Consider the following 54,841-nt stretch of genomic DNA (forward strand, 5'->3'; position numbering starts at 1 on the left):
ATCGAGCCCGATCAACTGCGCCGCGTGGCCCGGATTTTCGCCAGTGCAAATGCGGGTCTGATCTTCTGGGGCATGGGCGTCAGCCAGCATATCCACGGCACCGACAATTCGCGCTGCCTGATCTCGCTGGCCCTGATGACGGGCAATGTGGGCAAGCCCGGCGCGGGTCTGCACCCGCTGCGGGGGCAGAACAACGTGCAGGGGGCCTCGGATGCCGGCCTGATCCCGATGTTCCTGCCCGACTACCAGTCGGTCACCGACGACGCCGTTCGGGCCAAGTTCAGCCAGGTCTGGAACTCGGGCGATTTCTCGAACGAGAAGGGCCTGACCGTGACCGAGATCATCGACCACGCCTATGCGGGCAAGATCAAGGGCATGTACATCCTGGGCGAAAACCCGGCCATGTCCGACCCCGACGTGAACCATGCCCGCGAGGCGCTGGCCAGGCTGGACCTGATGATCGTGCAGGACATCTTCCTGACCGAAACGGCGAACTATGCCGACATCATCCTGCCGGCCTCGGCGCTGTATGAAAAGAACGGCACGGTGTCGAACACCAACCGCCAGGTGCAGCGCGTGCGCCCCGCGGTGCCGCCGCCGGGCGAGGCGCGCGAGGATTGGGCGATCACCGTCGATCTGGCGCAGCGTATCGGACTGAACTGGGATTACAAGGATGTCTCGCAGGTGTTCAACGAGATGAAGCTGACCATGGCGTCGCTGGACAACATCACCTGGGAGCGGCTCGAGACCGAGAGCATCACCTATCCGTCGCTGTCCGAGACCGATCCGGGCCAGTCCATCGTGTTCGGAGACGGCTTCCCGCGCCCGGATGGCCGTGCGAAGTTCACTCCGGCCAGCATCATCCCCCCGGATGAGGCTCCGGACGAGGAATTCCCCATGATCGCCACCACAGGGCGGCAGCTGGAACACTGGCACACCGGGTCCATGACCCGTCGTGCCAGGGTGCTGGACGCGGTCGAACCCGAGGCGAACTGTTCGATGAACCCGCGCACGCTCAAGCTGATGGGGATCGAACCCGGCGAAATGGTGCGTCTGACCACCCGGCGCGGCTCGATCGAGATCATGGTGCGCGCCGACCGGGCGATCGCCGAGGACATGGTGTTCATTCCCTTCGCCTATGTCGAGGCGGCGGCGAACATCCTGACCAACCCGGCCATCGACCCTTATGGCAAGATCCCCGAGTTTAAGTTCTCGGCTATCCGTGTCGAAAAGATCGAGGACGCCATCGCGGCCGAGTAACGACTGCCACCACTCACCAAAACCCTGAAAAGGCGGGCCTGCGTGCCCGCCTTTTTCTTGGCTTGACAGATGCTTGCAGCCAGCCAACCCTTGGGCCGCGCAATCCCGGAGGAGTTCATGGCCCGCCGTTTCGTCGATCTGTCCGTCCCGCTGGAAACCGGCATCGTGTCGGACCCGCCGATCATGCTGCCTCAGATCGAATACATGAGCCACGACCAGACGGCCGAGCAGGTGATGGCCTTTTTCCCCGGCCTGAAGAAGGAGGACCTGCCCGGCGGCGAGGGCTGGGCCATCGAACGGCTGCAGATCGCCACCCATAACGGCACCCACTTGGACGCGCCGTACCATCACCACTCGACCATGAACCGGGGCGAGCGGGCGATCACCATCGACGAGGTGCCGCTGGAGTGGTGCATGAACCCGGGCGTGAAGCTGGATTTCCGGCATTTCGAGGATGGCTACGTCGTCACCGCCGCCGATGTCGCAGCCGAGCTGAAGCGGATCGGGCATGACCTGCGACCGCTGGATATCGTCGTGGTCAACACCTCGGCCGGCACCTGTTATGGCCAGCCGGATTACCTGATGAAAGGCTGCGGGATGGGGCGCGAGGCCACGCTGTACCTGACCGAGCGCGGCGTGCGCGTGACTGGCACCGACGCCTGGAGCTGGGACGCGCCCTTTCCGCTGACCGCGCAAGAATACGCGGAAACACATGACCCCTCGATCATCTGGGAGGGGCATCGCGCGTCGATCGAGATCGGCTATTGCCACATGGAGAAGCTGACCAATCTGGAAAGCCTGCCGCCCACGGGGTTCGAGATCTCGTGCTTTCCGTTCAAGATCAAGGGCGCCTCGGCCGGGTTCATCCGCGCGGTGGCGATCTTCGAGGAGGAAGACGACGAATGACCCGGGAAAACGAGCCTTTGGGAGGCCATGACGGCCCGTACCCCGCACCGGTCGAAATCACCGGTTTCACGGTCCGGCCCGACTGGATCGACTATAACGGTCACATGAATGTGGGGTATTATGGCGTGGTGTTCGATCTGGCCTTTGAACGGCTGCTGGTCGATCATCTGGGCTTGGGCGAACCGCAGGTCGCGGCGCTGGAGCAGGGGCCGTACATCCTGCAGTCGCACCTGCATTTCCTGCGCGAGGTTCGCGAGGGCGAGGCGCTGGTTTTCCGGTTTCGGATGCTGGATGCCGATCACAAGCGTGGTCACTATTTTGCGCAGATGGTGTCGGCCGAGGATGGCGTGGTCTGTGCAACCCAAGAGGCCCTGTTCATGAATGTCAGCCATACAACAGGCCGGTCGGAACCCTATCCGGACTGGGCCGCTGTGCGGCTGGCGCGAATGGTGTCCGACCATGCCACATTGCCCCCCGAGCCGCAGATCGGCAGACAAATCGGCATTCGACGCAAATAGCCCGGGGATGGCCTTAGTTGCCAGAATTCCAGGAGCGGGCTACGCTGACCACCCGGTTCGGGCTTGGTCACGGGAGGGCAACCAAATGTGGATCTTGAGGAAATGCGCACAGGCGCCAGCCTGTATATTGGCGGCATCGCTGATCGTCTTGCCTGCGTCAGCCGCTTTGGCGGACAAGAAAAAGGAAGAAGATGCGCTGAAGGGCGCCCTGATTGGCGCCGGCGTCGGAGCGTTGATCGGAGATGGCAAAGGCGCGGCCGCAGGTGCGGTTGTCGGTGCAATCATTGGGGCAAACCGCAAGTGACGGGGGCGTCCATGATTGACCGCCTTCAGAAAGGAGCCCTGATGCGACTGCTTGATTTCAAACCTGTTCTGGCTGGCTTGATCCTTCTCCCGTCCATCGGCACGGCGGACGAGGCCGCCGACCAGATGGCGCAAGACGCACTTCCGCTGATGTACCATACCTGCGCTTCGGTCATTGAAGAGGCTGATGGAAATGATGAATACGTTTTCGACGTCGTCAGAAAGATGACCGCTCTTTCACTCTACAACCGTCAGGTTGATATCGAAGAGTTTGCATCCTCGGACGAAGAAAAAGCCAATCTGCGTGAGGCTTTTCTTTCAGCGCTGACCGAAGGTTGCGCAGGCGATGAGGATGCCCTGTTGGGTGGTGTCGTCGACGATGCCGTTAGATCAACGCTTGGGCTGTAGGGGCTGGGCTCAATAGTGCGGTGGGCGCTCGTCGCCCAGAATGACTCCGCCGGATCCTTCCTGCGCACGTTCGGCTTCGCGCTGCATCAACATCGCCACTCGGCGGGTCAGGCGGTCGATCTCGTCCTGCTGCTTGGCGACGACCATGCTCAGGTCATCCACGGTGCGGGTCAGATGGGCAATTTTTTCTTCCAGATGCTGCATCGCTGGGGCTCCTGTGATCTGGTGCGGTCATACCGCTGCGGCGCGCGCAATGCCAGCGCTGGCTTGCCCCGACCCAGACCATGGGATAGACCGCGCGCGCAAGTGATGAAATCCCAAGGACGCCCCACATGGCCAAGCCCAAGAAACAGCCCCGCCCCAAGGCCGTCACGCCGAAAGGGTTCCGCGACTATTTCGGCCAGGAAGTCACGCAGCGCACCGAGATGCTGCGGACGATTGCGGACGTCTATCATCGCTATGGGTTTGATGCGCTGGAAAGCAGCGCCGTGGAAACGGTCGAGGCGCTGGGCAAGTTCCTGCCCGACGTCGATCGCCCGAACGAAGGCGTGTTCGCCTGGCAGGAGTTTGACGAGGGCGGCAACGGCGACTGGATGGCGTTGCGCTATGATCTGACAGCACCTTTGGCCCGGGTCTATGCCCAGCACCGCAACGACCTGCCCACGCCCTATCGCCGCTATGCGATGGGGCCGGTCTGGCGCAACGAAAAGCCGGGGCCGGGACGGTATCGCCAGTTCTATCAGTGCGATGCGGATACGGTGGGCACGGCCAGCATGGCCGCCGACGCCGAGATCTGCGCCATGCTGTCGGATACGCTGGAGACCGTGGGCATCCCGCGCGGCGACTATCTGGTGCGGGTCAACAACCGCAAGGTCCTGAACGGTGTGCTCGAGGCCATGGGTCTGGGCGCGGACGCGGCGGCGCGCGATGACGTACTGCGCACCATCGACAAGTTCGACAAGGTGGGCGAGCAGGGCGTGCGCGAATTGCTGACCAAGGGCCGGCTGGATGCCTCGGGCGCGTTCATCGATGGTGTGGGCCTGTCCGACGATCAGGCCGAGCCGGTGATCGCCTTCCTGACGTCCAAGGCTGATGACACCGCCGGAACGCTGGCCAACCTGCGCGCGGCCGTGGGCGACAGCAAGATAGGCGCCGAAGGCATCTCCGAGCTGGAACAGATAGGCGAGCTGCTGGCCGCGGGTGGCTATGGTGCCGATCGCATCCAGATCGACCCCTCGGTCGTGCGAGGGCTGGGATACTACACCGGTCCGGTCTACGAGGCCGAGCTAACCTTCGAGATCTTCGACGAAAAGGGCCGCAAGCGGCAGTTTGGGTCGGTCTCGGGCGGCGGGCGCTATGATGATCTGGTGAAGCGTTTCACCGGACAGGAAGTGCCCGCGACGGGCATCTCGATCGGGGTCGACCGGTTGTTGGCCGCGCTGCGCGAAAAAGGTCGGATCAAGTCACATGACACCGGGCCGGTCGTCGTGACCGTGATGGACCGGGACCGCATGGCCGACTATCAGGCGATGGTGGCCGAACTGCGCAATGCCGGCATCCGCGCCGAGGTTTACTTGGGCAACCCCAAGAATTTCGGCAATCAGTTGAAATACGCGGACAAGAGGAACTCGCCCGTCGCGGTGATCGAGGGCGGGGACGAGAAGGACCGTGGCGTGGTTCAGATCAAGGACCTGATCCTGGGCGCCAAGATCGCCGAGAGCGCCACGCTCGAGGAATGGAAGGAACGCCCCAGCCAGTTCGAGGTGCCGCGCGGTGATCTGGTCGCCAAGGTGCGCGAGATTCTGGACAGTCAGGACTGAGCCATGCCCAATCGATCCCAGATCCAGGCCCGGGCCGCGATGATGCGCGTGCGCTTCGAAGCCGCCGGGGCACAGGTCGTCGACACGCCGCTGCTGCAATCGGCCGAGACGCTGCTGGACCTTTACGGCGAGGATATCCGCGCGCGCGCTTATGTTACGTCGGATGCGCTGCGCGGCGAACAGATGCTGCGCCCGGATTTCACTCTGCCGGTGGTGCAGATGCACATGCGCGACGGCGCTGAACCGGCGCGGTACACCTATTCGGGCGAGGTGTTCCGCCGTCAGGAACATGACCCCGACCGCGCCAATGAATACATCCAGGTGGGCTACGAGGTCTTTGACCGCGACGATCCGGCAGGGGCCGATGCCGAGGTATTCTCGCTATTTGCCCTGCAATTGCGGGGTCTGCCGCTGCGCGCTGCGACCGGAGACATCGGCATTCTGACCGCAGCCGTTCAGGGCCTGCGCACCTCCGACCAACGTAAGGCCGCGCTGATGCGCCACCTGTGGCGGCCGCGCCGGTTCCGGGCTCTGCTGGACCGGTTCGCGGTCCGCAAGCCCGAGCCGGACCACCGCGCCGCGTTGCTCGCGGCGGCCGACCCGATGGCCTGCGACGCGCCGGTGATCGGCAAGCGCCGACCGGCCGAGATCGCCTCTCGTATCGACGCCCTGCGCGCCGACCGCGACACGCCGCCGATTTCCGACACGGAAATGGCCGGGCTGGACTCGCTGCTGGGTGTGCGCGAGACCATGCCCTATGCGCTGGAGCATCTGCGCGACATCGCCGTCGATCTGCCCCAGATCACCCCCGCGCTGGACCGGCTCGAGGCGCGGATTGCCGCCCTGCAGGCGCGTGGCGTTGATGTCAGCAAGCTGGATTTCGAGGCCTCGTATGGGCGCACCTCGATGGAGTATTACGACGGGTTCGTCTTCGGCTTCTACGCCGAGCGCCGCCCCGACCTGCCGCCCATCGCCACCGGCGGGCGCTATGACGCGCTGACGCGGCGGCTGGGCAACGGGGCCGAGATCCCGGCGGTGGGTGGCGTGCTGCGCCCCGACCTGATGCTGGAAATCGAGGAGGCGGGCCAATGACCCTGAAGCTGGGCGTGCCGTCCAAGGGGCGACTGATGGAGAAAACCTTTGCCTGGTTCGCCCGCCACGGGATCGAGCTGTCGCGCGCCGGGTCCGACCGGGAATATGCCGGCAAGGTTGATGGGATCGAGGATGTCTCGCTGATCCTGCTGTCGGCTGGAGAGATCCCGCGCGAGCTGGCTGCCGGGCGGATTCACCTGGGCGTGACCGGCACTGACTTGGTGCACGAGAAACTTCCGCGCTGGGAACAGCAGGTCGAAGAAATCGCGCCGCTGGGCTTTGGCCAGGCCGATCTGGTGATCGCGGTTCCGGCCTGCTGGGTCGATGTCGAGACGCTGGATGATCTGGACGCCGCCGCCGCCGCCTTCCGCGCCGCGCACGGACACCGCCTGCGGATCGCCACCAAGTACCACCGTCTGGTGCGCGAGTTCCTGACCGATTCCGGGGTTGCCGACTATACGCTGGTCGACAGCCAGGGGGCGACCGAGGGCACGGTGATGAACGAAACCGCCGAGGCGATTGCCGACATCACCTCGACCGGTGAGACCCTGCGTGCCAACCACCTCAAGATCCTCTCGGATGGATTGATTCTGCAATCGCAGGCCACTTTGTGGCGCAGCCGGGTTGCGGAGTACGGGGCCACTGAAAAGGCCACTCTGGCAGAAGTGATGCGCCGTCTGGGCTGAGGTCAGAGCACGCCGATCTCGGCCAGCGCGCGGTTCAGATCCTCGGGCAGGGCGTCGTCCTGCGCGCGGCTTTCGGGCAGGTCTGCGGGGCTGTCCTCGGGTTTCAGATAGCGCCAGCCCTGAAACGGCCGTTTCTGCGCGCCCTGGGTGCGGTGGACCTGCGGGTCCAATACGATGGCGCAGCGGCGGATGCCATCCTCACCCGTCACCTCGTCCAGCCGCAAGATGCGCTGTCGACACTGGATGACACCCTTGATGACCCAGAAGATCGACCCGCCGTTCAGAATCTCGGCCTCGCGCTTGGGCCACATGCGGGTGATGTGGCGGGGCAGGCCGTCCGGAAACCGCTGGCGATAGCTGTCCTGCCAGGCGATCAGGCTGTCCACGCTCTCGGACCCGACCGAGAGTTTCACGAGGTTGATGTAATTATCCACAGCTTTCCCACAGAGTCGTCCCACGGACTATCTTTATATTGTAGCTTACCGTTGCGCGCTATCAAGCTGTTGTGGTTCGGCGCGGATTTGGTCTAATCTGGATGCCTCTTTCAAGACAGGGAATCACCAATGAGCCGCTTTGCCGCCCCCATCGCCGAGCAGATCTGGGACATGAAATACCGCTTCAAACAGGCGGATGGCACGCCGATCGACAAGTCGGTCGAGGATTCGTGGCGGCGGATTGCGCGCGATCTGGCTCGGGTGGAAAAGGACCCCGAGCATTGGGAGCAGAAGTTCTACGAAGCGCTTGAGGATTTCAAATACCTGCCCGCCGGGCGCATCACGGCCGGAGCAGGCACTGCGCGGCAGGTGACGCTGTTCAACTGTTTCGTCATGGGCACGGTCCCCGACAGCATGGGTGGTATTTTCGACATGCTGAAAGAGGCCGCGCTGACCATGCAGCAGGGCGGGGGGATCGGCTATGATTTCTCGACCATCCGGCCGCGCGGCGCGGATGTGCACGGGGTGGCCGCCGATGCCTCGGGGCCGCTGTCGTTCATGGATGTGTGGGACGCCATGTGCCGCACCATCATGTCGGCGGGCTCGCGCCGGGGCGCGATGATGGCGACGATGCGTTGCGACCATCCGGATATCGAACAGTTCATCACCGCCAAGTCCGACCCGGCCCGGCTGCGCATGTTCAACATGTCGGTGCTGGTGACCGATGCCTTCATGGAGGCGGTCAAGGCGGATGGGCCGTGGGATCTGGTCTTTGACGGCAAGGTCTATCACACGGTGCAGGCCCGTGATCTGTGGAACAAGATCATGCAGGCCACCTATGACTATGCCGAGCCGGGCGTGATCTTCATCGACCGGATCAACCAGGCCAACAACCTGAGCTATGCCGAGACCATCGCCGCCACCAACCCGTGCGGCGAGCAGCCCCTGCCGCCGTATGGCGCCTGTCTGTTGGGTTCGATCAATCTGGCCCGGCTGGTGTCGGCGCCGTTCGAAGACGCGGCCCATCTGGACGAGGCGGCGTTGCAGGAGCTTGTCGCCACGGCCGTTCGCATGATGGACAACGTGGTGGATGCCTCGAAATTCCCGCTGCCGCAGCAGGCCGCCGAGGCGCAGGCCAAGCGCCGTATCGGTCTGGGCGTGACCGGGCTGGCGGATGCTCTGTTGATGCTGGGCCTGCGCTATGGCTCGGACGAGGCGGCGCGTCAGACCGAGCGCTGGTTGCACGCGATCGCCCGCGCCGCGTATCTGGCGTCGGTGGACTTGGCCAAGGAAAAAGGGGCCTTTCCCCTGTTCGATGCCGAGAAATACCTGGCCAGCGGCACCATGCAGCAGATGGATGACGATGTCCGCGAGGCAATCCGCGAGCATGGGATCCGCAATGCTCTGCTGACCTCGATCGCACCCACCGGGACGATCTCGCTGTATGCGGGTAACGTGTCGTCGGGGATCGAGCCGGTCTTTGCCTATGCCTACACCCGCAAGGTGCTGCAGAAAGACGGATCGCGCACCGAGGAAGAGGTGGTGGACTATGCCGTTCAGATGTGGCGCGACAAGTTCGGCGACGTCGAACTGCCCGACTTTTTCGTGAACGCTCAGACCCTGACCCCGGCCGAGCATGTCAAGATGCAGGCGGCCGCCCAGAAATGGATCGACAGTTCGATCTCGAAGACGATCAACTGCCCCGAGGACATCTCGTTCGATGCCTTCAAGGACGTGTACATGCAGGCCTGGGATCAGGGCTGCAAGGGCTGCACCACCTATCGCCCGAACGACGTGACCGGCTCGGTTCTGACCGTCTCGGAAAGCGACGACAAGGTGCCGGGCGAAAGCGCCGATGCCCCGCACGAGGTGGACGGCGGCGACGTGATCTACATGTCCGAACCGCTGGACCGGCCGCAATCGCTTGAGGGTTCGACCTACAAGCTGAAATGGCCCGACAGCGAACACGCGATCTATTTGACGATCAACGACATCGTCATCGGTGGCCGGCGGCGTCCGTTCGAGGTGTTCATCAACTCGAAGAACATGGAGCATTACGCTTGGACGCTGGCGTTGACGCGGATGATCTCGGCCGTGTTCCGGCGCGGGGGCGACGTGTCTTTCGTGGTCGAGGAACTGAAGGCCGTGTTCGACCCGCGCGGCGGGGCCTGGGTGCAGGGCAAGTACATCCCCTCGATCCTGGCGGCCATCGGCGGCGTGATCGAGCAGCACATGATCGCGATCGGGTTCCTTGAGGGGGAAGGGATGGGGCTGAAGTCCGACCCGCAGGCGCAGGTGGTCAACATGGATGCCCCACGCGGCAAGGCCTGCCCGTCCTGCGGCCAGTATGACATGGTGATGATCGAGGGCTGCATGACCTGCCGCAGCTGCGGACACTCGAAATGCGGTTGACGAGTGCCACATAACTGTCGTTAAAGTTGTATTGTGTTTTGCCGGAGTCTCAATTTGATTTGACTCTCCGGCAACATTCTCGTGAAAGCTGCAATTCCGTCTCTTTTCGGCCGGATTCATCATTGATACACCGCTAGTGTACGGGGTGATGAGTTTGAAAGGTCGGGCGGGCAGATGACAGCCGGGTATAACGGTCGCATAGCAGTATTTTGGTCCCAAACGGAAATTGACGGGCTTGAAGCAGCGCCTGTGGCAGATTTGGCCATTGGAGCATCTTGGTCGTGGCATGGGTGCATGACGCGCTTGCCGGACTGTAACGCGGAATATTCCGTTCAGACTGGACATGATCAGGCGTTGATGGCGCTGGCCGGGCATGGCCCCGAAGCCGCAACGCTGAAGCCGATCGCCACGCTTGCAGTTGTCTCATTGACGAATGGGGCGCAGACCTACGAGGCCGAGTTGACGTTGGTCGAGGGTCAGAAAGACGCGGTTTTTCTGTTCCAAAATGGCTGCCCCGCGCGGGGCCAGGACTTCTGGGTATGCGCCGTCGAAGAATATGCCGACGCAAGCCAGTCGGATGCGGGCAATGTTGTTTCCTTCCCCACGCGTCGCAGTTCAACGGAGCAAACGTTGGTTCTTGCGCCGCATATGGCTGCGACCGCCGCTGAATAGGCCGCCCATTCCTTGGGAACTATTTTTTCGTCCACGTATCGCAGCGTGTTGACTCTGGTCTGTTCGCAGATATAAGCGCGGCTTCATTGGTGTTGGTGGCCCCCGCAAGGGGATGCCTGTCATGGGGGAAACCTCAAGAGGACAACGCCCTTCATAGTGGCCTGTCAGGGCCTCGACCTTAAGAAGGAGATCAGCCGTGACCAAACGCACGTCTGCCAAGCACAAAATCGACCGCCGGATGGGCGAAAACATCTGGGGTCGCCCGAAATCCCCGGTCAACCGTCGTGAATACGGCCCCGGCCAGCATGGTCAGCGCCGCAAAGGCAAACTTTCGGACTTCGGTCTGCAGCTGCGCGCCAAGCAGAAGCTGAAAGGCTACTACGGCGACCTGACCGAGAAGCAGTTCCGCCGCATCTACGCCGAAGCCGTACGTGTGAACGGCGACACTGGTGAAAACCTGATCGGCCTGCTGGAGCGCCGTCTGGACGCTGTCGTCTACCGCGCCAAGTTCGTGCCGACCGTGTTCGCCGCACGTCAGTTCGTGAACCACGGCCATGTCAAAGTGAACGGCAAGCGGGTGAACATCCCCAGCTACCGCGTCAAGGAAGGCGACGTGATCGAGGTCCGCGACAAGTCCAAGCAACTGGCCGTCGTTCTGGAAGCCGTTGGCCTGGCCGAGCGTGATGTTCCGGATTACCTTGAAGTCGACCACTCGAAGATGACCGCGACCTTCGTGCGCACCCCGTCGCTGGGCGACGTGCCGTACCCGGTCATGATGGAACCGAACCTGGTCGTCGAATTCTACGCGAAGAACTGATCTTCGCGGGCAGTTTCAGAAAACGGGCCGTACCTGCGAAGGTGCGGCCCTTTTTCATGGCAAACACTCAGATCGGCAGAGGGCGGTCTTCGGCGATCGCCTCCATCGCGAAATACGAGGTCACGCTGTCCAGTTCGACCTTCTCGATCAGGCGCTGATAGACTTTGTCATAGGTCGCCATATCCTGCGTCACGACCCGTAGCTGATAGTCGTAGTCGCCGCCGATCCGGTGGAAATCCACGACTTCCGGAATGGTCAGGACATGGCTGCGAAAGGCCTGCAGCCATTCGGCCGAGTGGTGACGCGTGCGCAGCATAACGAATACGACCAGATTCAGCCCCAGTTTTTCGCGCGCGATCCGGGCCGTCGACCCTGTCAGGACGCCTGCATCGTTCAGCGCCTTCAATCGCCGCCAGCAGGCGTTTTGCGACAGGCCGACTCGCTCGGCCAGTTCGCGCTGGGAAAGGGTAGCGTCTTTTTGCAGTTCGCGCAAAAGGCGCTTGTCAATTTGATCTATATTTTCACTCATTACAGATCATATGACCCAAAACATTAATAATTCAAGCAAAGATAGGTGAAGTTTACTCAGCTGAAGTAGATCATATTGGAAGTGCAATATGGAGCCAATGACATGACCCTGTCCCATTTTCGTGCAGAAATCCAAGCCGCCACTCACAATTCGACCCTGCGCGACGGGCTGATCGGAGAGAACGTTCTGATCCCGGGTCTGCATGGGGACGTGCCGCTTGTGTACGCGGACTACGTTGCCTCGGGCCGCGCCTTGCGGCAGGTCGAGGATTTTGTGGCCCAGCATGTGTTGCCTTTCTATGCGAACAGCCACACCGAGGCCTCCTATTGCGGTTCCTACATGACGCGACTGCGCCGCGAGGCGCGCGCGGAAATAGCCCGCATCGTTGGCGCGAGGGGAGATGACGCGGTGATCTTCACCGGGTCCGGTGCCACTGCGGGGCTCAACCGGCTGGTCAGTTTGATGGGAGTGCAAGAGGCTGACCAGCCGGTTGTCTTGATTGGTCCGTACGAGCACCATTCGAACATCCTGCCCTGGCGCGAGAGCAAGGCGCAGGTCATCGAGATCCCCGAAAGCCCCGAGGGTGGGCCGGACATTGCGGTGCTGGAACAGACGCTGATCGAGCATTCGGATTCGGATCTTGTGATCGGGTCATTCTCGGCCGCGTCGAATGTCACGGGTGTCATCACCGACCCTGACCCGGTGACGCGGCTGCTGAAACGGTACGGTGCGCGCGCGGTCTGGGATTACGCCGGGGGCGGGCCCTACCTGCCGATGGACATGGGGCCGGACGATGCGCGCAAGGATGCCATCGTCGTGTCTCCGCACAAGTTTCCGGGCGGGCCGGGGGCTTCGGGTGTTCTGATCGTGAACCAGGGTGCCGTGCGCCGTACCTGTCCCAGCTGGCCGGGTGGGGGCACGGTCAGCTTCGTTTCGCCCTGGCGCCACGACTACAGCACCGATCTGGCCACCCGCGAAGAGGCCGGAACCCCGAACGTGATCGGCGACATCCGCGCGGCCCTGGCCTTCATCGTCAAGGATGCCGTAGGTACCGACGAGATCGCCCGGCGCGAGGCGCTGTACAACCGCATGGCGTTGGATGGGTGGCGTGACAACCCGAACCTGACCCTGCTGGGCGTGGACCACCCGCACCGCCTGCCGATCTTTTCCTTCCTAGTGCGCGACACCACCGGGCAACCGGTGCACCAACAGCTGTTCACCCGGATGCTCAGCGACATCTACGGCATTCAGGCGCGCGGCGGGTGTGCCTGCGCCGGCCCCTATGCGCATCGGCTGCTGGGCATCGACAAGGCGGGCTCTGAAGCGCTGCACGCGGCGTTGTCGGCCGGGGAAGAGATGAAGAAACCGGGTTGGGTGCGGCTGAACTTCTCGTACATGATGACCGAGGACACGGTTCAGTTCATCATCGACAGCGTCAACGACCTGTCGCGCCGTACGCAGGAATACGCCCCGTTCTACGCCGCCGATCCGGCAACCGCCCGCTTCAAGGCGGCGTGACGGAATTGCCGCTTTTCCCAAGGCTTTGAGACCTGTATGAGGGGCGCAACCAACGGAGCCCCTCATGAACAAAATCATCCCGCAACCCGGCATCATGGACATCGCGCTGTATCAGGGCGGCCAGTCGCATGTCGAGGGCGTGGAAAACGTCATCAAGCTGAGTTCCAACGAAAACCCTTTTGGCCCCAGCCCCAAGGCGATCGAAGCCGTGCGCGACAGCGCCACGATGCTGCATCGCTATCCGGTGACCGATCACTACAACCTGCGCGCGGCGATCGGCGAGCGGCACGGGCTGGACCCCGACCGGATCATTTGTGGCGTGGGGAGTGACGAGGTGCTGCAATTCGTGGCCCAGGCCTATGCCGGGCCGGGCGACGAGGTGATCCATACCGAGCATGGATTCTCGATGTATCCGATCATCGCCCGCATGGCCGGCGCGACTCCGGTCGAGGTGCCCGAGCGCGAGCGCAAGATCGATGTCGATGCGATCCTGGCCGCGGTGACCGACCGCACCCGGATCGTGTTCGTGACCAACCCGGGCAACCCGACCTCGACCATGATCTCGGACGCCGAGCTGACGCGCCTGGCCGAGGGCCTGCCGAAGACCTGCCTGATGGTTCTGGATGGCGCCTATGCGGAATTCGTGCCGGGATTTGACGGCGGCGCCGGTCTGGTGGACCGGTTCGACAACGTGATCATGACCCGGACCTTCTCTAAGATTTACGGGCTGGGCGGGATGCGGGTCGGCTGGGGCTATGCGCATCGCGAAATCATCGACGTGCTGAACCGCGTGCGCCAGCCCTTCAACCTGTCGCTGACGGCCATCGCCGCGGCCGAGGCTGCCGTGGCCGATGTGGAATATGTCGAGTTCTGCCGGGCTGAAAACGCGCGCCTGCGCGAATGGCTGTCGGCCGAGCTGGCCAAGATCGGCGTTCCGTCCGATCCGTCCTGCACCAATTTCATCCTCGCGCGGTTCGCTGATCAGGCCGAGGCCGAGGCCTGCGACGCCTATCTGCAATCGAAAGGTTTGATCGTGCGTCGTGTTGCGGGCTACAAGCTGCCCAACGCACTGCGGATCACCGTGGGCGACGAAAAGGCCTGCCGCCGCGTGGTTGCGGCCATCACCGCGTTCAAAGGGGGCGCCGCATGAGCCAGATCTATGACCGCGTGGCGCTGATCGGCTTGGGTCTGATCGCCTCGTCGATGTACTGGGCGATCAAGCGCGCCGGGCTGGCGGGCGAGGTGACCGGCTATGCCCGGTCCGAGGCCACCCGGGACACCGCGCGGCGCATCGGTCTGTGCGACCGGGTCTGCGACACCGCGCAAGAGGCGGTAGAGGGTGCCGATCTGGTCGTGCTCTGCGTGCCGGTGGGCGCGATGGGCGCCGTCGCCAAGGACATCGCGCCGGTGCTCAAGCCCGGCGCAACCGTGTCTGATGTCGGTTCGGTCAAGCGGCACGTCATTGAGGAGGTCGGCCCGCATATTCCTGAAGGCGTGCATTTCGTGCCCGCCCACCCGCTGGCCGGGACCGAGCATTCCGGCCCAGAATCCGGCTTTGCCGAGTTGTTCGACAACCGCTGGTGCCTGCTGGTTCCGGTCGAAGGGTCTGACCCCGAGGCCATCGCCCGCCTGCGCGCCTTGTGGGAAGGGATGGGATCCAATGTCGACGAGATGGATGCCGATCACCATGATCTGGTTCTGGCCGTCACCAGCCACGCGCCGCACCTGATCGCCTATACGATGGTGGGCGTCGCCGACGACCTGCGGCGCGTCACCGACTCCGAGGTCATCAAGTACTCGGCTGCCGGTTTCCGCGATTTCACCCGGATCGCGGCCTCGGACCCGACCATGTGGCGCGACGTGTTCCTGACCAACAAGGATGCGACGCTGGAAATCCTCGGCCGTTTCACCGAAGAGCTGTTTGCCCTGCAGCGCGCGATCCGCACGGGCGACGGTCAGCACCTGTTCGACTATTTTACCCACACCCGCGCAATCCGGCGCGGCATCATCGACGCGGGTCAGGACACCGACGCTCCTGATTTCGGGCGCGTAAAGGCCAAGTCATGAAACTGATCAAAGGCAAAGCTCTGACGGTTATAGCGATGGTATGGGCCGGCGCAGCCACTGCATCGGCCCCCGACACATCACCGGTTCCGGTTGCGCGGCCATCCCCGGTGTCAGAGCTGGTGCAGGCCGCTTATGTCCCGGCAAGTCCGGCGACGCCGATCGCTGTACCAGCGAAGATGCGACCCGTGGTGCGGCCCGTATCCCCTCAGGTGCTGGCCGTGGCAGCGCGCCCGGCCGACCTTCCGCTGCTTGGACCGGATACCTCGCTCAAACCCTATCTGCGGCCCGAGGCGTTGGAACAGCAAGTCCTGTTCAAAAAGCGAAAACTGCGCAAAGGATCGGTGTGCGGTGACATCGCCATTCAGGGCAAGGCCGTGGGCTCGGTTCCCGGCAAGATCAAAGCCTGCGGGATCAAGGATGCCGTCCAGATCACATCGGTGTCAGGAGTGGTTCTCAGCCGCCCATCGACGATGGATTGCGGCACGGCGATCGCATTGAACAAATGGGTCGACAAGACCGTCAAACCGACGTTCAAACGGCGCGGTCCAGTTGTCGAATTGCAGGTTGCTGCGCACTACGCTTGCCGTACCCGGAACAACCGGAAAGGTGCCAGGATCTCGGAACATGGCAAGGGTCGGGCCATTGATATCTCGGGGTTCAAAATGGCCGATGGCGAGGTGGTGACGGTTCTGGACGGTTGGCGCAAGAACCCCTCGAAGAAACAACTGACCAAGATCTGGCGCGGAGCGTGCGGGCCCTTCGGCACGGTTCTTGGCCCGAATTCAGACCGCTATCACCAGAACCATTTCCACCTTGATACCGCCCGTTACCGCAGCGGACCCTACTGCCGCTAACGCAGGATCAGACGCGGGGCCGGACCCAACGGCAACGGTCCCAAAGCCACGAACCCGTCGCGGAAATTCAGCTGCAGGTCCAGCGCGTTGGGGTTGCCCCCCAGACCGGCCAGCAGGTTCAACGCCCGCGTGACCGGATCAACGGCCTGATCGGGCAGGGCACCCGCAGCATTGGCCATGGCAATCATGTCGCGCCAGTTCTCGGCTTTTACCGCAATCTCGCCAACCGGAATGCCCTGTTCATCAACCTCCAGTTCGCCGGTTGCAAACAGACGCAATTCGCCCCATTGCACCTCGGCAAGATGCAGGTCGATCAAACGAGGTTGAGGGCGACGTTCTTCCAGCGCGGAACGGTCCCAGGTTTTGTCGAAGGTGACATTCATATCCAGTTCGAGTGTATCGAAGGCTTGGGGCAGCGAAGCAGCCGTTCGCATCAGCGCGCGCAGGTCCTCACCGGGCGTAAAGGCATCCGAACTGACCCCGATCGCATAGCTCTCGGGCTGGGTGCCTTGTTCCATGACCAGGGCAAGTGACTGGCCGGCAGCCATGTCGGTTCCGTCCTGGGTCACCGACCAGTTGCCCGATGTCAGGGCCATCTTCTCCAACTCCAGGGCGACGCCCGGACGCAGATTCAGTTCCGCCTGAAGGCTGTCGGCAAGGATGATTGCGGTCTGGTCGAAATAAGACAGCCGCTGCGGCGTATCCGCAAAGCGCAAGATCTGTCGTCCGGGCCAGATGGCGGGGCTTTCGAATTCGATCCAATCCGCGCTCCAGGCTGTGCCGTTCACCGGATCGGCCAGCGCGACACTGTTCAAGCGGGTCACGTGGTGCAGCGGAAATCCGGCGATTTCCACGTCGGAATAGTCAGCCTGCCATCCAAGATCCTGCTGGTGCGCGAACCAACCGGTGATGGCGCTGCGCAGCCCATACCCGGCTATGGCCCAATACCCGCCCCAGAGGATGGCCAGAAATATGAACACTCGTACCAGTCGGCGCATCGCAAATGGCCCTTTTTCCTGCCTTGGAATTGATGTTTATAGGCCTAAACGGGCAAGGACCAGAACTATGACGATGTGGGTATTCGGATACGGGTCGCTGTTGTGGAATCCGGGCTTTCCGGTGGCCCGGCGCGAGCAGGCGACACTTCACGGCTATGCGCGGTCATTTTGCATGCGGTCGATCCATCACCGCGGAACCGAGGAGAACCCCGGACTTGTCTTGGCCTTGGACGAACACCCGGATGCCCATTGCAAGGGCTTGGCGCTGGCGGTCGAACCAGGCCATGAGGACCGCACCCTCGAGGAACTGCGCGAGCGCGAATTGATCTCGTCAGCCTATGTGGAGAAGATGCTGGATGTGCATCTGGACAGCGGCCAGACGGTGACGGCAGTGACATATGTGATCGATCCCGACCACGTGCAGTATTGCGGGGGTCTGCCGCTGGAGGTGCAGGCGCAAATCATCGCGCGGGCCGTGGGCGGCCGCGGCCCTAACCCCGAGTATCTTTACAATACCGCTGAGCACCTGTCCGAGATCGGGTTGCACGACCCGGATCTTGAGTGGTTGGCGCAACGGGTGCGCAGCCTGACCGCATAAACCCTTGGCCTTGCCACCAGATTTTCGATAGATTCGCCTCAGAGCAGGCAAAACCGGGAAAGACGCGCATGGCGCATGTACAGCAGGGCGCGAGACCGCATTTCTCGCAACCGATCCGTCAAATCGTGATGATGCTGATCGCCATCGGGCTGTCGGGCCTGGGCGTGTTCATGGCTCTGCCCTACGTGCTGCCGGTTTTTTATGCCAACCCCTATCTGAACGGATTCATCCTGCTGGTCTTTGTCATCGGCGTCGTGGCCTGTTTCTATCAGGTGACCCAGTTGATCGGTTCGGTTCGCTGGATCGAAGCGTTCGTGGGCGGCTTCGTGCGCGAAGACGCTCGTACACCGCAGCTGTTGGCCCCTCTGGCGTCGCTGCTTCGCGCACGCGGGGCGAAATCGCAGATCAGCTCGACATCGACCCGGTCGATCCTGGATTCGGTCGCGGAACGGGTCGAGGAAGAGCGGGAATTCACCCGCTACATCACCAACGTACTGATCTATCTGGGTCTTCTGGGTACGTTCTTCGGCTTGGCAACAACGGTTCCTGCAATTGTCGACACCATTCGCAGCCTGAACCCGCAAGAGGGCGAAGAAGGCCTGGCCGTATTCAATCGTCTGATGAGTGGCCTCGAATCCCAGCTGCAAGGCATGGGCGTGGCGTTCGGGTCCTCCCTGTTGGGGCTTGCCGGATCGCTTATCGTGGGTTTGCTCGAACTATTCGCCGGCCACGGGCAGAACCGGTTCTACCGTGAGCTTGAGGAATGGCTGTCGTCGATCACGCGCGTCGGATTTGCCGCTGGAGATGAAGGCGGTGCGGAACTTGCGGTGCTGACCCCGGTCCTTGATTCCATGTCCGAGCAGATGGACGCGCTGCAGGACCTGTTCGCGGCCCAGGAGGCGGATCGCGCCGAGGTATCGGCCAAGCTGGGTGCATTGGTCGATGTCATCGCGGACATGAACCAACGGCAGGCGGAAAGCGAAGGGGTCACCGCCGCGCTTGAGCGGATCGCGTTGGGGCAGGACGCGCTGCTGGATCATATGCGTGAACATGGTGCGGGCGAGGGGATCGACGCCGAAAGCCGAATGCGGCTGCGGTCGATGGACGTGCAGCTTCTGCGCATTCTCGAAGAAATCTCGGCCGGTCGCCAGGACAGCATGAACGAACTGCGCAAGGATTTCGAGCTGCTGGTCAAGGCGCTGACGCTTCCGCGCGGGGCGGCGCGCCACACACCGGGCGGAGAATAACACATGGCCCTGTCTCGTCGAACCGGTCAGCGTTTCCAAGGCTCGGTCTGGCCCGGCTTCGTTGATGCAATCACGGGGCTGCTGATGGTCATGACCTTTGTGCTGACCATTTTCATGGTCGTGCAGTTCGTGCTGCGCGAAACCATCTCCGGACAGGAAGACGAGCTGACGGCCCTGTCGGACGAAGTGGCCGCCCTTGCGGATGCCTTGGGCCTGGAAGAGCGCGAGAACAGCCGTCTGCAGGCCCGGTTGGGGGCGCTGAACACGACGCTGTCGCAGGCCGAAGAGGATCTGAGCCAGGCGCAGGCCTTGATCTCGTCACTCACCTCGGAGCGTGACCAGCGCGCGGCCGAGTTGGAAGAGGCTCAAACTCGTATCACGGGGTTCGAAGCGCAAGTTGCCGCGCTTTTGGCTGATCAGGCGCGCGCGCAGGGCGATATTGCCGAATTGGAATCCCAGCGCGAGCAACTGCTTTCCGAGCAGGAGGCATTGAACCTTGCCTTGGCACAAAGCCGTGCGGAGGTGGATGCCCAGGCCGAGGCCGCACGGCTGGCGGCTGCACGCCGCGAAGCGCTGGAGGCCTTGGTAGCCGACCTTGAGCAAGCGGACAGTGCGCGCGCGGCCCAGATCGCGGAATTGCAAAGCCAACTGACTGAAGAGGAAGCCGCCCGCGTCGCCGAGGCTGCTGCCGCTGAGGCACTGCGCAACAGATTGCAGAATGCGGATGCCGAATTGACGGCCATGACCCTGGCACTGGAAGAGCAGCGCAAGAAGGCCGAGGAAACACTGACACTGTTGGCCGCCGCTCAGACGGCCAAAGCCGAGCTTGAGCGGCAATTCGGTGAGTTGAATGACGAGGAGCTCAAGGCTCAGCTTGAAGCAGCCCTTGCGGCGAGAACCGAAGCCGAGGCCGAGGCCGAAAGCCAGCGGACGCTGGCCGAGCAGCGTGACGCCTTGCTTGCCGTTGCCCGGGAAACGATCGCCACCGAAAAGGCTCTTTCCGCCAAGGCGCAACGCCAGACGGCCCTGTTGAACCAGCAGATCGCCGCATTGCGCGGCCAATTGGGGTCTTTGCAGGCGCTGCTGGATGACTACAAAGACAGGAATGCCGAGGCCGAGGTGCAAATTCAGACCCTTGGTCAGGACCTGAACGCGGCCCTTGCCCGGGCCGCTTCCGAAGAACGGCGCCGCCGCTTGTTGGAAGAGGCCGAACGCGTCCGCCTGGAGGCTGAGGCCGAGAAACTGGCCGGTCAGAATCAGGAACTTACGGCGCAGGCCGAAGACCTGCAGAGGTACCGCTCCGAGTTCTTTGGTCGCCTGCGCGACGTGTTGGGCAACCAGGAAGGCGTTCGGATCGAGGGCGACCGCTTCGTATTCTCGTCCGAGGTGCTGTTCCCCCCCGGTTCGGCGGTTCTGTCCGAGGATGGCCGGCGCGAGGTCGCGAAAGTGGCGGGCATTCTGCGCGGGATTGCTGCGGACATTCCGCCCGAATTGAATTGGGTTATCCGGGTCGACGGTCACACGGACAATATCCCGCTGAACGGAACAGGACGGTATCGCGACAACTGGGAGCTCAGCCAAGGGCGGGCGCTGTCGGTCGTGCGCTACATGGTCGAACAGTTGGGCATACCGCCGGAACGCCTGTCAGCAAACGGATTTGGAGAGTTTCAACCTGTCGATACGGCGGACACTCCGGAAGCGCGGGCAAAGAACCGTCGCATCGAATTGAAGCTGACCGAACGCTAAGCCAGTGTCAACGCGGCCCGAAGCGGAAGCTGGGATCGGGTGTGCCCGCAAAACAGCGTGGAACAACCGGGTAGTCATCGGTCAGAAAATACGCGTAAGTGCCCGAAGGAAACTCGGCCGAGACGGTCATGGCGCCATTGCATTCATCGAGCGTTCCAAGTCCTGCTACGAACTCGAAGTCTTCGTTGAAAGTTCCATCATGTCGTCCGTCAGGGGCGGTCCCGCCCGGGCGCTGACCGGCCTTCAGCCGGTAGGAAGAGGTCATTTGCGTGACCTTGCCGCCTACCACACCGGTTCGGGCGTAAATCGGAAACCCGTCCGCCGCATACCCGATCAACGGAGAGTGTTCTTTCGGTGACCAGCCCTGCATTTCGATCAGGCCGGTCGGAACCCCGTGGTAGTGATATTTTCCGTTTGGTTGGACATGCGCGAAATTGGCATCGAGTCCAAGGGCGATCGCGCCGCCCAAGGCATTGTAGGACCAGCCCGACCGGGGATTGCCGTGCCAGAATTCAGCGGCCAGTGGGTCAAAGACGACCCCAGTCAGGGACACGCCAAAATTCCACCCCATGCGCAGAGGCGTTGGGGTTGCATTCGCCCTCGGAACAGCCGGCACGTTCAATTTGACCGACTGCTCGGCGATTTGATGGGGGTTGCCTTTGTTCGGAAAGCGACCGACCAGATGATTGGGGATGCCATTGCCGGTAATCGACAAGGCGCGGCCTTGTTCGGCGATCTCTGATCTGTTGACGCCTGGGTTGGCGGTCGCCGGTTCCAGGTTCAACGGTTGCGCACGGGTTTCGTCATGAAAGCGAAACCGATGCTGGGCAGAGGCGATTACGCCGACGACCGAGGCCGCGAAGGCGATGCTCCAAATGACGGCAATTTTTCTGGACACTGCGCTGCTCCACTCCAAAGGGTTTGGTCTGAAACGTGGCGCGCAGCGGTTTCCGTCGCTGGGAACTGTCTTTTTGGAGGATACTGGCAGGAGAGGGGGGCGGCCACTCACGAAATCGCCCGGCAGAACTGGCTGCCGGGCGATGAGACTTGTTTGATTGGACCTAGGTCTAGTCCGCGGTGAGCAGCGGCGGCTTGTCGCCCGATATCCGCGGATTGTCGGGGCCGACAATCTCGAGATCCAGATCGCCTTTCTTGACCGAGACCCGCACAACACCGCCCTTGGCCAGCTTGCCGAACAGCAGTTCTTCGGCCAACGGTTTCTTGATGTGCTCCTGGATGACCCGGCCCAGCGGCCGTGCGCCCATCTTATCGTCATACCCCTTGTCGGCCAGCCACTCGGCGGCTTTCGGAGTCAGGTCGATGGTCACGCCACGATCCAGCAGTTGCGCCTCAAGCTGCAGGACGAATTTTTCTACCACTTGCAGGATGACCTCTTTGGGTAGCGGCGCGAACGAGATTACTGCGTCCAAACGGTTGCGGAATTCAGGCGTGAACATCCGTTCGATTGCGGCGGTATCTTCACCCTCACGCCGGTCGCGGGCAAAGCCGATTGCGGCCTTGGCCTGTTCTTGCGCGCCGGCGTTCGAGGTCATGATCAACACCACGTTGCGGAAATTCACCGTGCGGCCGTTGTGATCGGTCAGTTCGCCGTGGTCCATCACCTGAAGCAGGATGTTGAACACATCCGGGTGGGCCTTCTCGATCTCGTCCAGCAGCAGCACGCAATGCGGGTGCTGGTCGACGCCATCGGTCAGCAAACCGCCCTGATCAAACCCGACATAGCCCGGAGGCGCACCGATCAGACGGCTGACCGCGTGTTTCTCCATGTATTCCGACATGTCGAAGCGCAGCAGTTCCACGCCGAGCGTATCGGCCAGTTGCTTGGCGACCTCGGTTTTGCCGACACCGGTCGGGCCGGCGAACAGGTAGTTGCCGATCGGTTTTTCCGGCTCGCGCAGACCGGCCCGTGCCAGCTTGATTGCGCTGGACAGAGCCTCGATTGCCTGGTCCTGCCCGAACACCACCCGTTTCAACGAGTTCTCAAGGTCCTTCAGTACCTCGGCATCGTCCTTGGTGACGTTCTTCGGCGGAATGCGCGCGATCTTGGCCACCACGGCCTCGATCTCCTTGACGCCGATGGTCTTGCGCCGTTTGCTTTCCGCGACCAGATGCTGAGCCGCACCGGCCTCGTCGATCACGTCGATGGCCTTATCAGGCAGTTTGCGGTCGTTGATGTAACGCGCAGACAGCTCGACCGCGGTCTTGATCGCGTCGGCAGTGTATTTGATGTCGTGATGCTCTTCGAAATAGGGCTTGAGACCGCGCAGGATCTTCACGCTGTCCTCGACCGAAGGCTCGTTCACGTCGATCTTCTGGAACCGGCGCGACAGCGCGCGGTCCTTCTCGAAGTGCTGGCGGAACTCCTTGTAGGTGGTCGATCCCATGGTGCGCAGCTTGCCGCCCTGCAACGCGGGTTTCAGCAGGTTCGAGGCATCCATGGCGCCGCCCGACGTAGCGCCGGCACCGATCACGGTGTGAATCTCGTCGATGAACAGCACGGCGTCGGGGTGATCCTCAAGCTCGGTCACCACGGCCTTGAGCCGCTCTTCGAAGTCGCCCCGATAGCGCGTGCCGGCCAGCAATGCGCCCATGTCCAGCGAATAGATGGTGGTGTTGGCCAAAACCTCGGGCGCGTCGCCCTGGACGATCTTGTAGGCCAAGCCTTCGGCAATCGCCGTCTTGCCCACGCCCGGATCACCCACCAGCAGCGGGTTGTTCTTGCGGCGGCGGCACAGAACCTGGATGCACCGCTCGACCTCGTCGGCGCGACCGATCAACGGATCGACATCGCCGGCGCGGGACTTGGCGTTCAGGTCCACGCAATACTTGCCCAGCGCGCTTTCCTTCTGGTCGGCGTCACCGGAGGCGTTCTGCGCTTCCTCTTCACCCTGATCAGCGCCGGTTACCGGACGATTTTCACCAAATGCCGGGTCTTTGGCGACGCCGTGGGCGATGAAATTCACCGCGTCATACCGCGTCATGTCCTGCTCTTGCAGGAAATATGCCGCGTTGCTTTCCCGTTCGGCAAAGATGGCCACCAGAACATTTGCCCCGGTCACCTCGGTCCGGCCCGAGCTTTGCACATGGATCGCGGCGCGCTGGATAACACGCTGGAACGCAGCTGTCGGTACGGCTTCGGACCCGTCGATGTCTGTTACCAGATTGGACAGATCCTCGTCGATGAACTCGACCAGAGAGCTGCGCAATTCGTCCAGATCCACGCTGCACGCCTTCATGACGCGCACCGCATCGGGTTCTTCCAGCAGCGCCAGCAGCAGATGCTCCAGCGTTGCGAATTCATGACGCCGTTCGTTTGCAGCCGCCAGGGCCGCGTGAATGGCTTGTTCCAGTGTGCTCGAGAATGAAGGCACGCGGGTGCTCCTCTGTATTGGGCCGGAAGGGGTTCGAGTATTGGCCGGATCCCCATCCCAACCATGACCTCATACTATTAGAGTTTGGTTGATCATGGCGCGGCTTCAAGGGTTTTCTTTCACTTGACAGTCACATTTAATGTGACCGTGGCCGTGAAGAAGACCAATTAGGCATCAGAAGCGGTCTTTTCTACCCCGGATCTCGGCAAAAACCGCGACCGGGTCAGCCCCCACCATTCCAAGCTGTGCCTGAATCTTGGGATCAGTGGCGCGCAGGAACGGATTGGTCGCCTTTTCCTCGCCCAGATTTGACGGCACGGTCGCGCGACCCTCTGCCCGTGCCTGATCGATCTCATTCACTCGTTGCTGCAGCGCTGTGTTGTCAGGATCAATGGTCACCGCAAACCGGGCGTTTGACTGGGTGTATTCGTGACCCGAGCAGACCGACGTCTCGTCGGGCAAAGCAGCGAGTTTCAAAAGCGAGGTCCACATTTGCCCCGCGTCTCCTTCGAACAAGCGGCCGCATCCCAGCGCCATCAGGCTGTCGGCCGTGAACACCACCGCGCTTTGGGGCAAATAATAGGCCACATGTCCCACCGTGTGCCCCGAGACATCCAGAACCTCGACGGGTTCACCCCCAATCTCGAACCGGTCACCGTCAGCCACCTGTTGGTCGAGGGGAGGAAGTCGGTGAGCGTCGGCCGCCGCACCCATCACCTGTGCTGGGTGCTGCTCGAGGATGCCCGGCAAGCCGTCGACGTGATCCCAGTGGTGATGGGTCAGAAGGACATGGCTCAGGCGCCAGCCGCGTGCGGTCAATTCGGCCAGAATGGGCCCGGCCTCCGGGGCGTCGACCAACGCTGTCTGTCCGCTTGCATGGTCATGGGCCAGAAAAGCATAGTTGTCGCTGAGACAGGGGATGGTGACGATCTCAAGAGGCATGGCCTTTTGCCCTTTCGTTGCTAGACTGCGCTCAGCTAAGCCGATCGATCGGGTATCTGCAATGCATCTTGATGTGCAGGATCTTAGGAACTTCTACTACCGCAGCACGCTGGGGCGTGCGGCGCAGGCTGCCATTCGTGGCCGGCTGATCGAACTGTGGCCCGAGGCCAAGGGCCAGGCGGTGGCCGGATTCGGCTTTGCGGTGCCTCTGTTGCGCCCTTATCTTGCGGACGCGCGGCGTGTCATCGGCCTGATGCCCGGACCGCAAGGGGTGATGCCCTGGCCCGCTGGTATGCAGAACGTATCGGTGCTGACCGAGGAAACCCGGTGGCCGATCGAAACCGGTCATGTGGACAAGCTGGTGGTCATGCACGGGCTTGAGACCTCGGAGCGGCCCAGTCAACTGCTTGAAGAATGCTGGCGTGTTCTGGGGCCGGGCGGCCGGGCGGTGTTTGTCGTTCCCAATCGGGCCGGGCTTTGGTCCCGAACCGACCGAACGCCCTTCGGCTATGGACATCCGTATTCGGCAACCCAGCTTGAGAACCAGCTGCGAGCACATCATTTCGTGCCCGAGATGCACTGTTCCGCGCTTTACCTGCCGCCCTCGTTCCGGCGGTTCTGGCTGCGCTCGGGTGGGTTGATCGAAAAGACGGGGCAACGGATCCCGACCATCATGGCCGGTGGTGTTCTGATGGTCGAAGCCAGCAAGCTCTTGCGGCCACCAAGCGGCAGCGTGACCAAGGATGCCGAAAAACGCCCCATCAAAGCGCTGGACGGATTGCTGAAGCCGGCGTGAACCGGCGCGCATCCACCAGCGCGGGATTCCCGGAAACATGAGGGAAAAAGGCCACAGGAATCGCAAAAACAGGCAACTTGGTAACATTTTTCACGCCGGCGAATGGGTTCAAACCGTCGCAGTTTCCGTAACCGATTGAAAAGAAAGATTTTGTGGATAAAGCTAAGCCCGGCATAACATATTGCTAGGTGGCTTAGGCTCTGCTACATCCCCGGTGATTTTGATCCCCGCCCTTTCAGGACGGGGTTTCCTCACGCCCCCGGTTCAGCTGCCGCACGCGAAATCGGGGCCCAAAATATCGGAAGGGTGGACGTGTCCGAACCAGCTTCGATTTCGACGGGCATAGCGAAACGCTATGCAACGGCGATCTTCGAGATCGCAAAAGAGAACAAGGACCTTGCAGGTCTGGAAACCGGCATCAATGACCTTTCGGCTGCATTGAGTGAAAGCGCGGACCTGCGCGAGGTGATCTCTTCGCCGCTGATCTCCCGGGCCGACCAGCAGGCGGCCATCACCGCCGTGGCCGACAAGATGGGCCTGCACCCGATTATGCGCAACACGCTGGCTCTGATGGCGCAGAAGCGCCGTCTGTTCGTGCTGCCGCAGCTGATCAAGGTTCTGCGCGAAATGCTGGCTGACGAGCGCGGCGAAGTGACTGCCGAAGTTGCCTCGGCCAAGGCGCTGACCAAGACCCAGCTGGAGAAACTGTCCAAGACACTGTCCGAGCGCGTAGGCAAGGACGTGACCATCAATGCGACCGTCGATGAAAGCCTCATCGGTGGTCTTGTCGTCAAAGTGGGCTCGCAGATGATCGACAGTTCGATCCGCTCCAAGCTCAACTCCCTACAGAATGCAATGAAAGAGGTCGGATAAATGGGTATCCAAGCCGCAGAGATTTCTGCAATCCTGAAAGACCAGATCAAGAATTTTGGTCAAGAAGCAGAGGTGGCCGAAATCGGCCGCGTGCTGAGCGTCGGTGACGGTATTGCCCGTGTTTACGGCCTGGACAATGTGCAGGCGGGTGAGATGGTCGAGTTCCCCGGCGGCATCATGGGCATGGCGCTGAACCTCGAAGCCGACAACGTCGGTGTCGTGATCTTCGGCTCGGACCGTGACATCAAGGAAGGTGACACCGTCAAGCGCACCAACTCGATCGTGGACGTTCCGGTTGGTGACGAACTGTTGGGCCGCGTTGTTGACGGTCTGGGCAACCCGCTGGACGGCAAAGGCCCGATCAATGCCAAGCAGCGCGGCGTCGCAGACGTCAAGGCGCCGGGCATCATCCCGCGTAAGTCGGTGCATGAGCCGATGGCGACCGGCCTGAAGTCGGTTGACGCGATGATCCCGATCGGCCGTGGCCAGCGTGAGCTGATCATCGGCGACCGTCAGACCGGCAAGACCGCCGTGGCTCTGGACACCATCCTGAACCAGAAGGTCTACAACGAAGCCGCTGGCGACGATGAATCGAAGAAGCTGTACTGCGTCTACGTGGCCATCGGCCAGAAGCGTTCGACCGTTGCTCAGCTGGTGAAGAAACTGGAAGAATCCGGCGCCATCGAATACTCGATCGTCGTGGCCGCAACCGCGTCCGACCCGGCGCCGATGCAGTTCCTGGCGCCCTATGCCGCAACCGCGATGGCCGAGTACTTCCGCGACAACGGCCGCCACGCTTTGATCATCTATGATGACCTGTCCAAGCAGGCCGTCGCCTATCGTCAGATGTCGCTGCTGCTGCGCCGTCCGCCGGGCCGCGAAGCCTATCCGGGTGACGTTTTCTACCTGCACTCGCGCCTGCTGGAGCGTTCGGCCAAGCTGAACGAAGACTTCGGTGCCGGTTCGCTGACCGCTCTGCCGGTCATCGAAACCCAGGGTGGCGACGTGTCGGCCTTTATTCCGACCAACGTGATCTCGATCACCGACGGCCAGATCTTCCTGGAAACCGAGCTGTTCTACCAGGGCATCCGCCCCGCCGTGAACACCGGTCTGTCGGTTTCGCGCGTGGGTTCGTCGGCTCAGACCAACGCGATGAAGTCGGTCGCCGGTCCGGTGAAACTGGAACTGGCCCAGTACCGCGAAATGGCTGCATTTGCGCAATTCGGTTCCGACCTGGACGCCGCAACCCAGCAGCTGCTGAACCGCGGTGCGCGTCTGACCGAGCTGATGAAGCAGCCGCAGTACTCGCCGCTGACCAACGCGGAAATCGTCTGCGTGATCTTCGCCGGCACCAACGGCTATCTCGACAAGATCGACGTTTCGGACGTTGGCCGCTACGAAGCGGGTCTGCTGGCGCATCTGCGCGGCAAGCATGCCGATCTGCTGCAGTGGATCACCGACGAAGATCCCAAGATCAAGGGCGAGGCTGCCGACAAGATCAAGGCTGCGCTGGACGAATACGCCGCAACCTTCGCTTAAGGAGACGCGGCGATGCCAAGTCTAAAGGACCTTAAAAACAGGATCGAGTCGGTCAAATCGACCCGCAAGATCACCAAGGCCATGCAGATGGTCGCGGCTGCAAAACTGCGCCGCGCCCAAGAATCTGCCGAAGCCTCGCGCCCCTATGCCGAACGGTTCAATGCCGTGATGGCGGGGCTGGCGGCGTCGGTCGGGGGCAGCGACAGCGCCCCCAAGCTGCTCCGTGGTTCGGGCAGTGATGATGTCCATCTGCTGGTTGTGATGACAGCTGAACGCGGCCTGTGTGGCGGCTTCAACTCGAACATCGCCAAGCTGGCCCGCCAAAAGGCGGAAGAGCTGCGCCTCAAAGGCAAGACGGTCAAGGTTCTGACCGTCGGCAAGAAAGGCCGCGACGCGCTCAAGCGTGATCTGGGCGATCTGTTCGTCGGTCATGTCGACCTGAGCGAAGTAAAACGCATTGGTTACACCAACGCGCAGGACATCGCGAAGGACATCCTGTCCCGCTTTGACGGGGGTGAGTTCGATGTTGCCACGATCTTCTACTCGAAGTTCGTCAACGTTGTGACCCAGATTCCGACGGCACAGCAGGTCATCCCCGCCTCGTTTGAAGACGAAGCGACGGGTGACGACAGCGGTGCCATCTTCGACTACGAGCCCAGCGAAGAGGCCATCCTGGCCGACCTGCTGCCCAAGGGGGTCGCGACAGCGATCTTCTCGGCTCTGCTCGAAAACGGTGCGTCTGAACAGGGTGCGCGGATGTCCGCGATGGACAACGCGACACGCAATGCGGGCGAGATGATCGACAAGCTGACGATCCAGTTCAACCGCTCGCGTCAGGCCGTGATCACCAACGAGCTGATTGAAATTATTTCCGGCGCCGAAGCGCTGTAAGAAAACCGGAGACGAAACATGGCGAATGCAAAAGGCAAAGTCACACAGATCATCGGGGCCGTCGTCGACGTGCACTTCGAAGATCAGCTGCCTGAAATTCTGAACGCGCTGGAAACTACCAACAATGGCAAGCGCCTGGTGTTGGAAGTTGCTCAGCACCTGGGTGAAAACACCGTCCGTACCATCGCGATGGACGCGACCGAAGGTCTGGTCCGCGGCGAAGCCGTGACTGACACCGGCGCACCGATCTCGGTTCCGGTTGGCAACGCCACCCTGGGCCGCATCCTGAACGTGGTCGGTGAACCGATCGACGAAAAAGGTCCGGTTGAAGCGTCTGAGGCCCGCGCGATCCACCAGCCCGCGCCGACCTTCGACGAACAATCGACCGAGTCGGAAGTTTTGGTCACCGGCATCAAGGTGGTTGACCTGCTGGCGCCCTACGCCAAAGGCGGCAAGATCGGCCTGTTCGGCGGTGCCGGCGTGGGCAAGACCGTTCTGATCATGGAACTGATCAACAACATCGCAAAAGTGCACTCGGGCTTCTCGGTGTTCGCAGGTGTTGGTGAACGGACCCGTGAAGGCAACGACCTGTACCACGAGATGATCGAATCGAACGTCATCAAGCCCGACAACCTGTCGGAAAGCCAGGTGGCCCTGGTCTACGGCCAGATGAACGAGCCTCCGGGGGCGCGTGCCCGTGTTGCTCTGACCGGTCTGACCCTGGCCGAGCAGTTCCGCGACCAGTCCGGTACCGACGTTCTGTTCTTCGTCGACAACATCTTCCGCTTCACGCAGGCGGGTTCCGAGGTGTCGGCTCTGCTGGGTCGTATTCCTTCGGCGGTGGGCTACCAGCCGACGCTGGCCACCGACATGGGCGCCCTGCAGGAACGCATCACCTCGACCAAGAAGGGCTCGATCACCTCGGTGCAGGCGATCTACGTGCCTGCGGACGACCTGACCGACCCCGCGCCGGCAACCTCGTTCGCCCACCTGGACGCAACCACCGTTCTGAACCGTGCGATTTCGGAGAAGGGTATCTACCCGGCCGTGGACCCGCTCGACTCGACCTCGCGCCTGCTTGACCCCGCCATCGTCGGCGAGCGTCACTACAAGGTTGCGACCGACGTTCAGCAGATCCTCCAGCGCTACAAGTCGCTGCAGGACATCATTGCCATCCTCGGCATGGACGAACTGTCGGAAGAGGACAAGCTGACCGTGGCTCGCGCCCGCAAGATCGAGCGCTTCCTGTCGCAGCCGTTCGACGTGGCCGAAGTCTTCACCGGTTCGCCGGGCGTGCAGGTTCCGCTGGAAGTCACCATCGACTCGTTCGAGCGTGTCGTGGCCGGCGAATTCGACCACCTGCCCGAAGCGGCCTTCCTGATGGTTGGCGGCATCGACGAAGTGATCGCCAAAGCCGAGAAGATGGCCGCAGCAGCTGCCTAAGGAGTATCCCCGATGGCAAACACGATGCAATTCGACCTCGTCAGCCCGGAGCGGAGCCTTGCTTCGCTTCAGGCCAGCGCGGTCCAGATTCCCGGTGCGGACGGGGACATGACGGCAATGCCCGATCATGCCCCCACCATCACCACGCTGCGTCCGGGCATCCTGAAGGTCGAAGCGCCCGAAGGGTCCAGCGAATACCTGGTCACCGGCGGGTTTGCCCAGATCAACGGAGATGCCCTGTCGGTGCTGGCCGAAAAGGCCATCCCGGTTGACGAAGTGACCCGCACGCATCTGGACGAGCTGATTGCCGAGGCCCGTGCCTCGCACGAGGCGGCGAAGGAAAATGGCGAACAGACCATTGTCGACGAGGCAGCCAAGCTGCTGGCCGACATGGAAGCGCTGGGAACGCATATGAGCCTGTAACGGCTGATGTACCGTCAGAATTGGAAACGGCCCTGCTGCTGCGGGGCCGTTTTTTTGTCGTGATTTCGCCGAAAGGTCAGGATAAGTTGCGGAAATTCATAGGAATTGATGCGCAATGAAGAAATTCTTGACCCACCCCATCGGAATTGACCGAGGTGAAGAGGTTCTGTTCTCGGAATTCGCAGATGGCGGAGACATGTGGACGGGCGAGGGGCCGCGGGAACGACGCCGGCCCGTCACCTTCAGCCAACCCTTCCGCACCCCGCCCGTCGTGCAGATTGGAGTGTCCTTGTGGGATGTCGATACCTCATCGGCCTTGCGCGCCGAGCTGCTGTCCGAGAATGTTACAACCACGGGCTTTGATGCGGTGTTCCGGACGTGGTCGGACACCCGTATCGCCCGGATCCGCGTGGCATGGACCGCGATCGGGGAAGTTGCGCACGAGGACGACTGGGACATCTCCTGACCCGCCGTTCCCAGCGGGCCATCCGCAATGATTTAGGGTTCGATCATTGCCACGCGTTTCGCGTGCCGCCCGCCTTCGAATTCGGTGCTCAGAAAGGCATCGACAATATCCAGCGCCAATCCAGTGCCAACAACACGCGCGCCGATCGACAGCATGTTGGCGTCATTGTGCTGGCGGATCATGCGAGCAGAGAACGTATCCGAACAGACGCCGCAGCGGATGCCGGGAACCTTGTTTGCAGCCATCATGATACCTTGCCCCGTGCCGCACAGGACAATGCCCAATTGGCACTCGCCCGAGACGACGGCCTCGGCGGCGGCTTTGCCGTGCTTGGGGTAATCGGTGCTTTCGGGGCTGTCAGGGCCGAGATCCAGAACGTCCCAGCCTTGTGCCGCTGCAAAAGCGGCAACTTCCTTGCGCAGGTCGATGGCAGCGTGATCGCTGGAAAGAACCAGACGTTTGTTGGCGGTCATGGGAATGGCTTTCCGGTTTCTTCAGTCGGTGTGGTAAAGAGATTCGTAGATCGGGATCAGGGTCTTGTCTTCGAACAGCGACGATACTGATGTGCCCTGCCAGATGTTCAGAATGGCCTGTGTGAAGATCGGGGCCGTCGGCACCGTGCGGATATTCTTGGCCTTCTTGATGTCTTCGGTCGGCATGATCGTGTCGGTCAAAACAAGCGATTTCATCACCGAGTTCGAGACGCGTTCAACGGCCGGGCCGCTCATGACGCCATGGGTGATGTACGAGTGAACCTCGCGTGCGCCGTTGTCTATCAGCACCTGCGCCGCCTTGCACAGCGTACCGGCCGTGTCGCAAATGTCGTCGACGATCAGGCAGATCTTGTCCTTCACGTCGCCGATCACGGTCATCTCGGCCACTTCCCCGGCTTTTTCACGCCGTTTGTCGACGATCGACAGAGGAGCGCTGATCCGCTTGGCCAGCTCGCGGGCACGAGCCACACCGCCGACGTCCGGCGAAACCACCATCAGGTCGTCCATCTGGTCGCGGAACTGGTCCTTCACGTCCAGCGCAAAGATCGGAGAGGCATACAGGTTGTCGACCGGCATGTCGAAGAACCCTTGGATCTGTGCCGCATGCAGGTCCATCGTCAGGATGCGTTCGATCCCGGCACCGGTCAGCATGTTGGCCACCAGCTTGGCGCTGATCGGGGTGCGTGCCTTGGTGCGGCGATCCTGGCGGGCATATCCGAAATAGGGGATAACCGCGGTGATCCGCGCCGCCGACGATCGGCGCAGTGCATCGGCGATGATCAGTAGCTCCATCAGGTTGTCATTGGCCGGGTTCGAGGTGGGCTGGATGATGAACATGTCCTCGCCCCGGACGTTCTCGAAAACCTCGACAAAGATCTCGCCATCGTTGAACCGTTCGACCCGCGCATCTACCAGACGCTGGTTGACGCCGCGGTGCAGGCTCATGCGGCGCGCGATGGTTTCGGCAAGCGGAAGGTTTGCGTTCCCAGCAATAAGCTTGGGTTCGTGATGTGTCGGCATCGGCTGAGGTCCCCGGGCAGCAGTGGCAATGTGACAGATTCGTGATGTTGACACCGCTTAGCATGGCCTTACCGTTCCGCAAAGGTAACTGGGTGGAGAAAGTGCACATGGCCGACATTGACTACTTTTTTGCGACACTGTCGCCCTATTCCTATCTCGCCGGGCTGCGGCTGGAGGAGATCGCGGCCAAGCACGGCGCCACCATCGCCTACAAGCCGGTCGACATCATTGCGCTGTTCGGGCGCACCGGCGGCGTGCCCCCTAAAGACCGCCACCCGTCGCGCATCGAATACCGGGCGCAGGAACTGGTGCGTCAGGCCAAAAAGACGGGCCTGCCGTTCAACCTGCAACCTGCACATTGGCCGACCAACGCGGCGCCGTCCTCATACGCCGTCATCGCGGCCATTCAGGATGGGTCGGGTGATGTGGGAAAACTCTGCCATTCTTTTCTGCGCGCCTGCTGGGCCGAGGACAAGGACATCGCACAGGACGACGTGATCCGTAACTGTCTGGCCGGAGCGGGCTTTGATCCGGCGCTGGCCGACAGCGGACTGCTGGTCGGGGCCGAGACCTATGCGGCCAACCTCGAAGAGGCGGTGGACCGCGGCGTGTTCGGCGCGCCTTTCTATATCACGCAGGACGATCAGCGGTTCTGGGGGCAGGACCGGCTTGACGATCTGGACGAGCATCTGGCGACGCTCAAAGCATGACCGTGGCCAAGGCCGTGCTGCCGCCCGTACACGTTCGCACTCTTGGGGCGGGTGCTCGCAAGGTGCTGGCGCTGCATTGCACGATTGCGCATTCTGGTGCGTGGTCCGGTCTGGCGGCCGCTTTGGGCGACCAGGCGACACTGACTGCACCCGACATGCTGTCGCACGGACGCAGCCCGGAATGGGACGGGCAGGGAGATTTCTTCGACCTGACCACAGCTTTGTCGCGGGCGCAGTTGAGCGAACCGATGGACGTGATCGGGCACAGTTTCGGCGCGATGGTCGCCCTGCGGCTGGCCATCGAATACCCGGACCGTGTGCGCAGCGCCGTTCTGATCGAGCCGGTGTTCTTTGCGGTCGCCCACCAAGACGCGCCAGCGCTTGCGGCGCGGCACGCGGCCGAATCCCAGCCATACAAGACTGCCCTTGCCGAAGGCGACGCGCCCCGGGCCGCTCGTCTGTTCAACCGCATGTGGGGCACGACCGACCGTAGCCCGCGCTGGCCGGACCTGCCGGAGCGAACCCGAAATGCGATGATCCGAGGTGTTGGCGTGGTCGGCGCGGTCGAGGGGCCGCTGTTCCGCGACACCACCGGCCTGCTGGCCCCGACGGCCATGGCGCGGGCCGACATGCCGATCCTGCTGCTGCATGGATCGGCCTCGCACCCGATCATGGCCGTGGTCAATGCCGGGCTTTGCGCCCGCTTGCCCAATGCGCAGCAGGGCGTTGTTGAGGGGGCAGGGCATATGCTGCCCATCTCGCACCCGGGCGAGACGGCAGCGCAGATCGACGAATTCTGGCGCGCCTAGAGCAACGCCAGGAACCGGTCGATTTCTTCGGTCGGTGTCGACCAGTCGCAGACGAACCGGCAGGCCAGCATCTCGTCCTCGTCCGGGCCGTCCAGTGGGTCGCCCCACAGGTGATAGACGGCACCGACCGCGTGCAGGCGCTTGTGCAGGCTGCGGGGAAAGCTGGCAAAAATGATGTTGGCTTGGGGTTCATGCAGGAACTGCGCACCCGCAGCCCGCAGCCCATCGGCCAGACGCGCGCAATTGGCGTTGGCCTTACGGGCCGAGCGCAGCCATAGATCATCGCGCAGATAGGCCGCCATCTGGGCCGACAGATACCGGTGCTTGGAAAACAGATGCGCCCCGCGCTTGCGGCGCAACTCGAACTCCCAGGCCTTGCTGTCGTCGAAGAAGATCACCGCCTCGACCCCCATCAGCCCATTCTTGGTGCCGCCAAAGCTGACCGCATCCACGCCCGCCTTCCACGTCATCTCGGCCGGGGAACAATTCAGCGCGACCAGCGCATTTGTGAACCGAGCGCCATCCATGTGGACGGGCAGGCCGAACGCCTTGGCGACCCCGCACAGGGCCTGCAGTTCGGCCAGCGAATAGACCGAGCCGCGCTCGGTCACCTGCGTGATCGACACTGGCCCGCGTTGCGGCCCGTGCACGCCGCGGGTCTCTTCAGCGGCGATGGTGCGGCGCAGTGCATCCGGCTGCATCTTGTCGCCGCCCGGAACCAGCGTCAGCTTGGCGCCGGTGTAGAATTCGGGCGCGTTGCACTCGTCCTCATGAATATGCGCGACGGGCGAGCAGAATATGGTCTCCCACGGCTGCGACAGGGTCGCCAGAGCCAGCGAGTTGGCCGCCGTTCCGGTCGCCACCAGATAGACCGCTGCCCCGGGCGCCTCGAAGATGGCGCGAATCCGGTCGCGCACTTCGTTCATCAGGTCATCGGCGCCATAGGCCATCTGATAGCCCTGATTGGCCTCGGCCAGTGCGGTCAGAACTTCGGGGTGGACGGGCCCGGAATTGTCAGAGGCGAAATGCATCAGGTTGGCTCCTCGATAATATAGTCTTCCCACTCTTCCTCGGGCGTCTCGAATTCGGACACGGTAAGCCCTTGAACCGAAACGCCGGCGGCGTGGACGCTGTCGGGCGACCCTGACAGCAACGGGTGCCAATCGTAAAGGGGCTTGCCCTCCCACAACAGGCGGTAGGCGCAGGTCTGGGGCAACCAGTAGGCGTGTTCGTGAATGTTGTCCGGGCGCATGACGATGCATTCCGGTACGAACTGGTGGCGGATGTCATACTGGGTGCATCGGCACGTCGCGTCATCCAGCAGCCGGCAGGCGACACGGGTCAGGGCAACCTCGCCACTGTCCTCGTCTTCAAGCTTGTTCAGACAGCATTTGCCGCAGCCGTCGCACAGGGCTTCCCATTCGCGCGGGTTCATCTTCTGCAGGGGTTTGCGCTCCCAGAAACGCGGGGCCAGCCCGGCGCGGTCGATCGGATCCTTGCTCATGTCGCGGCCAGGATCTTGCGCGCGCGATCGCAGTCTTCGGTCATCTGGGCGATCAGAGCATCGAGGCCGTCAAAGGTCATCTCGGGGCGCAGGAATTCGACCAGACCCACCGAGAGGGTCGCCCCATAAAGATCGCCGGAGAAGTCGAACAGGAAGGTTTCGATATTCGGCACCTCGCCATGGAACATCGGCCGCACCCCGACCGAGGCCGCACCGTGATAGCTGCCGGCATGTGGGCCATCCAGCACGTCGACCAGAACCGCGTAGACGCCGAATTTTGGGGGGTGGATTCCTTCGATCGACATATTGGCCGTGGGAAAGCCCAATTCGCGGCCGCGCTGTTCGCCGCCGATAACCTCGCCTTCGATCCGGTGCCAGTGGCCCAGCATGGCCGCCGCGTCCCGCGGGCGGCCGTCGCTCAGGGCTTGCCGGATCGCGGTGGACGAGACCACGTGATCGGACTGCTGCATCAATGGGGCGATGGTGACACCGAACCCCATCTGCTGGCCAAACTGCACCATGTCCTGCGCGGTGCCGCTGCGGCCTTTACCGAAACAGAAATCGGCCCCGATCACCACATGGGCCAGACCCAAGCCTTTGCAGATCACGTTGGTGGCGAATTCCTCGGGCGTCAGTCCGGCAAGCGCGGCGTTGAACGGCAGTTCGTACAGCTTCTGCACGCCCAACTTCTCTAGCCGGTGCGCACGCGCATTGCCGCGCATCAGACGAAAGGGCGGGGCATCGGGGGCGAAATACTCGCGCGGGTGCGGCTCGAACGTCAGAACGCCCAAGGGTGCCGCGGGGCATGCCTTCCGGGCCAGATCTATCACCGACTGGTGGCCAATATGAACGCCGTCGAAATTCCCGATCGCAACGCTGGCGCCGCGGTCTTCTGGGTCTACAAACTGGAAATCCCGGATGATCTGCATGGGGCTTGCCTAGCGGGACTGTCCGCCGGGTTCAAGCGGCAGTTCCAGACCAGCGCCCAGCAGGGCGTCAAAACCTGCCGTCAGTCGAATTTCCGTGATGGAGCCAAAACCATCGCCTCGCCAACCAGAACCTTCTTGCCGTCTACTGCGCAATGGCAATCCAGCTTGACCCGGCGCTTGGCGAAGTCGATGTCGATCACCTTGACTTCGGCATAGACCATGTCGCCGGGGCGGACCGGTGCAAGGAATTTGAGCGACTGGCCCATGTAGACGGTACCATGGCCCGGAAGCTGTTCACCGATCACGGCCGAGATCAGACCAGCTGTCAGCATCCCGTGGGCGATGCGCCCCTCGAAAATCGTATCGCGGGCATAGTCGTCATCCAGATGCACCGGGTTCCGGTCGGTCGAGACCTGGGCGAACATCTCGATGTCTTCGTCCGTGACCACTTTGCGCAGGTAGCGGGTCATGCCCATTTCGATGTCTTCGATACAGATCGTTCCGCGTGGAAGATTGTCCAACATGTTGCCCTCACTATGCATCGGCCCGGCAACAAAAAATCACCAAAGACCCAAGATTGGCAACTTTATTACTTCGCAACTGCAGAAAATCAAGCGTTTTCTGCCTAGCGCAGACGACCGATCGTGTAGGTTGGGTTGATATTTTCCTTGGAAATATAATCGCTTAAAGCATTCGGATCCGGCTGGTGCGACGTTTTTGTTTCCGATGCGGCCAGACCGCCGCTGATGAACAGGGAATCAATTCCCTCTCCCATGCCGCCGGCTATGTCGGTATGCGGACCGTCGCCGATGGCCAGAATCTCGTCATCCGGCACGTCCGTTCCCAGCGCATGCAGGCGACGCCGGGCCAGATCATAAATGGGCGGGTGTGGTTTGCCGAAATACAGGCTCTCGCCGCCCATTTCGGAATAAAGCTTGGCCAGCGCACCGGCGCACCATTCCCGAACTTCGCCCCGATCGACCACGATATCGGGATTGGCGCACAACAGCTTCAGGCCTTTTTGCTTGGCATACAGGAAGTCCGGGCGGTTCACGGCCGGGTCGGCCATCGGGTCGAACGGGCCACAGCAGACGATCCCCTCGGCCTGGTCCAGCGGCACGCGTTCGATGTGGATCGGATGTTCCAGGATTTTCAGCGGCTCGAAGAAGCCGGCGTCGCGCTCCCACTCACCCATGAAATAGACTTTCTCGCCCACGGCCCCGCGGAACATGGCGGACCGGGCCGAGTCACCACTGGTCGCGATGGTGTCGTAGCAGTCCGCGGGGACGTTGAACTGTTTTAACTGCTCTGCAACCCCGGCACGCGGCTTCGGAGAGTTCGTCACCAACACCACTTTGCCGCCCCGGTCGCGATAGGCCTTCAACGCGGCAACAGCTTCGGGGTAGGCGGTGATGCCGTTGTGGACGCAGCCCCAAAGATCCACGAACAGCGCCTTGTAACGGTCGGAAATCTGGTCAAGCGCGGAGATGATCTGGGTCATGCGGGCCTCGGGCTGTTGAAACGGCGTTGCGCCACCTATGGCAAAGCTGGCCCCGCTTGACCAGAGGTAGCCGGGTGCTGGCCGTCATTCCTCGTCGCTCAACTTTTCGACATCCGGGGCCTGTTGCACGGTTTCGGTGCCAAGAATGACCTGCGCGCCGATGCGGGTCTGGTACCGGATGACGGCGAGATAGCCGGGGCCAAGTTCATCCTGCAGAACGTCCACCAGTGACGTTTCCCGTAGGCTCTCGGGCAACAGCCCGGCAACGGACGAGACCTTGAATTGCGCCTCGGGCGGCAGATCTACGATCACCCAGACCTCGGCCCGTTTGCGCTTGGCATTCACGTCGATGCGGATGATCTCGACCGATACCGGGTCCGCCCAGTCGCGGATCGCTTGCGCAACCTCGGCCTCGGTACGGGTTTCCAGGTAACGGTTGTAGGTCGATTTTCCCAACTGGACCACGACGAGGGCCAGGAACGCCATGGTTATGACCACACCGGCAGTAAAGTTGAGCTTGCGCCGGCCCTTGCCGAATGCAACCGACCTTGCGGCATAGACGATATAGACCGCGCAGGCCGACAGAACGATCGCGCCAAGGTTGGTCGCGAACAAAAGACCCGCCTCGTAGGCGTCGGCGGGTTCCCCGAAATACAGCAGGATCCCGGACGCGGATAATGGCGGAACCAGAGACACGCCGATGGCGGCGCCGGGCAGCAGGCTCAGTTCGGCCTTGTTGATCTGAACGTATGCGCCGGCCACGCCGGCCGCGAGCGCCACGATCAGATCTTCGGTGCCCGGGTCGGTGCGGGCCAAGACCTGATCGGGGATCAGGATGCCGCGCGGGACATCGGCAAGATAAACCAGGATCCAGGCCATCATAACGCACAGAACCGCCGCAATGCAGACCGTCAGGGTCAGAACGAAAGCGCGTTTCAGCCAGCCCATGACCATCGCGGCCGCAATGCCCAGAATGGGTGTCATCAGCGGCGCGACCAGCATCGCGGCAATGACCACGGCGCCAGAGTTGCGCAGCAGTCCCATGGTTGCGATCATCACCGAAAGGGTCAGCAGCATGGCAAAGCGCCGCCAATAGGCAAGCCTGTCGCCGCCTTCGAACAGCAGAATGCTGCGTGTCGTGCTGTATTTCCGTGTGACCACCGTGTCCTGATCCACCCTGTCCCTGCGTCTAGCCTAGCAACGATTTGCCATCCGGCAAACCTTTCGACGCGCAAACAAAAAAGGCGCCCGGTGAGGGCGCCTTTCGCTGAACTGCGAGCGGGATCAGACCTTGAGGTTCGGAATGATCTGCTTCTTGCGGCTCATGATGCCCGGCAGAACAACCGTGTCGCCGGACACCGAAGCGCCAAAGCTTTTCTCGGCAACCGATTTGACCAGGTCGTTCGGCACCAACAGGGTGGCCTCTTCGTTTAGGATGTCGACGACGAACAGCAGCACCTGGTCCACACTGTCTTCCTTGGCCACCTCGACCATCGACTGGGCCAGGCTGTCCTTGCGGTCAAGCACCACGCCCGGCGCGGTGGTTTCCAGAACGGACACGCGGAACTTGGTGCCGTCGACCTCGTATTCCTTGCTGTCCATGCGGATCAGTTCGGCGTCCGAGAAAGACGATACGTCCGATTTCGCGGCGAACATGTCGGCAGCATAGGCCGAAACATCCAGCCCCAGCTCGGCGGCCAGCTTCTCGGCTACTTCGCGGTCATGCGCGGTGGTCGTGGGCGAGCGGAACTCCAGCGTGTCCGACAGGATGCAGGTCAGGGCCGCGCCCTTGACAGCCTCGGGCATCTTGGCGGCGTCGTCGCCCATCAGGTCGATCATGATGGTTGCCGTGCAGGCCAGCGGGCGGACGGTAATGTCGATCGGGCCTTTGGTCTCCAGCCCACCGACCAGCTTGTGGTGGTCGATGATGGCGCGGATGTCGGCGTTGTTGATATTGGCCGGCAATTCGGCCGGGTTGTTTGTGTCAACGATGACGACGGGCGCATCGGTTTCGACATCATCGATGATGCGCGGCTTGGGCAGGTCCCAGCGCTGCAGCATGAAGGCAGCTTCGGTGTTGGGTTCGCCCAGCAGGACGGCCTCGGCCTTTTCGCCTTTGACTTCGTTCAGATACCAGGCCCACAGGATCGGCGATCCGGTCGAGTCGGTGTCGGGAGATTTGTGGCCAAATACTTGGGTGGTCATGTCTGTTTCCTGCACATAAGGAGTTTGCGCGCCTTATAGGGTGGTCCATTGGCGTTGTCACCCGGCAGAAACACGGCTGCGACGGTTGGTCTGACAGAAGCGCTGACCGCTCAGAACTGTGCGCGGCTCAGTTGATATCCGGCGCGTTCCAGCTGTTGCAAGAGTCCGTGGTCTCCACCCAGATGGCCGGCACCAACCGCGATCACCGCCGTCTGGTTTTCGATGGTCAGGATCGTTTCCATCCAGTTGTCATTGCGTTGAACCAGAAGCTGGTCCTCGAATGCGGCCCATTCCTGTGCAAACACATCAGGCGCCAGGCCCGAAGCCTCGCGCCCATATATCTTTGCGAATTGCAGGATTTCTGCGTGCTTCTCCTCGAAATATGCGCTGGCCATCGTCACCATGTGGTCATCGCCGGCGTCAAAGGCATCGACCATGCGCACCAGAGACTGCACCTGCTCTTCAAGCGTGTGGCTGTCGAAGATCGCGATCAGGTCGTCGATCTGTTCCAGAGAATATTGCGGTTTGCCCTCAGCTTCGGCCAGTTCGGTCAGGCGCGCATCCATTCCCCGGTCTGCGTCTGGCACCTGGAGCATGCAGGGTGGCATACCCAGCATCATCGACAGGAACCAAGGGCGCAGTTTCGCGGCCATCCAACCGGGAATGCCGCGTGCCGAAAGCGCCTTGGAAATCACGGCCCAGTCCTCTTCGCTCATCAGATCGATCAGAGTTGGTCCCGAGTTGATCAGGACCGGGCTGAAATCCTTGGCCAGGTCTTGTTCGAAAGCGGACATGTCGGATTGGGTGATCTCGAAATAAAACGCGTCCGCCTCGCTCAACGTAGGCGCCAACCGCTCCACCACCGGGCCCATTCGCGGATCGTTGACGTGCAATGTGCCGATCAGATGCAAAACAGTGCTGTCCTTCTGCGCAATCCAGTGATTTCCTTCGGGATATGCCATCTGACTGGTCGCCGCGTTCAACTCGGCTCGGGCCTCAGGCGTCATGTCTTGCCGCAAATCGCGCCCGTCACAGGCGGCATGGGCCACAATTGGATGCAGAGCAGCAAGCAGGGCAAAAAGAAACACGCGCATCGAGACCATTCCGATTGTGGCTGAAAGAACTTGGGAACAGATAGCCACTCCCGCCTACCGCGCGCAAGCCGTGTATCCGTATGGCGTTTTTCGGAAAAAACCATAGCATGGCGTCATGAACCGCGAACAGGATCTCTATCCTCCGATCAAGGCGCTATTGCAGCGGCAAGGGTACACCGTGAAAGGAGAGGTCGGCGCCGCCGACATCGTTGCCGTCAAGCCCGGTTGTGATCCAGTGATCGTTGAATTGAAGCTGAGATTTTCGCTGGCCTTGTTCCATCAGGCCGTGACCCGGTTGAAGGTATCGGATCAGGTCTATGTGGCCGTCTGCAAGCCCACCGGCCGGTCGGCGCGCAGGGCGCTGCGGGACAACCTGTCCCTGTGTCGCCGGTTGGGGTTGGGTTTGATCACCGTTCGTGCGGATGGACGGGTCGAAGTCCATTGTGACCCCGGCCTCTATGCGCCGCGAAAGAACAAGGCCAAAGCTGCGCGACTGTTGCGCGAGTTCGAGCGGTTGGAAGGGGACCCGAACTCAGGTGGGGCAACCCGGCACGGAATCGTAACTGCCTATCGGCAGGATGCCCTGAAATGTGCCGCGCATCTGGCCGAACACGGGGCGACCAAAGGTGCTGAGGTCGCCAGTGCCACCGGCGTTGCGGCCGCGACGCGCCTCATGCGCGAAAACCATTATGGCTGGTTCGAAAAGGTGGCAAAGGGCGTCTATGAACTGTCGCCTTCCGGGTCCGAAGGTCTGAAGCACTGGGCTTACAGCTGGGAAGACCCGACCTGACTTGGCCGGCCTCAGGCTGCGCGCGAAAAAAATTCATCACCGATTGTTGACTCGCCGGAAATCACCCCCTAGCTATGCGTCGTTAGCACTCGACCAAGCTGAGTGCTAACACCCCGCAAGACCGCGGGGGGAGGAAATCAACCTTTGAGCCCAAGGAGCTGCAAAGATGGCATTGAAACCGCTTCATGACCGCGTGCTGGTTCGCCGTACCGAAAGCGAAGAGAAAACCGCAGGCGGCCTGATCATTCCCGACAGCGCAAAAGAAAAGCCCAGCGAAGGCGAAGTCGTTGCAACCGGCGAAGGCGCGCGGAAAGACAGCGGCGAACTGATCGCGATGGCTGTGAAGCCCGGCGACAAGATCCTGTTCGGCAAATGGTCCGGCACCGAGGTCCACGTCGACGGCGAAGAGCTGCTGATGATGAAAGAAAGCGACATCATGGGGATCATCGAGTAACGCGCCCGCGCTTGCTCTGATCTTCATTTCAAACACATTTCTCGAGGAGAAAAAGACATGTCTGCAAAGGACGTCAAGTTCGACACCGATGCCCGCAACCGCATGCTGAAGGGTGTGAACATCCTGGCGGATGCTGTGAAGGTGACCCTCGGCCCCAAAGGCCGCAACGTGGTTCTGGACAAATCCTTCGGCGCGCCGCGCATCACCAAAGACGGTGTTTCGGTCGCCAAGGAAATCGAACTGGAAGACAAGTTCGAGAACATGGGCGCGCAGATGGTGAAAGAAGTCGCCAGCCGCACCAATGACGAAGCCGGTGACGGCACCACCACCGCAACCGTTCTGGCCCAGGCCATCGTCAAGGAAGGCCTCAAGCAGGTTGCTGCCGGCCTGAACCCGATGGACCTGAAGCGCGGCATCGACATGGCGACCGCCAAAGTCGTCGAGGAAATCAAGAACGCTGCCCGCGAAGTCAAAGACAGCGACGAAGTTGCGCAGGTTGGCACCATCTCGGCCAACGGCGAAGCTGAAATCGGCCGCCAGATCGCAGACGCGATGCAGAAGGTCGGCAACGAAGGCGTCATCACCGTCGAAGAGAACAAAGGTCTGGAAACCGAGACCGACGTCGTCGAAGGTATGCAGTTCGACCGTGGCTACCTGTCGCCCTACTTCGTCACCAACGCAGACAAGATGGTTGCCGAGCTGGAAGACTGCATGATCCTGCTGCACGAGAAGAAACTCTCGTCGCTGCAGCCGATGGTTCCGCTGCTCGAGCAGGTGATCCAGTCGCAGAAGCCGCTGCTGATTATCGCCGAGGACGTTGAAGGCGAAGCGCTGGCAACTCTGGTTGTCAACAAGCTGCGCGGTGGTCTGAAGATCGCTGCCGTCAAGGCTCCGGGCTTCGGCGATCGCCGCAAGGCAATGCTGCAGGACATCGCAATCCTGACCGGCGGTCAGGTCATCAGCGAAGACCTGGGCATGAAGCTGGAAAACGTCACCATGGACATGCTTGGCACCGCCAAGAAAGTGTCGATCACCAAGGACGAAACCACCATCGTCGACGGTGCTGGCGAGAAGGCCGAGATCGAAGCACGCGTTGCCCAGATCCGTACCCAGATCGAAGAAACCACCAGCGACTACGACCGTGAGAAGCTGCAAGAGCGCGTTGCCAAACTGGCAGGCGGTGTTGCCGTTATCCGCGTCGGTGGTATGACCGAAGTTGAAGTGAAAGAGCGCAAGGACCGTGTGGACGACGCTCTGAACGCAACGCGCGCCGCCGTTCAGGAAGGTGTCGTCGTGGGTGGCGGTGTTGCCCTGGTTCAGGCCGGCAAGGCTCTGGCCGATCTGAAAGGTGTCAACGCCGATCAGGACGCCGGTATCAACATCGTTCGCAAGGCCATCGAAGCGCCGCTGCGTCAGATTGCTGAAAACGCAGGTGTCGACGGTGCCGTCGTTGCCGGCAAGGTGCGCGAGTCCTCGGACACAGCCTTCGGCTTCAACGCTCAGACCGAAGAATATGGCGACATGTTCAAGTTCGGCGTGATTGACCCGGCCAAAGTGGTGCGTACCGCTCTGGAAGACGCTGCCTCGGTTGCCGGTCTGCTGATCACCACCGAAGCCATGGTTGCCGACAAGCCCGCCAAAGAAGGTGCAGGCGCCGGTGCTGGCATGCCCGACATGGGCGGCATGGGCGGCATGATGTAAGACGGTCCGGGTTCGCGTCAGCGAATTCAGACAACCCGCAAGGGAAAGTCTTACCGAAAATTTCAGCGGGGTCGCCTTCGGGCGGCCCCGTTTTGGTTTATTTCAGTAATCCGCGGGGTTTCGGCCGGCGCTGCTTGCAATTCTGGGGATCGCCGCAGCCGGTCACGCGGAAGCGCAGGAAAGCGGGTGTCCATTGTGTGCAGACACGATATTGGTTGGGCATGCAGCTGTTTCTTCTGACCGCCCTGACAATGTGTGCCTTTGCGGCCAATTCCATCCTGAACCGGTTGGCCGTGGAGAGCGGAGCCAGCGACCCGGCAAGTTTTGCCGTTGTTCGTGTGCTCTGTGGTGCGCTCGTTCTTTGCGCTTTGGTCGTGTCGCGGGGTGGCACCCTGCGGGTGTTCGACAGGCGCCGAGTGATCGGAGCAGGCTCCTTGTCGCTTTACATGGTCGGGTTCTCGGTGGCCTATCTGTCACTTGATGCGGGATTGGGCGCCTTGATCCTGTTTGCGGTGGTCCAGATCTCGATGTTTCTGGCCGGCACCCTGACGGGGGCGATCCCGACTTTTCGACAGGTGGCGGGGGCAGCAATTGCAATGGCCGGATTGGCCTGGGTTCTGTGGCCAGGCGCTGAGGCACGTGTTGACCCGACAGGGGCAGCCTTGATGGCCGCCGCAGGGGTCGGGTGGGCTGCGTATTCGATTGCTGGTCGGTCCGAGCCCGATGCGCTGGCGGGAACGGCCTCGAACTTTGTGGTGGCCCTGCCGGTGACCGCTGGCATTTTGATCGCCGGCGCTCCGGCGTGGAACTTGACCTGGGCGGGTTTGGGGCTGGCGGCCGTATCTGGCGGCGTAACCTCGGGGTTGGGGTACGCCCTGTGGTATCGCCTGCTGCCCCAGTTGGCGCCTGCGGTTGCAGCCGTAGTGCAGCTGAGCGTCCCGGTGATTGCGATCATTGCAGGTGTGGCGCTGCTCGGCGAGCAACTGAGCCTGCGGCTGATGGCAGGGGCAGGGTTGGTTTTGGGCGGTATTGCATTGGCAGTTATGCGCGTGAGGCGGCGCTAGGTCTTTCCTCTCTGAAGAATAGCGATTATCTGGCAGCCATGCGGATCCTGTTTTTCATATTGCTTTTCCTGATGCCGATCGCCGCGCAGGCAAAATGCGTTGTCCTGCTGCATGGGCTTGCCCGGACCGAAGCATCGTTTTCGGTCATGGAGCAGTTGTTCAAGGTGCACGGGTACACCGTTGTGCGGCCGGGTTATCGCTCGACGGATCTTCCGATTCCGGAACTGGCCGACCGGACCATACCCGAGGCGTTTGCGGCGTGCGGAGATGACACCGTCAACGTTGTTGCGCATTCGATGGGGGGTATCCTGTTGCGCTACTGGCTGCAGGATCACCATCCGCAGAATCTGGGCCGCGTCGTCATGCTTGGCCCGCCCAACCAAGGCAGCCAATTGGTCGATGAACTGGGCGATTGGGAAGTGTTCGGTCTGTTGAACGGCCCCGCCGGCCTGCAGCTGGGTACGGGTCCCGAAGGTATTCCGCGTCGCCTGGCACCGGTCGACTTCGAGCTGGGGGTGATTGCAGGCGAGAACTCCTTGAATCCGGTCTTTTCGTCGCTGGTTGATGGACCGGATGACGGCAAGGTCGCTGTCGAAGAAACCAAAGTCCAGGGCATGACCGACCACATCGTGCTGCCGGTGACGCATACGTTCATGATGAACAACCCGCAGGTCATGGCGCAGGCTTTGCACTTCATCGAGTTCGGTGAGTTCGATCCCAACATAACCTGGCTGGACGGTGTGATGGACATCATTGATGAGATCTGCATCGGAGAGGACTGCGCCGAACCCGCCTCGGAACCCACACGATGACCGCATTGGAACTGACCTTTTCCGGGGCGCAGGTTCTGCACCCTGATCGCGGACTTGTCAGTGACGATCTCTCAATCGCGGACGGCTTGATCCAAGAAGGCGGCGGTGCGCCGGTCGTTGATCTGAGCGGCTATCTGGTCCTGCCGGGCATCATCGACCTGCACGGGGACGGGTTCGAGCGTCACATCGCCCCGCGCCGGGGGGCCATGAAGCAGATGGACGAGGGCATCCGCGCCGCCGAGGCCGAACTGGCAGCCAATGGCATCACCACCGCCGTGCTGGCGCAGTTCTACAGCTGGGAGGGCGGCGTACGCGGCCCAAAGTTCGCCGCCGACGTGTTCCGCGCGATCGCGGCGGTGAAGGGCAGCGTGGTCACGGACCTGATTCCGCAGTTGCGGTTCGAAACCCACCTGCTGGATGACTATGCCGACCTGCCGGGGCGCATCGCCGACTGGCAGGTGCCCTATGTCGTGTTCAACGATCATCTGCCCCATGACCGTCTGGCACAGGGACGCACCCCGCCGCGTTTGACCGGGCAGGCGCTCAAGGCCGGTCGCAGCCCCGAGGTGCATCTGAAGATGCTGCAGGACATGCACGCCCGCACCTCCGAGGTTCCCGCCGCGCTTGATGCGCTGTGCGCGGCGCTGACCCGGCAAGGTGTGCGTCTGGGCAGTCATGACGACGCGACGGCAGAGGCACGTTCCCAATGGCGCAAACGCGGCGTGCATATCGCCGAATTTCCCGAAACGCTCGAGGCGGCCGAGGCAGCCAAGGCTGCGGGCGATCACGTCATTCTGGGCTCGCCCAACGTGGTGCGGGGGGGATCGCACAAGGGCAATGTCAGCGCGCTGGATCTGATCGCCATGGGGCTGTGCGATGCGCTGGCGTCGGATTACCACTATCCCAGCCCGCGCAGGGCGGCGCTGATGCTGATGAAATCGGGGTTGCTGGATCTGGCGGGCGCTTGGGCGCTGGTGTCGTCGGGGCCCGCGCGGGTGCTTGGCCTCGGGGACCGGGGGTCGCTGCAACCCGGCAAACGCGCCGATCTGGTCATTCTGGACGCCGAAACGCAGCGCGTGGCGGCAACCATCGCCGGCGGCCGGGTCAGTTTCCTGTCGGGGGATATCGCCGGGCGGTTTGTCGCCGCGGCACGCTAGCGTTTGATCCGGTTGAAATGGCCCATTTTGCGGCCCGGCTTGACCTCGGCCTTGCCATACAGGTGCAGGGCCACGTCGCGCTGTTGCGCAAGCTCGGGTACGCGGTCCATGTCGTCGCCGATCAGGTTCTCCATCACCACATCCGCGTGACGCTGCCCGTCGCCCAGCGGCCAGCCGGCCACGGCGCGGATATGCTGCTCGAACTGATCGACTGCACAGCCGTTCTGCGTCCAGTGGCCCGAGTTGTGAACGCGCGGCGCGATCTCGTTCACGATCAGGCCCTGCGGCGTCACGAACAGTTCGACCCCCATGACGCCGACATAGTCCAGCGCGTTCAGGATATTCGCGGCCAGCAGCACCGCGTCGGTCCGCAGGGCGGGGGACAGGCGCGCGGGCACCGTGGTCGTGTGCAGGATTCCGTCGCGATGCACGTTCTCGCCGGGGTCGAAGCAGGCCACCTGGCCGTCCAGCCCGCGGGCGGCAATGATCGACACCTCGTGACTGAAATTGACGAAGCCTTCCAGAATCGCGGGCGCGCCCTGCATGTCGGCCAGCGCGGTCCGGGCGTCCTCGGGCGACTTCAGCCGCGCCTGCCCTTTGCCGTCATAGCCGAAGCGGCGGGTCTTGAGGATGGCCGGCGTGCCGATCCGTTCGATGGCGGCCTGCAGACTGTCCAGGTCGGTCACATCGGCAAAGGGTGCGGTGTTCAGGCCCAGGCCTTGCAGGAATGTCTTTTCGGTCAGCCGGTCCTGACTGACCCGCAGCGCCTCGCGTCCCGGGCGGATGGGACGGTGCGATTCCAGAACGTCCAGCGCCTCGGTTGGGATGTTTTCGAACTCGTAGGTGATGACGTCGACGGATTGCGCAAAAGCGGTCAGCGCCTCGGCATCCTCATAAGGTGCGGTGGTCACGCGATGCGCCACCTGGCCCGCCGGCGGGTTGGCGCCCGGCTCCAAGATATGGGTCACGAAACCCAGCCGCGCCGCGGCCATCGACAGCATCCGCCCCAGCTGGCCGCCGCCCAGAATTCCGATCACCGCGCCGGGCTGCAAGGGGTTACTCATCGCGGGGCTCCTCGGGGATCGAGTCCGACAGCGCCGCGCGCCAAACTTCCAGCCGGTCGGCCAGGGCTGAGTCCTGCAGGGCCAGAATAGCAGCGGCCATCAGGCCGGCATTGGCGCCGCCGGCCGATCCGATGGCCATGGTCGCAACCGGGAAACCCTTGGGCATCTGCACGATGGAATAGAGCGAGTCGACACCGGACAGCGCCCGCGTCTGAACTGGAACGCCGATCACCGGTACCCGCGTCTTGGACGCCATCATCCCCGGCAGATGTGCGGCACCGCCAGCGCCGGCGATGATCACCTGCAGCCCGCGCTGCACAGCGGTCTTGCCGTACTCCCACAAACGATCCGGCGTGCGGTGGGCCGAGACGATCTTAGTCTCGTAGGCCACGCCCAGTTCGTCCAGTATCTCTGCAGCGCCTTTCATGGTGGGCCAGTCCGACTGGCTGCCCATGATGATTCCGACCTTGATCTCGCTCATCCGCCCTGTTCCCCGCCTGCTTTAGGAAGCGCGCACTATAGTGAAATCCGCTTGCGTGGCAATGCGGTTGACCGCGCCGGATCAAGCGATGATGTCAGGGGTCAGGCGATCCTCGATCAGCCGGATGATATCCTTCAGGCGCAGCTTCTGTTTCTTCAGCCGCTTCACCGTCAGCTGATCGGCAGTGCCGGTCGCCTCGAGCGCCTTGATCGCCTCGTCCAGGTCGCGGTGTTGTTGGCGGAACACCTCCAGTTCGACGCGCAGAACCTCGTCGGTTTTCATCGAAATGTCGGTGGGCGCGTTCATGGGCGACTCATGTGTGGCTGGTGGTGCGTGTTACACAAGATAGTGCGTTCAAGTGAATCCGCCTAGACCTTGTGGAGACACACGTTTCATCCCATATTGTCTTGTGCGCAGCTGCCGTTACGGGGCCGCGCATCACGTCGCTTTGACAAAGAAGGACGAGAAAACGTGTCAAAACTTACTCTTGGCTCATACCCGCATCTTCTGGGGTTCGAGCAGCTGGAACGCCTTCTGGAACGGTCTGCAAAGGCCGGAAACGAAGGGTATCCGCCCTACAACATCGAACAGACGTCGGATCATTCCTACCGCATTACCTTGGCCGTAGCCGGGTTTGCCGAGGACGACCTGTCGATCACCATCGAAGATCGGCAACTGGTGATCCGGGGTCGTCAGCGCGACGACAGCGAGGGGCGCGTGTTCCTGCACCGCGGCATCGCGGCCCGTCAGTTCCAGCGCATGTTCGTGCTGGCCGACGGTGTCGAGGTCGGCGAGGCCATTATGGAAAATGGCCTTCTGCATATCGACCTGACCCGCGCCGTGCCCGAAACCGTTGTGCAGACGATCAACATAAGGAAGGGGTAAGCCATGAATACACCGTATGAAATCAACACCGAAGGCAATCGGATCGTCTATGTGAAGGCTGTGAACGTGGCCAACCTGCCGCACGAGGTGCGCACGCAGGTGGGTGATCTGGATCATCTTTATGCCGTTCACGATTCAGATGGGCAGCAACTGGCGCTTGTCGCCGATCGAAAGCTGGCCTTCGTACTGGCGCGGCAGCATGACCTGTCTCCGGTGGCCGTGCACTGACACGGCCACAGACCGATTCAACGTGACAAGCGGCGCGTGAGGCGTCAAACATGCCACCCGCGGGTTTGCATTCCCGGCACTTTCTGACTGCAGGCACGAGAGGGCGCATGAGCTGGTTCGATTTCGATTGGGTGGATGCTTTCAGCGACACGGCATTCGGCGGAAATGGCTGTGCAGTCGTGCATGGTGGCGCGCATTTGCCGGAAACGGTCTGCACGGCGTTTGTCCGCGAGACGTCTTTGGTAGAATGCACGTTTACCGGCCCATCGGATGTGGCGGATTTTCGAGTGCGGTATTTCCTGGCCAGCCGTGAAATTCCCTTTGCCGGACACCCGACCATTGCGACCGTGGCTGCCATGCGCTCCCGAGGAATGATATCTGCTGACGCACTGACGCTGGAAACCGGAGCAGGGATCGTGTCGATCGAGCTGCATGGCGACCAGATCGAGATGACCCAGATCGCGCCCGAATTCGGCACGCGGGTGCCGGAAGACCTTGTTGCAGCTGCGATCGGCCTACCTGCAAGTGCGATCATTTCGCCGCCGCAGATGGTTTCGACCGGGCTGCCGTTCTGCATTACAGTTCTGCGGGATCACGCAGCCTTGCGCGCGGCACAACTGAATGTGGATGCGCTGCAACGGGTGGCGGAAACTGCCGGATATGCCGGGTCCGACATGGCCGAACCCTTTCTGGTGACCCTGCAGGGGGCCACGGCTCAAGGGGATACGTTCTCGCGTCTGTTGCTGGCGCCGCCCAGCCCGCCCGAAGATCCGTTCACCGGCTCCGCCACCGGCGCAATGGCGGCTTACCTGTGGAAATACGGGCTGATGCCGAAAGACAGCTTTATCGCCGAACAGGGCCACGACATGGGCCGTCCCGGCCAGGCGACCGTAACGCGGGTCGGGCCAACGGATGCGATGACGGGCATCAAGGTTGCCGGGCGCGGGTTCGTCCTGATGCGCGGACAGACCGACCTGCCGGACAGCCTGCAATGACCGAACCTGCGATCGCGATTCTGCCCTATGGCCACCGTCTGGGGCCGAAACTAGCCTCGGTTCCGCTGGCAGATCTGAATTGGCCGCTGGGCTGCCCCGAGCGCCTGTCAGGAAAGACCGTTGGTGACCTCGCGCCCTCCGACCACCTGATCATGTATCCCAATTCCACTGTACACCTGCGCCTGCGACGCGGCACGCGGGCTCGGATATCGCTGATGATGGGCGAGCCATCGGCCATACATGGCAAGCACGATCGGATGCTGCGCTGGACCTGGCGGCGTTTTTTCCGGGTGTTCACCTTTCACGACGTATTGCTGAACAGCCTGCCCAACGCGGTTTTCCTGCCCTACGGCGTGACCCAAGTTCCCGAGTGGCAGGATCTGAGCGTCGTCAAGACGCGGTCATGTTCGCTGATCGCGTCGGCAAAGCGCGATCTGGAGGGGCACCAGCTGAGGCACAGGCTGATCGATTGGGCCCGCGACACAGGCGCTGACATCGACATCATGGGCCGCGGCTATCAGCCGTTCGAGAACAAGTCAGACGGGTTGGCACCTTATCGTTATTCGGTCGTCATCGAAAACGTGCGCGAGAGGAACTACTTCTCGGAGAAGCTGATCGACGCCGTTCTGTGTTCGACAGTCCCGATCTATTGGGGGTGCCCCAATATCGGCGACTTCCTCGATACCGAGGGGATGATCCTGTGTGAAACCGAGGCGGACATCCAGCAGGCCGTGCAAATGCTGTCGGGGGAAGACTATGAAAAACGCCTGCCGTATCTGCGGGCGATGCAACCGCAGGCCGCCATCTATGGAGAGTTCGAACTGAGGGCTGCCGAGGCCCTGCGGGATCAGCTTTCAGCAGGCTGACTGTGCCGCACGCGCGCTTTGGCTGTGCCGGCGTGGGTCAGTGCCGCGAGACACGTTCAAGGTAATCGATCGCGTCCTGCAATTCCTCAAGAATGTCGTACCAGCCATCCACGTCATTCAGCCGGCGGAACTCGGCTTTGACCGAGTCGTGGTGCATCATGTCCTTGGCCTCTTTGAGACTGTCGCGCGCCGAGTCTGGCTCCATGTTGCCGGCTGCGGTCTTGGCCGCATCGATGACCTCAAGGATCTGACGAAGACGGGTCGTGCCGGGCGTCGGCGGAACCGGTGGTACTACAAGCCCCAAAGGGTGATCCTGGGGCGGCGGCTGCAGAGTTTCCAGCGCCTTTTGAATCTTGGCTTTGATCTTGTCGCATTCCTTCACCCAATCCGCGTAGGTGCGGATCGATTTCAGAAGGTCCAGCAGCCAGTCTATGGGGATAAATGGTGTCAGGCCCCCTGCCATAGCCGGCGAAGCCATCAACGCCGGAAGTTGCAACCGGGAAAACTGGGCGATCTTGTAGTCGGCAATTACCGCTGCGCGGTTGTCTCCCGCAAACATGGCTCCGCCATCGTCGGTATTTTTCTGAGTTGCCATATGTTCACCCTCCCAAAGGATGCAGACAAATTATGTCTGCGCAAAATATGCGAAATAGTAGCATTTTTTGGATCAAACGTCGAACGACCGCCAATCTCGCGGACGGAAGGGGGGTGTTCAAAGCAGTGTTCTGGAAATGAAAGACCCCCGGAGATGTCTCCGGGGGTCAGTGTTGACAGCAACTAGCTGTGGCTCAGGATCCGGCAATCAATCCCATGCTTTCCAGCTTCAGCAGAACCTGATGGGCACAGTTGTCCACGTCCACATTCTCGGTCTCGACGCGCAGTTCCGGGTTTTCCGGCACGTCGTAAGGGTCCGAAATACCAGTGAACTCTTTGATCTTGCCTTCACGCGCCAGCTTGTACAGGCCCTTGCGGTCACGGCGCTCGCATTCCTCGATGCTGGTGGCCACGTGAACTTCGCAGAACGCGCCGAACTGCTCGATCTCCTCGCGCACGGCGCGGCGGGTGGTGGCGTAGGGCGCGATCGGGGCACAGATGGCGATGCCGCCATTCTTGGTGATCTCGGAGGCCACATAGCCGATGCGGCGGATGTTCAGGTCCCGGTGTTCCTTCGAGAAGCCCAGTTCCGAGCTGAGGTTCTTGCGGACAATGTCACCATCCAGCAACGTGACGGGACGGCCGCCCATCTCCATCAGCTTGACCATCAGAGCGTTGGCGATGGTCGATTTGCCCGAGCCCGAGAAACCGGTGAAGAATACGGTAAAGCCCTGCTGGTTGCGCGGCGGATAGCGGCGGCGGAGCTGCTCGACCACCTCGGGGAACGAGAACCACTCGGGGATATCGATGCCTTCGCGCAGACGGCGGCGCAGCTCGGTGCCCGAGATGTTCAGGATGGTGACGTTGTCGCGATCCTCGATCTCGTCCGCGGGTTCGTACTGGGCGCGTTCCTGCACATAGACCATGTGTTTGAAATCGACCATCTCGATGCCGATCTCGTCCTGGAATTTGCGGAAAAGGTCCTGGGCGTCATAGGGGCCGTAGAAATCCTCGCCCTGGCTGTTCTTGCCGGGGCCGGCATGGTCGCGGCCGACGATGAAGTGGGTGCAGCCGTGGTTTTTGCGGATCAGGCCGTGCCAGACCGCTTCGCGCGGGCCGGCCATGCGCATCGCCAAGTTCAGCAGGCTCATTGTGGTGGTCGAGGCCGGGTATTTGTCCAGCACCGCCTCATAGCAGCGCACGCGGGTGAAGTGATCGACATCACCGGGCTTGGTCATGCCCACAACCGGGTGGATCAGCAGGTTGGCCTGCGCCTCACGCGCGGCGCGGAAGGTCAGTTCCTGGTGTGCGCGGTGCAGCGGGTTGCGGGTCTGGAAAGCCACGATGCGGCGCCAACCCACCTTGCGGAAATAAGCGCGCAACTCGTTCGGGGTGTCGCGGCGCGCCTTGAAATCATAATGCACCGGCGGCTGGATGCCGGTCACGGGGCCGCCCAGATAAACCTTGCCTGCCACGTTGTGCAGGTAGTTCACGGCCGGATGCGCATCATCATCGGCACCGAACACCTTCTCGGCCTCACGCGATTTGTCCGGGGTCCAGCGGTCGGTAACGGTCATGGTCGCCAGGATCACGCCTTCCTGGTCGCGCAGCGCAATGTCCTGACCCAGTTCGATCTGATCGGCGAAATCTTCGTTCACATCCAGTGTGATCGGCATCGGCCAAAGGCTTCCGTCGGCCAGGCGCATGTTTTCGACGACGCTGTCATAGTCTTCCTGACCCAAAAAGCCTTTGAGCGGGTTGAACCCGCCATTCATCAGCAATTCCAGATCACAGATCTGGCGCGGGGTCAGGTCCCAGCTGGTCAGGTCGGCGG

The 54,841-nt window shown here is 62.0% G+C and carries 59 protein-coding genes (2 of these 59 only partly in view); 37 read left to right on the forward strand and 22 right to left on the reverse strand.

The window, feature by feature from the left end; genetic code table 11:
- The 5 genes from fdhF to ACR0EF_RS01080 all read left to right on the forward strand — a co-directional run.
- Nucleotides 1-1,260: the 3' portion of a formate dehydrogenase subunit alpha gene (gene fdhF / locus ACR0EF_RS01060; RefSeq protein ID WP_170371738.1), read on the forward strand. The gene continues 1,524 nt to the left of window position 1, outside the view; only the last 1,260 of its 2,784 coding nucleotides appear in the window; its start codon lies off the left edge, out of view; its stop codon occupies nucleotides 1,258-1,260.
- A gap of 117 nt (nucleotides 1,261-1,377) precedes the next feature.
- On the forward strand, nucleotides 1,378-2,166 hold the full coding sequence (locus ACR0EF_RS01065; RefSeq protein WP_170371737.1) for a cyclase family protein: 789 nt from the start codon (nucleotides 1,378-1,380) through the stop codon (nucleotides 2,164-2,166).
- Nucleotides 2,163-2,684, forward strand: coding sequence for a thioesterase family protein (locus tag ACR0EF_RS01070; protein ID WP_170371736.1), 522 nt, complete (start codon nucleotides 2,163-2,165; stop codon nucleotides 2,682-2,684). The genes ACR0EF_RS01065 and ACR0EF_RS01070 overlap by 4 nt, the downstream gene beginning before the upstream one ends.
- 85 nt (nucleotides 2,685-2,769) lie before the next feature.
- Entirely contained in the window at nucleotides 2,770-2,988 is a 219-nt protein-coding gene (locus tag ACR0EF_RS01075) for a YMGG-like glycine zipper-containing protein (protein ID WP_244952316.1), read from the forward strand.
- Nucleotides 2,989-3,029: 41 nt separating this feature from the next.
- On the forward strand, nucleotides 3,030-3,395 hold the full coding sequence (locus ACR0EF_RS01080) for a hypothetical protein (protein ID WP_170371735.1): 366 nt from the start codon (nucleotides 3,030-3,032) through the stop codon (nucleotides 3,393-3,395).
- A gap of 9 nt (nucleotides 3,396-3,404) precedes the next feature.
- Here the strand turns inward: ACR0EF_RS01080 and ACR0EF_RS01085 are convergent, their stop codons facing one another.
- Entirely contained in the window at nucleotides 3,405-3,599 is a 195-nt protein-coding gene (locus tag ACR0EF_RS01085) for a SlyX family protein (RefSeq protein WP_170357101.1), read from the reverse strand.
- A gap of 128 nt (nucleotides 3,600-3,727) precedes the next feature.
- On the opposite strand from ACR0EF_RS01085, the gene hisS reads away from it, so the two are divergent.
- From hisS to hisG, 3 genes are read left to right on the forward strand one after another with little or no spacing between them, the layout of a single operon-like run.
- A complete protein-coding gene (gene hisS / locus ACR0EF_RS01090) occupies nucleotides 3,728-5,215 on the forward strand; it encodes a histidine--tRNA ligase (RefSeq protein WP_170340492.1) in 1,488 nt (495 codons plus the stop codon).
- A gap of 3 nt (nucleotides 5,216-5,218) precedes the next feature.
- The gene (locus tag ACR0EF_RS01095; protein ID WP_170371734.1) at nucleotides 5,219-6,307 is read left to right on the forward strand and encodes an ATP phosphoribosyltransferase regulatory subunit; all 1,089 of its coding nucleotides are present in this window, start codon (nucleotides 5,219-5,221) and stop codon (nucleotides 6,305-6,307) included.
- Nucleotides 6,304-6,993 carry an ATP phosphoribosyltransferase gene (gene hisG / locus ACR0EF_RS01100; RefSeq protein ID WP_170357104.1) on the forward strand — a complete coding sequence of 230 codons (690 nt, stop codon included), beginning with the start codon at nucleotides 6,304-6,306 and terminating at the stop codon, nucleotides 6,991-6,993. Before ACR0EF_RS01095 ends, hisG begins: the two co-directional genes overlap by 4 nt.
- 2 nt (nucleotides 6,994-6,995) lie before the next feature.
- Here the strand turns inward: hisG and ACR0EF_RS01105 are convergent, their stop codons facing one another.
- A complete protein-coding gene (locus tag ACR0EF_RS01105) occupies nucleotides 6,996-7,427 on the reverse strand; it encodes a DUF1489 family protein (protein ID WP_170371733.1) in 432 nt (143 codons plus the stop codon).
- Nucleotides 7,428-7,556: 129 nt separating this feature from the next.
- On the opposite strand from ACR0EF_RS01105, the gene ACR0EF_RS01110 reads away from it, so the two are divergent.
- From ACR0EF_RS01110 to rpsD, 3 genes are all read left to right on the forward strand, one after another.
- Nucleotides 7,557-9,839, forward strand: coding sequence for an adenosylcobalamin-dependent ribonucleoside-diphosphate reductase (locus ACR0EF_RS01110; protein ID WP_170371732.1), 2,283 nt, complete (start codon nucleotides 7,557-7,559; stop codon nucleotides 9,837-9,839).
- A gap of 294 nt (nucleotides 9,840-10,133) precedes the next feature.
- Complete coding sequence (locus ACR0EF_RS01115; protein ID WP_170371731.1) at nucleotides 10,134-10,511, forward strand: hypothetical protein; 378 nt, start codon at nucleotides 10,134-10,136, stop codon at nucleotides 10,509-10,511.
- 196 nt (nucleotides 10,512-10,707) lie between these two features.
- A complete protein-coding gene (gene rpsD / locus ACR0EF_RS01120) occupies nucleotides 10,708-11,328 on the forward strand; it encodes a 30S ribosomal protein S4 (RefSeq protein ID WP_093964621.1) in 621 nt (206 codons plus the stop codon).
- A gap of 67 nt (nucleotides 11,329-11,395) precedes the next feature.
- Here the strand turns inward: rpsD and ACR0EF_RS01125 are convergent, their stop codons facing one another.
- Nucleotides 11,396-11,857, reverse strand: a complete 462-nt coding sequence (locus ACR0EF_RS01125; protein WP_170364866.1) for an Lrp/AsnC family transcriptional regulator — start codon at nucleotides 11,855-11,857, stop codon at nucleotides 11,396-11,398.
- A gap of 102 nt (nucleotides 11,858-11,959) precedes the next feature.
- On the opposite strand from ACR0EF_RS01125, the gene ACR0EF_RS01130 reads away from it, so the two are divergent.
- From ACR0EF_RS01130 to ACR0EF_RS01145, 4 genes are all read left to right on the forward strand, one after another.
- Complete coding sequence (locus ACR0EF_RS01130) at nucleotides 11,960-13,375, forward strand: aminotransferase class V-fold PLP-dependent enzyme (RefSeq protein ID WP_170371730.1); 1,416 nt, start codon at nucleotides 11,960-11,962, stop codon at nucleotides 13,373-13,375.
- 64 nt (nucleotides 13,376-13,439) lie between these two features.
- Nucleotides 13,440-14,525 (forward strand): histidinol-phosphate transaminase, encoded by a 1,086-nt coding sequence (gene hisC / locus ACR0EF_RS01135; RefSeq protein ID WP_170371728.1) that lies wholly within the window; start codon nucleotides 13,440-13,442, stop codon nucleotides 14,523-14,525.
- On the forward strand, nucleotides 14,522-15,442 hold the full coding sequence (locus ACR0EF_RS01140) for a prephenate/arogenate dehydrogenase family protein (protein WP_170357112.1): 921 nt from the start codon (nucleotides 14,522-14,524) through the stop codon (nucleotides 15,440-15,442). The genes hisC and ACR0EF_RS01140 overlap by 4 nt, the downstream gene beginning before the upstream one ends.
- Nucleotides 15,439-16,296, forward strand: coding sequence for an extensin-like domain-containing protein (locus ACR0EF_RS01145; RefSeq protein ID WP_170371726.1), 858 nt, complete (start codon nucleotides 15,439-15,441; stop codon nucleotides 16,294-16,296). The genes ACR0EF_RS01140 and ACR0EF_RS01145 overlap by 4 nt, the downstream gene beginning before the upstream one ends.
- Here the strand turns inward: ACR0EF_RS01145 and ACR0EF_RS01150 are convergent.
- Entirely contained in the window at nucleotides 16,293-17,294 is a 1,002-nt protein-coding gene (locus tag ACR0EF_RS01150) for a DUF2125 domain-containing protein (RefSeq protein ID WP_170357114.1), read from the reverse strand. The two genes, ACR0EF_RS01145 and ACR0EF_RS01150, sit on opposite strands and share 4 nt — an antisense overlap.
- A 67-nt stretch (nucleotides 17,295-17,361) precedes the next feature.
- On the opposite strand from ACR0EF_RS01150, the gene ACR0EF_RS01155 reads away from it, so the two are divergent.
- The 3 genes from ACR0EF_RS01155 to ACR0EF_RS01165 all read left to right on the forward strand — a co-directional run bounded on the left by ACR0EF_RS01155 (nucleotide 17,362) and on the right by ACR0EF_RS01165 (nucleotide 20,885).
- Nucleotides 17,362-17,892, forward strand: a complete 531-nt coding sequence (locus tag ACR0EF_RS01155) for a gamma-glutamylcyclotransferase (RefSeq protein WP_170371724.1) — start codon at nucleotides 17,362-17,364, stop codon at nucleotides 17,890-17,892.
- A gap of 68 nt (nucleotides 17,893-17,960) precedes the next feature.
- Nucleotides 17,961-19,139, forward strand: a complete 1,179-nt coding sequence (locus tag ACR0EF_RS01160; RefSeq protein ID WP_170371722.1) for a biopolymer transporter ExbB — start codon at nucleotides 17,961-17,963, stop codon at nucleotides 19,137-19,139.
- A 3-nt stretch (nucleotides 19,140-19,142) separates the two neighbouring features.
- Nucleotides 19,143-20,885, forward strand: coding sequence for a peptidoglycan -binding protein (locus ACR0EF_RS01165; RefSeq protein ID WP_170371720.1), 1,743 nt, complete (start codon nucleotides 19,143-19,145; stop codon nucleotides 20,883-20,885).
- A gap of 7 nt (nucleotides 20,886-20,892) precedes the next feature.
- On the opposite strand, the gene ACR0EF_RS01170 is transcribed toward ACR0EF_RS01165, so the two are convergent.
- The 3 genes from ACR0EF_RS01170 to gloB form a co-directional block, all read right to left on the reverse strand.
- Nucleotides 20,893-21,783, reverse strand: coding sequence for a YHYH protein (locus ACR0EF_RS01170; protein ID WP_170369682.1), 891 nt, complete (start codon nucleotides 21,781-21,783; stop codon nucleotides 20,893-20,895).
- Nucleotides 21,784-21,952: 169 nt separating this feature from the next.
- Nucleotides 21,953-24,277 (reverse strand): ATP-dependent Clp protease ATP-binding subunit ClpA, encoded by a 2,325-nt coding sequence (clpA, locus tag ACR0EF_RS01175; protein WP_170369680.1) that lies wholly within the window; start codon nucleotides 24,275-24,277, stop codon nucleotides 21,953-21,955.
- Between the two features lie 174 nt (nucleotides 24,278-24,451).
- Nucleotides 24,452-25,219, reverse strand: a complete 768-nt coding sequence (gloB, locus tag ACR0EF_RS01180) for a hydroxyacylglutathione hydrolase (RefSeq protein ID WP_170371718.1) — start codon at nucleotides 25,217-25,219, stop codon at nucleotides 24,452-24,454.
- 61 nt (nucleotides 25,220-25,280) lie between these two features.
- Between gloB and ACR0EF_RS01185 the strand changes: the two genes are divergently transcribed.
- The 7 genes from ACR0EF_RS01185 (at nucleotide 25,281) to ACR0EF_RS01215 (ending at nucleotide 31,650) form a co-directional block, all read left to right on the forward strand.
- The gene (locus ACR0EF_RS01185; RefSeq protein WP_170371716.1) at nucleotides 25,281-26,015 is read left to right on the forward strand and encodes a class I SAM-dependent methyltransferase; all 735 of its coding nucleotides are present in this window, start codon (nucleotides 25,281-25,283) and stop codon (nucleotides 26,013-26,015) included.
- Nucleotides 26,016-26,327: 312 nt separating this feature from the next.
- Nucleotides 26,328-26,888 carry a F0F1 ATP synthase subunit delta gene (locus ACR0EF_RS01190; RefSeq protein ID WP_093965027.1) on the forward strand — a complete coding sequence of 187 codons (561 nt, stop codon included), beginning with the start codon at nucleotides 26,328-26,330 and terminating at the stop codon, nucleotides 26,886-26,888.
- Nucleotides 26,889-28,427 carry a F0F1 ATP synthase subunit alpha gene (gene atpA, locus ACR0EF_RS01195; RefSeq protein WP_170339951.1) on the forward strand — a complete coding sequence of 513 codons (1,539 nt, stop codon included), beginning with the start codon at nucleotides 26,889-26,891 and terminating at the stop codon, nucleotides 28,425-28,427.
- A gap of 12 nt (nucleotides 28,428-28,439) precedes the next feature.
- Nucleotides 28,440-29,318: a F0F1 ATP synthase subunit gamma gene (locus tag ACR0EF_RS01200; protein WP_170369672.1), complete on the forward strand. Its 879-nt coding sequence runs from the start codon at nucleotides 28,440-28,442 to the stop codon at nucleotides 29,316-29,318.
- A gap of 18 nt (nucleotides 29,319-29,336) precedes the next feature.
- A complete protein-coding gene (atpD, locus tag ACR0EF_RS01205) occupies nucleotides 29,337-30,761 on the forward strand; it encodes a F0F1 ATP synthase subunit beta (RefSeq protein ID WP_170357123.1) in 1,425 nt (474 codons plus the stop codon).
- 12 nt (nucleotides 30,762-30,773) lie between these two features.
- Entirely contained in the window at nucleotides 30,774-31,184 is a 411-nt protein-coding gene (locus tag ACR0EF_RS01210; protein ID WP_149776434.1) for a F0F1 ATP synthase subunit epsilon, read from the forward strand.
- A 115-nt stretch (nucleotides 31,185-31,299) separates the two neighbouring features.
- Entirely contained in the window at nucleotides 31,300-31,650 is a 351-nt protein-coding gene (locus ACR0EF_RS01215; protein WP_093964638.1) for an H-type lectin domain-containing protein, read from the forward strand.
- Between the two features lie 32 nt (nucleotides 31,651-31,682).
- On the opposite strand, the gene rpiB is transcribed toward ACR0EF_RS01215, so the two are convergent.
- Both rpiB and ACR0EF_RS01225 read right to left on the reverse strand, forming a co-directional pair.
- Nucleotides 31,683-32,123 carry a ribose 5-phosphate isomerase B gene (gene rpiB, locus ACR0EF_RS01220; protein ID WP_170340531.1) on the reverse strand — a complete coding sequence of 147 codons (441 nt, stop codon included), beginning with the start codon at nucleotides 32,121-32,123 and terminating at the stop codon, nucleotides 31,683-31,685.
- A 21-nt stretch (nucleotides 32,124-32,144) separates the two neighbouring features.
- Nucleotides 32,145-33,164: a ribose-phosphate pyrophosphokinase gene (locus tag ACR0EF_RS01225; protein WP_093964640.1), complete on the reverse strand. Its 1,020-nt coding sequence runs from the start codon at nucleotides 33,162-33,164 to the stop codon at nucleotides 32,145-32,147.
- Nucleotides 33,165-33,271: 107 nt separating this feature from the next.
- Between ACR0EF_RS01225 and ACR0EF_RS01230 the strand changes: the two genes are divergently transcribed.
- Nucleotides 33,272-33,874 (forward strand): 2-hydroxychromene-2-carboxylate isomerase, encoded by a 603-nt coding sequence (locus ACR0EF_RS01230; RefSeq protein ID WP_170371714.1) that lies wholly within the window; start codon nucleotides 33,272-33,274, stop codon nucleotides 33,872-33,874.
- Entirely contained in the window at nucleotides 33,871-34,683 is an 813-nt protein-coding gene (locus ACR0EF_RS01235; RefSeq protein WP_170340537.1) for an alpha/beta fold hydrolase, read from the forward strand. The genes ACR0EF_RS01230 and ACR0EF_RS01235 overlap by 4 nt, the downstream gene beginning before the upstream one ends.
- Here ACR0EF_RS01235 and ACR0EF_RS01240 read toward each other — a convergent pair.
- The 8 genes from ACR0EF_RS01240 to ACR0EF_RS01275 form a co-directional block, all read right to left on the reverse strand.
- Complete coding sequence (locus tag ACR0EF_RS01240) at nucleotides 34,680-35,714, reverse strand: threonine aldolase family protein (RefSeq protein ID WP_170371712.1); 1,035 nt, start codon at nucleotides 35,712-35,714, stop codon at nucleotides 34,680-34,682. The two genes, ACR0EF_RS01235 and ACR0EF_RS01240, sit on opposite strands and share 4 nt — an antisense overlap.
- Nucleotides 35,714-36,187: a YcgN family cysteine cluster protein gene (locus ACR0EF_RS01245; protein ID WP_170340543.1), complete on the reverse strand. Its 474-nt coding sequence runs from the start codon at nucleotides 36,185-36,187 to the stop codon at nucleotides 35,714-35,716. Before ACR0EF_RS01245 ends, ACR0EF_RS01240 begins: the two co-directional genes overlap by 1 nt.
- Entirely contained in the window at nucleotides 36,184-37,116 is a 933-nt protein-coding gene (locus ACR0EF_RS01250; protein WP_170371710.1) for a bifunctional riboflavin kinase/FAD synthetase, read from the reverse strand. Before ACR0EF_RS01250 ends, ACR0EF_RS01245 begins: the two co-directional genes overlap by 4 nt.
- 80 nt (nucleotides 37,117-37,196) lie before the next feature.
- Complete coding sequence (locus ACR0EF_RS01255; RefSeq protein WP_093964645.1) at nucleotides 37,197-37,640, reverse strand: MaoC family dehydratase; 444 nt, start codon at nucleotides 37,638-37,640, stop codon at nucleotides 37,197-37,199.
- Between the two features lie 101 nt (nucleotides 37,641-37,741).
- Complete coding sequence (locus tag ACR0EF_RS01260; RefSeq protein ID WP_170357129.1) at nucleotides 37,742-38,617, reverse strand: TIGR01459 family HAD-type hydrolase; 876 nt, start codon at nucleotides 38,615-38,617, stop codon at nucleotides 37,742-37,744.
- A gap of 84 nt (nucleotides 38,618-38,701) precedes the next feature.
- Nucleotides 38,702-39,793, reverse strand: coding sequence for a DUF389 domain-containing protein (locus ACR0EF_RS01265; RefSeq protein WP_170357130.1), 1,092 nt, complete (start codon nucleotides 39,791-39,793; stop codon nucleotides 38,702-38,704).
- Nucleotides 39,794-39,901: 108 nt separating this feature from the next.
- Complete coding sequence (locus tag ACR0EF_RS01270) at nucleotides 39,902-40,822, reverse strand: manganese-dependent inorganic pyrophosphatase (RefSeq protein ID WP_170371709.1); 921 nt, start codon at nucleotides 40,820-40,822, stop codon at nucleotides 39,902-39,904.
- A 110-nt stretch (nucleotides 40,823-40,932) separates the two neighbouring features.
- The gene (locus tag ACR0EF_RS01275) at nucleotides 40,933-41,916 is read right to left on the reverse strand and encodes a TraB/GumN family protein (protein WP_170371707.1); all 984 of its coding nucleotides are present in this window, start codon (nucleotides 41,914-41,916) and stop codon (nucleotides 40,933-40,935) included.
- 115 nt (nucleotides 41,917-42,031) lie between these two features.
- Here ACR0EF_RS01275 and ACR0EF_RS01280 point away from each other — a divergent pair, with 115 nt between their 5' ends.
- From ACR0EF_RS01280 to ACR0EF_RS01305, 6 genes are all read left to right on the forward strand, one after another.
- Nucleotides 42,032-42,706 carry a DUF2161 domain-containing phosphodiesterase gene (locus ACR0EF_RS01280; protein ID WP_170371705.1) on the forward strand — a complete coding sequence of 225 codons (675 nt, stop codon included), beginning with the start codon at nucleotides 42,032-42,034 and terminating at the stop codon, nucleotides 42,704-42,706.
- A 166-nt stretch (nucleotides 42,707-42,872) separates the two neighbouring features.
- A complete protein-coding gene (groES, locus tag ACR0EF_RS01285; RefSeq protein WP_093964650.1) occupies nucleotides 42,873-43,160 on the forward strand; it encodes a co-chaperone GroES in 288 nt (95 codons plus the stop codon).
- Between the two features lie 57 nt (nucleotides 43,161-43,217).
- A complete protein-coding gene (gene groL / locus ACR0EF_RS01290) occupies nucleotides 43,218-44,861 on the forward strand; it encodes a chaperonin GroEL (protein WP_170339978.1) in 1,644 nt (547 codons plus the stop codon).
- A gap of 221 nt (nucleotides 44,862-45,082) precedes the next feature.
- Nucleotides 45,083-45,925 carry a DMT family transporter gene (locus ACR0EF_RS01295; RefSeq protein WP_170340558.1) on the forward strand — a complete coding sequence of 281 codons (843 nt, stop codon included), beginning with the start codon at nucleotides 45,083-45,085 and terminating at the stop codon, nucleotides 45,923-45,925.
- Between the two features lie 38 nt (nucleotides 45,926-45,963).
- A complete protein-coding gene (locus ACR0EF_RS01300) occupies nucleotides 45,964-46,737 on the forward strand; it encodes an alpha/beta fold hydrolase (protein ID WP_170371704.1) in 774 nt (257 codons plus the stop codon).
- Nucleotides 46,734-47,894 carry an alpha-D-ribose 1-methylphosphonate 5-triphosphate diphosphatase gene (locus tag ACR0EF_RS01305; protein ID WP_170340563.1) on the forward strand — a complete coding sequence of 387 codons (1,161 nt, stop codon included), beginning with the start codon at nucleotides 46,734-46,736 and terminating at the stop codon, nucleotides 47,892-47,894. Before ACR0EF_RS01300 ends, ACR0EF_RS01305 begins: the two co-directional genes overlap by 4 nt.
- Here ACR0EF_RS01305 and ACR0EF_RS01310 read toward each other — a convergent pair.
- The 3 genes from ACR0EF_RS01310 to ACR0EF_RS01320 form a co-directional block, all read right to left on the reverse strand.
- A complete protein-coding gene (locus ACR0EF_RS01310) occupies nucleotides 47,891-48,958 on the reverse strand; it encodes a 5-(carboxyamino)imidazole ribonucleotide synthase (RefSeq protein WP_170340566.1) in 1,068 nt (355 codons plus the stop codon). The two genes, ACR0EF_RS01305 and ACR0EF_RS01310, sit on opposite strands and share 4 nt — an antisense overlap.
- A complete protein-coding gene (gene purE, locus ACR0EF_RS01315) occupies nucleotides 48,951-49,439 on the reverse strand; it encodes a 5-(carboxyamino)imidazole ribonucleotide mutase (RefSeq protein WP_093964656.1) in 489 nt (162 codons plus the stop codon). The genes ACR0EF_RS01310 and purE overlap by 8 nt, the downstream gene beginning before the upstream one ends.
- A gap of 81 nt (nucleotides 49,440-49,520) precedes the next feature.
- Nucleotides 49,521-49,745: a YdcH family protein gene (locus ACR0EF_RS01320; protein WP_005981552.1), complete on the reverse strand. Its 225-nt coding sequence runs from the start codon at nucleotides 49,743-49,745 to the stop codon at nucleotides 49,521-49,523.
- A 165-nt stretch (nucleotides 49,746-49,910) separates the two neighbouring features.
- Between ACR0EF_RS01320 and ACR0EF_RS01325 the strand changes: the two genes are divergently transcribed.
- The 4 genes from ACR0EF_RS01325 (at nucleotide 49,911) to ACR0EF_RS01340 (ending at nucleotide 52,413) form a co-directional block, all read left to right on the forward strand.
- A complete protein-coding gene (locus ACR0EF_RS01325; protein WP_093964658.1) occupies nucleotides 49,911-50,324 on the forward strand; it encodes an Hsp20 family protein in 414 nt (137 codons plus the stop codon).
- A gap of 3 nt (nucleotides 50,325-50,327) precedes the next feature.
- Nucleotides 50,328-50,552 carry a DUF1150 family protein gene (locus tag ACR0EF_RS01330; protein ID WP_093964659.1) on the forward strand — a complete coding sequence of 75 codons (225 nt, stop codon included), beginning with the start codon at nucleotides 50,328-50,330 and terminating at the stop codon, nucleotides 50,550-50,552.
- Nucleotides 50,553-50,659: 107 nt separating this feature from the next.
- Nucleotides 50,660-51,547: a PhzF family phenazine biosynthesis protein gene (locus ACR0EF_RS01335; protein WP_170371702.1), complete on the forward strand. Its 888-nt coding sequence runs from the start codon at nucleotides 50,660-50,662 to the stop codon at nucleotides 51,545-51,547.
- A complete protein-coding gene (locus ACR0EF_RS01340) occupies nucleotides 51,544-52,413 on the forward strand; it encodes a glycosyltransferase family 10 fucosyltransferase (RefSeq protein WP_170364811.1) in 870 nt (289 codons plus the stop codon). Before ACR0EF_RS01335 ends, ACR0EF_RS01340 begins: the two co-directional genes overlap by 4 nt.
- A gap of 37 nt (nucleotides 52,414-52,450) precedes the next feature.
- Here ACR0EF_RS01340 and ACR0EF_RS01345 read toward each other — a convergent pair whose 3' ends face one another.
- Nucleotides 52,451-53,008 (reverse strand): hypothetical protein, encoded by a 558-nt coding sequence (locus ACR0EF_RS01345; protein ID WP_170369650.1) that lies wholly within the window; start codon nucleotides 53,006-53,008, stop codon nucleotides 52,451-52,453.
- A 193-nt stretch (nucleotides 53,009-53,201) separates the two neighbouring features.
- Nucleotides 53,202-54,841: the 3' portion of a bifunctional sulfate adenylyltransferase/adenylylsulfate kinase gene (locus tag ACR0EF_RS01350; protein ID WP_170371700.1), read on the reverse strand. 79 nt of this gene lie beyond the right edge of the window; only the last 1,640 of its 1,719 coding nucleotides appear in the window; its start codon lies off the right edge, out of view — the gene reads right to left on this strand; it ends in the stop codon at nucleotides 53,202-53,204.

It is taken from the genome of Ruegeria sp. CG8, assembly GCF_056537165.1.

Coding starts and splice junctions, on each gene's coding strand:
- ACR0EF_RS01065 (WP_170371737.1), top strand. CDS start 1,378: ATGGCCCGCCGTTTCGTCGATCTGTCCGTCCCGCTGGAAACCGGCATC.
- ACR0EF_RS01070 (WP_170371736.1), top strand. CDS start 2,163: ATGACCCGGGAAAACGAGCCTTTGGGAGGCCATGACGGCCCGTACCCC.
- ACR0EF_RS01075 (WP_244952316.1), top strand. CDS start 2,770: ATGTGGATCTTGAGGAAATGCGCACAGGCGCCAGCCTGTATATTGGCG.
- ACR0EF_RS01080 (WP_170371735.1), top strand. CDS start 3,030: ATGCGACTGCTTGATTTCAAACCTGTTCTGGCTGGCTTGATCCTTCTC.
- ACR0EF_RS01085 (WP_170357101.1), bottom strand. CDS start 3,599: ATGCAGCATCTGGAAGAAAAAATTGCCCATCTGACCCGCACCGTGGAT.
- hisS (WP_170340492.1), top strand. CDS start 3,728: ATGGCCAAGCCCAAGAAACAGCCCCGCCCCAAGGCCGTCACGCCGAAA.
- ACR0EF_RS01095 (WP_170371734.1), top strand. CDS start 5,219: ATGCCCAATCGATCCCAGATCCAGGCCCGGGCCGCGATGATGCGCGTG.
- hisG (WP_170357104.1), top strand. CDS start 6,304: ATGACCCTGAAGCTGGGCGTGCCGTCCAAGGGGCGACTGATGGAGAAA.
- ACR0EF_RS01110 (WP_170371732.1), top strand. CDS start 7,557: ATGAGCCGCTTTGCCGCCCCCATCGCCGAGCAGATCTGGGACATGAAA.
- ACR0EF_RS01115 (WP_170371731.1), top strand. CDS start 10,134: ATGACGCGCTTGCCGGACTGTAACGCGGAATATTCCGTTCAGACTGGA.
- ACR0EF_RS01125 (WP_170364866.1), bottom strand. CDS start 11,857: ATGAGTGAAAATATAGATCAAATTGACAAGCGCCTTTTGCGCGAACTG.
- ACR0EF_RS01130 (WP_170371730.1), top strand. CDS start 11,960: ATGACCCTGTCCCATTTTCGTGCAGAAATCCAAGCCGCCACTCACAAT.
- hisC (WP_170371728.1), top strand. CDS start 13,440: ATGAACAAAATCATCCCGCAACCCGGCATCATGGACATCGCGCTGTAT.
- ACR0EF_RS01140 (WP_170357112.1), top strand. CDS start 14,522: ATGAGCCAGATCTATGACCGCGTGGCGCTGATCGGCTTGGGTCTGATC.
- ACR0EF_RS01145 (WP_170371726.1), top strand. CDS start 15,439: ATGAAACTGATCAAAGGCAAAGCTCTGACGGTTATAGCGATGGTATGG.
- ACR0EF_RS01150 (WP_170357114.1), bottom strand. CDS start 17,294: ATGCGCCGACTGGTACGAGTGTTCATATTTCTGGCCATCCTCTGGGGC.
- ACR0EF_RS01155 (WP_170371724.1), top strand. CDS start 17,362: ATGACGATGTGGGTATTCGGATACGGGTCGCTGTTGTGGAATCCGGGC.
- ACR0EF_RS01160 (WP_170371722.1), top strand. CDS start 17,961: ATGGCGCATGTACAGCAGGGCGCGAGACCGCATTTCTCGCAACCGATC.
- ACR0EF_RS01165 (WP_170371720.1), top strand. CDS start 19,143: ATGGCCCTGTCTCGTCGAACCGGTCAGCGTTTCCAAGGCTCGGTCTGG.
- gloB (WP_170371718.1), bottom strand. CDS start 25,219: ATGCCTCTTGAGATCGTCACCATCCCCTGTCTCAGCGACAACTATGCT.
- ACR0EF_RS01185 (WP_170371716.1), top strand. CDS start 25,281: ATGCATCTTGATGTGCAGGATCTTAGGAACTTCTACTACCGCAGCACG.
- atpA (WP_170339951.1), top strand. CDS start 26,889: ATGGGTATCCAAGCCGCAGAGATTTCTGCAATCCTGAAAGACCAGATC.
- ACR0EF_RS01200 (WP_170369672.1), top strand. CDS start 28,440: ATGCCAAGTCTAAAGGACCTTAAAAACAGGATCGAGTCGGTCAAATCG.
- atpD (WP_170357123.1), top strand. CDS start 29,337: ATGGCGAATGCAAAAGGCAAAGTCACACAGATCATCGGGGCCGTCGTC.
- ACR0EF_RS01210 (WP_149776434.1), top strand. CDS start 30,774: ATGGCAAACACGATGCAATTCGACCTCGTCAGCCCGGAGCGGAGCCTT.
- ACR0EF_RS01215 (WP_093964638.1), top strand. CDS start 31,300: ATGAAGAAATTCTTGACCCACCCCATCGGAATTGACCGAGGTGAAGAG.
- rpiB (WP_170340531.1), bottom strand. CDS start 32,123: ATGACCGCCAACAAACGTCTGGTTCTTTCCAGCGATCACGCTGCCATC.
- ACR0EF_RS01225 (WP_093964640.1), bottom strand. CDS start 33,164: ATGCCGACACATCACGAACCCAAGCTTATTGCTGGGAACGCAAACCTT.
- ACR0EF_RS01230 (WP_170371714.1), top strand. CDS start 33,272: ATGGCCGACATTGACTACTTTTTTGCGACACTGTCGCCCTATTCCTAT.
- ACR0EF_RS01235 (WP_170340537.1), top strand. CDS start 33,871: ATGACCGTGGCCAAGGCCGTGCTGCCGCCCGTACACGTTCGCACTCTT.
- ACR0EF_RS01240 (WP_170371712.1), bottom strand. CDS start 35,714: ATGCATTTCGCCTCTGACAATTCCGGGCCCGTCCACCCCGAAGTTCTG.
- ACR0EF_RS01245 (WP_170340543.1), bottom strand. CDS start 36,187: ATGAGCAAGGATCCGATCGACCGCGCCGGGCTGGCCCCGCGTTTCTGG.
- ACR0EF_RS01250 (WP_170371710.1), bottom strand. CDS start 37,116: ATGCAGATCATCCGGGATTTCCAGTTTGTAGACCCAGAAGACCGCGGC.
- ACR0EF_RS01255 (WP_093964645.1), bottom strand. CDS start 37,640: ATGTTGGACAATCTTCCACGCGGAACGATCTGTATCGAAGACATCGAA.
- ACR0EF_RS01260 (WP_170357129.1), bottom strand. CDS start 38,617: ATGACCCAGATCATCTCCGCGCTTGACCAGATTTCCGACCGTTACAAG.
- ACR0EF_RS01270 (WP_170371709.1), bottom strand. CDS start 40,822: ATGACCACCCAAGTATTTGGCCACAAATCTCCCGACACCGACTCGACC.
- ACR0EF_RS01275 (WP_170371707.1), bottom strand. CDS start 41,916: ATGCGCGTGTTTCTTTTTGCCCTGCTTGCTGCTCTGCATCCAATTGTG.
- ACR0EF_RS01280 (WP_170371705.1), top strand. CDS start 42,032: ATGAACCGCGAACAGGATCTCTATCCTCCGATCAAGGCGCTATTGCAG.
- groES (WP_093964650.1), top strand. CDS start 42,873: ATGGCATTGAAACCGCTTCATGACCGCGTGCTGGTTCGCCGTACCGAA.
- groL (WP_170339978.1), top strand. CDS start 43,218: ATGTCTGCAAAGGACGTCAAGTTCGACACCGATGCCCGCAACCGCATG.
- ACR0EF_RS01295 (WP_170340558.1), top strand. CDS start 45,083: ATGCAGCTGTTTCTTCTGACCGCCCTGACAATGTGTGCCTTTGCGGCC.
- ACR0EF_RS01300 (WP_170371704.1), top strand. CDS start 45,964: ATGCGGATCCTGTTTTTCATATTGCTTTTCCTGATGCCGATCGCCGCG.
- ACR0EF_RS01305 (WP_170340563.1), top strand. CDS start 46,734: ATGACCGCATTGGAACTGACCTTTTCCGGGGCGCAGGTTCTGCACCCT.
- ACR0EF_RS01310 (WP_170340566.1), bottom strand. CDS start 48,958: ATGAGTAACCCCTTGCAGCCCGGCGCGGTGATCGGAATTCTGGGCGGC.
- purE (WP_093964656.1), bottom strand. CDS start 49,439: ATGAGCGAGATCAAGGTCGGAATCATCATGGGCAGCCAGTCGGACTGG.
- ACR0EF_RS01320 (WP_005981552.1), bottom strand. CDS start 49,745: ATGAACGCGCCCACCGACATTTCGATGAAAACCGACGAGGTTCTGCGC.
- ACR0EF_RS01330 (WP_093964659.1), top strand. CDS start 50,328: ATGAATACACCGTATGAAATCAACACCGAAGGCAATCGGATCGTCTAT.
- ACR0EF_RS01335 (WP_170371702.1), top strand. CDS start 50,660: ATGAGCTGGTTCGATTTCGATTGGGTGGATGCTTTCAGCGACACGGCA.
- ACR0EF_RS01340 (WP_170364811.1), top strand. CDS start 51,544: ATGACCGAACCTGCGATCGCGATTCTGCCCTATGGCCACCGTCTGGGG.
- ACR0EF_RS01345 (WP_170369650.1), bottom strand. CDS start 53,008: ATGGCAACTCAGAAAAATACCGACGATGGCGGAGCCATGTTTGCGGGA.